The organism is Neobacillus camarae (assembly GCF_054950115.1).
The window spans coordinates 1598426-1656096 of sequence record NZ_JBUCKX010000001.1 but is presented as its reverse complement, the minus strand read 5'-3'; the positions used below and the strand labels follow the sequence as shown (position 1 = coordinate 1656096).

Annotated in this window: 54 protein-coding genes (2 of these 54 running past the window's edge); 15 read left to right on the top strand and 39 right to left on the bottom strand. The window is 44.3% G+C overall.

Going from position 1 to position 57671, the window contains the following annotated elements; genetic code table 11:
* From ACY8D0_RS07585 to ACY8D0_RS07560, 6 genes are all read right to left on the bottom strand, one after another.
* Window positions 1-1274 carry the 5' portion of an extracellular solute-binding protein gene (locus ACY8D0_RS07585; RefSeq protein WP_462409869.1) on the bottom strand. Its footprint begins 142 nt before the window's first position, so 1274 of the gene's 1416 nt are visible here — the first part of the coding sequence; it begins with the start codon at window positions 1272-1274; the stop codon falls past the left edge of the window.
* A gap of 100 nt (window positions 1275-1374) precedes the next feature.
* The gene (locus ACY8D0_RS07580) at window positions 1375-2445 is read right to left on the bottom strand and encodes an alpha/beta hydrolase family protein (protein WP_462409868.1); all 1071 of its coding nucleotides are present in this window, start codon (window positions 2443-2445) and stop codon (window positions 1375-1377) included.
* 1 nt (window position 2446) lies between these two features.
* Window positions 2447-4303 (bottom strand): NHL repeat-containing protein, encoded by a 1857-nt coding sequence (locus tag ACY8D0_RS07575; RefSeq protein WP_462409867.1) that lies wholly within the window; start codon window positions 4301-4303, stop codon window positions 2447-2449.
* Between the two features lie 16 nt (window positions 4304-4319).
* Window positions 4320-5600, bottom strand: coding sequence for a DegT/DnrJ/EryC1/StrS family aminotransferase (locus ACY8D0_RS07570; protein ID WP_462409866.1), 1281 nt, complete (start codon window positions 5598-5600; stop codon window positions 4320-4322).
* A 13-nt stretch (window positions 5601-5613) separates the two neighbouring features.
* Window positions 5614-7314, bottom strand: a complete 1701-nt coding sequence (locus ACY8D0_RS07565) for a polysaccharide deacetylase family protein (RefSeq protein WP_462409865.1) — start codon at window positions 7312-7314, stop codon at window positions 5614-5616.
* A 190-nt stretch (window positions 7315-7504) separates the two neighbouring features.
* A complete protein-coding gene (locus ACY8D0_RS07560) occupies window positions 7505-10342 on the bottom strand; it encodes a carbohydrate binding domain-containing protein (RefSeq protein ID WP_462409864.1) in 2838 nt (945 codons plus the stop codon).
* 184 nt (window positions 10343-10526) lie between these two features.
* Between ACY8D0_RS07560 and ACY8D0_RS07555 the strand changes: the two genes are divergently transcribed.
* The 3 genes from ACY8D0_RS07555 (at window position 10527) to ACY8D0_RS07545 (ending at window position 13585) form a co-directional block, all read left to right on the top strand.
* Entirely contained in the window at window positions 10527-11543 is a 1017-nt protein-coding gene (locus tag ACY8D0_RS07555; RefSeq protein ID WP_462409863.1) for an NAD-dependent epimerase/dehydratase family protein, read from the top strand.
* A gap of 1 nt (window position 11544) precedes the next feature.
* Entirely contained in the window at window positions 11545-12597 is a 1053-nt protein-coding gene (locus ACY8D0_RS07550) for a dihydrodipicolinate synthase family protein (protein ID WP_462409862.1), read from the top strand.
* Between the two features lie 85 nt (window positions 12598-12682).
* Window positions 12683-13585: a Gfo/Idh/MocA family protein gene (locus tag ACY8D0_RS07545; RefSeq protein ID WP_462409861.1), complete on the top strand. Its 903-nt coding sequence runs from the start codon at window positions 12683-12685 to the stop codon at window positions 13583-13585.
* 35 nt (window positions 13586-13620) lie between these two features.
* Here the strand turns inward: ACY8D0_RS07545 and ACY8D0_RS07540 are convergent, their stop codons facing one another.
* Entirely contained in the window at window positions 13621-14616 is a 996-nt protein-coding gene (locus ACY8D0_RS07540; RefSeq protein WP_462409860.1) for a helix-turn-helix transcriptional regulator, read from the bottom strand.
* A gap of 93 nt (window positions 14617-14709) precedes the next feature.
* On the opposite strand from ACY8D0_RS07540, the gene ACY8D0_RS07535 reads away from it, so the two are divergent.
* Complete coding sequence (locus ACY8D0_RS07535; protein ID WP_462409859.1) at window positions 14710-15621, top strand: SDR family oxidoreductase; 912 nt, start codon at window positions 14710-14712, stop codon at window positions 15619-15621.
* Window positions 15622-15700: 79 nt separating this feature from the next.
* Here ACY8D0_RS07535 and pepF read toward each other — a convergent pair whose 3' ends face one another.
* Window positions 15701-17491, bottom strand: a complete 1791-nt coding sequence (gene pepF / locus ACY8D0_RS07530; RefSeq protein ID WP_462409858.1) for an oligoendopeptidase F — start codon at window positions 17489-17491, stop codon at window positions 15701-15703.
* A gap of 276 nt (window positions 17492-17767) precedes the next feature.
* On the opposite strand from pepF, the gene ACY8D0_RS07525 reads away from it, so the two are divergent.
* Window positions 17768-18703: an acetamidase/formamidase family protein gene (locus ACY8D0_RS07525; RefSeq protein ID WP_462409857.1), complete on the top strand. Its 936-nt coding sequence runs from the start codon at window positions 17768-17770 to the stop codon at window positions 18701-18703.
* Window positions 18704-18969: 266 nt separating this feature from the next.
* Here the strand turns inward: ACY8D0_RS07525 and ACY8D0_RS07520 are convergent, their stop codons facing one another.
* From ACY8D0_RS07520 to ACY8D0_RS07455, 14 genes are all read right to left on the bottom strand, one after another.
* Window positions 18970-19380: an Imm63 family immunity protein gene (locus tag ACY8D0_RS07520; RefSeq protein ID WP_462409856.1), complete on the bottom strand. Its 411-nt coding sequence runs from the start codon at window positions 19378-19380 to the stop codon at window positions 18970-18972.
* 190 nt (window positions 19381-19570) lie between these two features.
* Entirely contained in the window at window positions 19571-20749 is a 1179-nt protein-coding gene (locus tag ACY8D0_RS07515) for an ROK family protein (protein ID WP_462409855.1), read from the bottom strand.
* Between the two features lie 6 nt (window positions 20750-20755).
* Entirely contained in the window at window positions 20756-21586 is an 831-nt protein-coding gene (locus ACY8D0_RS07510) for a carbohydrate ABC transporter permease (RefSeq protein WP_462409854.1), read from the bottom strand.
* Between the two features lie 12 nt (window positions 21587-21598).
* Complete coding sequence (locus ACY8D0_RS07505) at window positions 21599-22549, bottom strand: carbohydrate ABC transporter permease (protein ID WP_462409853.1); 951 nt, start codon at window positions 22547-22549, stop codon at window positions 21599-21601.
* Window positions 22550-22676: 127 nt separating this feature from the next.
* Window positions 22677-23984 carry an extracellular solute-binding protein gene (locus ACY8D0_RS07500; RefSeq protein ID WP_462409852.1) on the bottom strand — a complete coding sequence of 436 codons (1308 nt, stop codon included), beginning with the start codon at window positions 23982-23984 and terminating at the stop codon, window positions 22677-22679.
* A gap of 48 nt (window positions 23985-24032) precedes the next feature.
* Complete coding sequence (gene bshB2, locus ACY8D0_RS07495; RefSeq protein ID WP_462409851.1) at window positions 24033-24704, bottom strand: bacillithiol biosynthesis deacetylase BshB2; 672 nt, start codon at window positions 24702-24704, stop codon at window positions 24033-24035.
* 23 nt (window positions 24705-24727) lie between these two features.
* Window positions 24728-25078: a YojF family protein gene (locus ACY8D0_RS07490; RefSeq protein WP_462409850.1), complete on the bottom strand. Its 351-nt coding sequence runs from the start codon at window positions 25076-25078 to the stop codon at window positions 24728-24730.
* Window positions 25079-25129: 51 nt separating this feature from the next.
* Window positions 25130-26146: an N-acetylglucosamine kinase gene (locus tag ACY8D0_RS07485; RefSeq protein ID WP_462409849.1), complete on the bottom strand. Its 1017-nt coding sequence runs from the start codon at window positions 26144-26146 to the stop codon at window positions 25130-25132.
* Window positions 26118-27653 (bottom strand): argininosuccinate lyase, encoded by a 1536-nt coding sequence (gene argH / locus ACY8D0_RS07480; protein WP_462409848.1) that lies wholly within the window; start codon window positions 27651-27653, stop codon window positions 26118-26120. The genes ACY8D0_RS07485 and argH overlap by 29 nt, the downstream gene beginning before the upstream one ends.
* Before the next feature lie 325 nt (window positions 27654-27978).
* Window positions 27979-28122, bottom strand: coding sequence for a hypothetical protein (locus tag ACY8D0_RS07475; RefSeq protein WP_462409847.1), 144 nt, complete (start codon window positions 28120-28122; stop codon window positions 27979-27981).
* Between the two features lie 139 nt (window positions 28123-28261).
* A complete protein-coding gene (locus tag ACY8D0_RS07470; RefSeq protein ID WP_462409846.1) occupies window positions 28262-28792 on the bottom strand; it encodes a CBO0543 family protein in 531 nt (176 codons plus the stop codon).
* 161 nt (window positions 28793-28953) lie between these two features.
* Entirely contained in the window at window positions 28954-29997 is a 1044-nt protein-coding gene (locus ACY8D0_RS07465) for a DUF3231 family protein (protein WP_462409845.1), read from the bottom strand.
* Between the two features lie 179 nt (window positions 29998-30176).
* Window positions 30177-30917: a TerC family protein gene (locus tag ACY8D0_RS07460; RefSeq protein ID WP_462409844.1), complete on the bottom strand. Its 741-nt coding sequence runs from the start codon at window positions 30915-30917 to the stop codon at window positions 30177-30179.
* A gap of 694 nt (window positions 30918-31611) precedes the next feature.
* Window positions 31612-32439: a GNAT family N-acetyltransferase gene (locus ACY8D0_RS07455; protein ID WP_462409843.1), complete on the bottom strand. Its 828-nt coding sequence runs from the start codon at window positions 32437-32439 to the stop codon at window positions 31612-31614.
* Between the two features lie 212 nt (window positions 32440-32651).
* Here ACY8D0_RS07455 and ACY8D0_RS07450 point away from each other — a divergent pair, with 212 nt between their 5' ends.
* A complete protein-coding gene (locus ACY8D0_RS07450; RefSeq protein WP_462409842.1) occupies window positions 32652-33356 on the top strand; it encodes a YoaK family protein in 705 nt (234 codons plus the stop codon).
* 7 nt (window positions 33357-33363) lie between these two features.
* Here ACY8D0_RS07450 and ACY8D0_RS07445 read toward each other — a convergent pair whose 3' ends face one another.
* The 4 genes from ACY8D0_RS07445 to ACY8D0_RS07430 all read right to left on the bottom strand — a co-directional run bounded on the left by ACY8D0_RS07445 (window position 33364) and on the right by ACY8D0_RS07430 (window position 35994).
* Window positions 33364-33909: a CBO0543 family protein gene (locus ACY8D0_RS07445; protein ID WP_462409841.1), complete on the bottom strand. Its 546-nt coding sequence runs from the start codon at window positions 33907-33909 to the stop codon at window positions 33364-33366.
* Between the two features lie 154 nt (window positions 33910-34063).
* Entirely contained in the window at window positions 34064-34399 is a 336-nt protein-coding gene (locus ACY8D0_RS07440) for a hypothetical protein (protein WP_462409840.1), read from the bottom strand.
* 340 nt (window positions 34400-34739) lie between these two features.
* Complete coding sequence (locus tag ACY8D0_RS07435; protein WP_462409839.1) at window positions 34740-34880, bottom strand: hypothetical protein; 141 nt, start codon at window positions 34878-34880, stop codon at window positions 34740-34742.
* Window positions 34881-35139: 259 nt separating this feature from the next.
* Window positions 35140-35994 carry a VOC family protein gene (locus tag ACY8D0_RS07430; RefSeq protein ID WP_462409838.1) on the bottom strand — a complete coding sequence of 285 codons (855 nt, stop codon included), beginning with the start codon at window positions 35992-35994 and terminating at the stop codon, window positions 35140-35142.
* Between the two features lie 243 nt (window positions 35995-36237).
* Between ACY8D0_RS07430 and ACY8D0_RS07425 the strand changes: the two genes are divergently transcribed.
* Window positions 36238-36837 carry an NADPH-dependent FMN reductase gene (locus tag ACY8D0_RS07425; RefSeq protein WP_462409837.1) on the top strand — a complete coding sequence of 200 codons (600 nt, stop codon included), beginning with the start codon at window positions 36238-36240 and terminating at the stop codon, window positions 36835-36837.
* Window positions 36838-37286: 449 nt separating this feature from the next.
* On the opposite strand, the gene ACY8D0_RS07420 is transcribed toward ACY8D0_RS07425, so the two are convergent.
* The 4 genes from ACY8D0_RS07420 to ACY8D0_RS07405 all read right to left on the bottom strand — a co-directional run bounded on the left by ACY8D0_RS07420 (window position 37287) and on the right by ACY8D0_RS07405 (window position 41995).
* Window positions 37287-38633 carry a TrkH family potassium uptake protein gene (locus ACY8D0_RS07420; RefSeq protein ID WP_462409836.1) on the bottom strand — a complete coding sequence of 449 codons (1347 nt, stop codon included), beginning with the start codon at window positions 38631-38633 and terminating at the stop codon, window positions 37287-37289.
* A 153-nt stretch (window positions 38634-38786) separates the two neighbouring features.
* Window positions 38787-39641, bottom strand: a complete 855-nt coding sequence (locus ACY8D0_RS07415; RefSeq protein ID WP_462409835.1) for a manganese catalase family protein — start codon at window positions 39639-39641, stop codon at window positions 38787-38789.
* Window positions 39642-39662: 21 nt separating this feature from the next.
* A complete protein-coding gene (locus tag ACY8D0_RS07410) occupies window positions 39663-39848 on the bottom strand; it encodes a hypothetical protein (RefSeq protein ID WP_462409834.1) in 186 nt (61 codons plus the stop codon).
* Between the two features lie 149 nt (window positions 39849-39997).
* Window positions 39998-41995, bottom strand: coding sequence for an acetoacetate--CoA ligase (locus ACY8D0_RS07405; protein WP_462409833.1), 1998 nt, complete (start codon window positions 41993-41995; stop codon window positions 39998-40000).
* A 272-nt stretch (window positions 41996-42267) separates the two neighbouring features.
* Between ACY8D0_RS07405 and ACY8D0_RS07400 the strand changes: the two genes are divergently transcribed.
* From ACY8D0_RS07400 to ACY8D0_RS07385, 4 genes are all read left to right on the top strand, one after another.
* The gene (locus tag ACY8D0_RS07400; protein WP_462409832.1) at window positions 42268-43356 is read left to right on the top strand and encodes a C40 family peptidase; all 1089 of its coding nucleotides are present in this window, start codon (window positions 42268-42270) and stop codon (window positions 43354-43356) included.
* 61 nt (window positions 43357-43417) lie between these two features.
* A complete protein-coding gene (locus tag ACY8D0_RS07395; RefSeq protein ID WP_462409831.1) occupies window positions 43418-43810 on the top strand; it encodes a GNAT family N-acetyltransferase in 393 nt (130 codons plus the stop codon).
* Between the two features lie 318 nt (window positions 43811-44128).
* Window positions 44129-45094: a bile acid:sodium symporter family protein gene (locus ACY8D0_RS07390; RefSeq protein WP_462409830.1), complete on the top strand. Its 966-nt coding sequence runs from the start codon at window positions 44129-44131 to the stop codon at window positions 45092-45094.
* 261 nt (window positions 45095-45355) lie between these two features.
* Complete coding sequence (locus tag ACY8D0_RS07385) at window positions 45356-46450, top strand: AbrB family transcriptional regulator (RefSeq protein WP_462409829.1); 1095 nt, start codon at window positions 45356-45358, stop codon at window positions 46448-46450.
* A gap of 70 nt (window positions 46451-46520) precedes the next feature.
* On the opposite strand, the gene ACY8D0_RS07380 is transcribed toward ACY8D0_RS07385, so the two are convergent.
* The 3 genes from ACY8D0_RS07380 to ACY8D0_RS07370 all read right to left on the bottom strand — a co-directional run bounded on the left by ACY8D0_RS07380 (window position 46521) and on the right by ACY8D0_RS07370 (window position 48225).
* Window positions 46521-46658, bottom strand: a complete 138-nt coding sequence (locus ACY8D0_RS07380) for a YrzI family small protein (protein WP_462409828.1) — start codon at window positions 46656-46658, stop codon at window positions 46521-46523.
* A gap of 233 nt (window positions 46659-46891) precedes the next feature.
* Window positions 46892-47473, bottom strand: coding sequence for an ATP-dependent Clp endopeptidase proteolytic subunit ClpP (clpP, locus tag ACY8D0_RS07375; protein WP_462409827.1), 582 nt, complete (start codon window positions 47471-47473; stop codon window positions 46892-46894).
* A 32-nt stretch (window positions 47474-47505) separates the two neighbouring features.
* The gene (locus tag ACY8D0_RS07370) at window positions 47506-48225 is read right to left on the bottom strand and encodes a sigma-70 family RNA polymerase sigma factor (RefSeq protein ID WP_462409826.1); all 720 of its coding nucleotides are present in this window, start codon (window positions 48223-48225) and stop codon (window positions 47506-47508) included.
* 266 nt (window positions 48226-48491) lie between these two features.
* On the opposite strand from ACY8D0_RS07370, the gene ACY8D0_RS07365 reads away from it, so the two are divergent.
* A complete protein-coding gene (locus ACY8D0_RS07365) occupies window positions 48492-48689 on the top strand; it encodes a hypothetical protein (protein WP_462409825.1) in 198 nt (65 codons plus the stop codon).
* Window positions 48690-48723: 34 nt separating this feature from the next.
* On the opposite strand, the gene ACY8D0_RS07360 is transcribed toward ACY8D0_RS07365, so the two are convergent.
* From ACY8D0_RS07360 to ACY8D0_RS07345, 4 genes are all read right to left on the bottom strand, one after another.
* Window positions 48724-50097: an MATE family efflux transporter gene (locus tag ACY8D0_RS07360; protein ID WP_462409824.1), complete on the bottom strand. Its 1374-nt coding sequence runs from the start codon at window positions 50095-50097 to the stop codon at window positions 48724-48726.
* 44 nt (window positions 50098-50141) lie between these two features.
* Window positions 50142-50531, bottom strand: coding sequence for a hypothetical protein (locus ACY8D0_RS07355; protein WP_462409823.1), 390 nt, complete (start codon window positions 50529-50531; stop codon window positions 50142-50144).
* 97 nt (window positions 50532-50628) lie between these two features.
* Window positions 50629-51912, bottom strand: coding sequence for an MFS transporter (locus tag ACY8D0_RS07350; RefSeq protein WP_462409822.1), 1284 nt, complete (start codon window positions 51910-51912; stop codon window positions 50629-50631).
* Window positions 51913-52031: 119 nt separating this feature from the next.
* Complete coding sequence (locus tag ACY8D0_RS07345) at window positions 52032-52820, bottom strand: hypothetical protein (RefSeq protein WP_462409821.1); 789 nt, start codon at window positions 52818-52820, stop codon at window positions 52032-52034.
* 176 nt (window positions 52821-52996) lie between these two features.
* Between ACY8D0_RS07345 and ACY8D0_RS07340 the strand changes: the two genes are divergently transcribed.
* The gene (locus ACY8D0_RS07340; RefSeq protein ID WP_462409820.1) at window positions 52997-54217 is read left to right on the top strand and encodes an MFS transporter; all 1221 of its coding nucleotides are present in this window, start codon (window positions 52997-52999) and stop codon (window positions 54215-54217) included.
* 29 nt (window positions 54218-54246) lie between these two features.
* Here ACY8D0_RS07340 and ACY8D0_RS07335 read toward each other — a convergent pair whose 3' ends face one another.
* The gene (locus ACY8D0_RS07335) at window positions 54247-54669 is read right to left on the bottom strand and encodes a MarR family winged helix-turn-helix transcriptional regulator (protein ID WP_462409819.1); all 423 of its coding nucleotides are present in this window, start codon (window positions 54667-54669) and stop codon (window positions 54247-54249) included.
* Window positions 54670-54962: 293 nt separating this feature from the next.
* On the opposite strand from ACY8D0_RS07335, the gene ACY8D0_RS07330 reads away from it, so the two are divergent.
* Both ACY8D0_RS07330 and ACY8D0_RS07325 read left to right on the top strand, forming a co-directional pair.
* Window positions 54963-56429: an MFS transporter gene (locus ACY8D0_RS07330; RefSeq protein WP_462409970.1), complete on the top strand. Its 1467-nt coding sequence runs from the start codon at window positions 54963-54965 to the stop codon at window positions 56427-56429.
* A gap of 248 nt (window positions 56430-56677) precedes the next feature.
* Window positions 56678-57424 carry a protein-glutamine gamma-glutamyltransferase gene (locus tag ACY8D0_RS07325; RefSeq protein ID WP_462409818.1) on the top strand — a complete coding sequence of 249 codons (747 nt, stop codon included), beginning with the start codon at window positions 56678-56680 and terminating at the stop codon, window positions 57422-57424.
* 53 nt (window positions 57425-57477) lie between these two features.
* Here the strand turns inward: ACY8D0_RS07325 and ACY8D0_RS07320 are convergent, their stop codons facing one another.
* A protein-coding gene (locus ACY8D0_RS07320) for an ABC transporter substrate-binding protein (protein WP_462409817.1) crosses the window boundary here: on the bottom strand, window positions 57478-57671 show its end. Its footprint extends 805 nt past the window's final position; the window shows 194 of its 999 coding nt (coding positions 806-999); its start codon lies off the right edge, out of view; it ends in the stop codon at window positions 57478-57480.

Here is a 57671-nt window from a genome sequence, read left to right as displayed (position 1 = left end):
GACTGCATGACCTTTTTAAAAGCATGATAATGATCCGGATGAACGCCTTGGCTTAACAGGTAAGGGTCCTCTGCCACAAACCGCAGCACCGGAATCGTGCATCCATTTTGTTTAATCATGGTCTGAGCTTCAGTGCTCACCATATAGCTGACAAGCGCTTGGGAGGCTTCCTTCATTTTACTGTCCGCGTTAATCCCCAACGCCCCTCCGAGCAGTAAGGTGGCAGGCACTTTGTTTTCGGGCGGAGGCAGAATATCCCATTTAATTTGATGATTTCTGAACTCATTCATAAAATAATAGGTTGTTAAGATCATGGCCGCCCCTTCCCGCATAAACAAATTCTCCGCCAGCTCATTGCTGCCATGAGAAAAGATGGGGGATACCTGATGCCTATACATCAAATCCACACAATACTCTAATGCTTTACTGTTCTCCGGGCTATCGAACACGGATTGGGAACGGTCATCCTTCATGAATTTCCCGTTATTTTGCAATAAGAACACCGGCCAGCGGTTAAAGGAGGAAGAAAAACAGAAGCCATATTGGTCAATCAACCCCTTTTCATTGACGTCCCTTGTGCATTTACGGGCCAATTCCAGGAGATCCTCCCAATTGTTAATTTCAACATTTTTGGCAATCCCCGCCTCTTCAAACATCCGCTTGTTATAGCAAATCATCACCGGAGAAAAGACAAACGGGGTCACAGGCATCTTTCCTTCAAATTCAAACATCTCAAATACTTTGTCATAGCTGTCCTTTTCAGGCTGAAAATGTTCAGGCAAATAGGGATCAAGTAGATTCATCCGCCGGGATTCAATCAACTGGCGATAATGGTAATCCGATACCATAAAAACATCCGGCCCGTTTCCATGCTTGATGGCTTGTGTTAAGTTATAAACATATTGATCATTAGGAATAATTTGAATTTTTACTTTAATAAAGGGGTTAAGCTGCTCAAAACGCTCGATAATTTTTTCCACAATATCAATCTCGTAAGAATGGGAAAACCATCCCAAGGTAATTGTTTGTTTTTGAGTCTCAACAGGCAGCGTGACCCTGTTGCCTTTTCCAGGGATTTTTTCAATAAGCCCTTCGTCTACCAGTTCCGCCAACGCCTTGCGGATGGATACCCTGCTCAAATCATATTGCTTGCTTAATGTATTTTCAGGAAGAATGAATTCGCCCGGCTTAATATTTCCGGAGATGATTTCATCCTTTAATTCGTGGATAAATTTGTTGTAGCGATCCTCAAATTCACTTTTCCGTTTCAGCAATACATACATCTCCTATACAGGTTATTGCCCTTATTTTATATGAGAATGTTAACTTTTGCAAAGAAATCCAGGATTCTGAAATTCTATTAAAACATCCCTTTTAATACAGCCAATGATCCAGGAAATCATAGGCAGATTCTCTCACCTGTACAGGAAAATCATGTCCAAAATCGCCCATCATATAGGTAAACTTATCCCCTTCGCCCAGCCATTGATACAACCGGCATACATCCGCCAACGCTTGGGATGCGGGAAGAAAATGGGGAAAAATCGGATCATTTTCCGCTATCGACATAAACAACGGGGTGGGCGCCGCCAGTCCCGCAACTTCGTTAAATTCAAAAGGAACCTTTCCCTTGCTGATATAATCACTGATTTTCGGGAGGTGCGAAAACCACTCCCTCTTCCCCCAGCGATGCCTCTCAGGATCACGGGTAAAAGTAGAAAAGCCGCAGCTGCACACCACTGCTTTTACCCTTTTGTCGATCCCCGCCAAAAAATAACTATTATAGCCCCCCAGAGAATGGCCTATGACGCCAATCCTATCTTGTTTGACCATCGGCAATTTCTCGAGCAGGCTGATTCCTTGTTGGTGGTCCGCCAACATTTTACCGACCGCGGACCATTCGGGGTGGTTCCTGTAAAAGGTTTTAGTATGGAACGCTTTGTCCTCTGGGAGAACCCGCTCACCGGCTGTTATAGTATCAGGAGCCAGCACCACGTATCCCCTTTTGACCAGTTCATAGGCATAGCGCCTGTTCTCCCGGCCGCTCGGAAGGCTAATATCGTCTTTTCCGTTTTCGCTTGTCGGATGCAAGGCAAGGACCGCAGGAAACCTCGTTTGGAATTCCGTCTTGCCGGAAAACAGCAAATGCAAAACGTCCTTTTCAGTTTTCAACTCCATGGTTCTATCGATTTTCGGAATCAGGATGTAAGCAGGCACCCAATCATCCATCGCTGTTGAATACCAGAGCTTGATCCGATAGTGGTCTTCTTGAAGCGACCATGAAATGATTCTTTCCTTTGGTTCCGAGATTGCCGGAAGGCCGCCGATACAATCCATCCAGTTTTCTAAAATCGCTGTCCGCTTTGCTCTCCAATCTTCGACCGTCTTGATGCCTTGCAGCAGTGGGGGGATTCCTGTCTTTTCTAACACTTCCAAGTCATGCACCCTACTCCTCCCCTTCCGTGCAAGTTGACTGGCCTGGAGCGACCGATACACTGCATAGCCTGCTATGGCTTCCATAAAAAATTTCATTCTGATGAAGGACGATGCCGCTGGTGGCCTCCATTTTTAAAGGAAGAATTTCGTAGGACTTGGATAACCCATCCTGTAATGGAATACCGAGTAAAGTATGGCTCAATAGACAATAAAGGGTGTTGGTTTCCCTGTCATGAACAAAACCGTTACGGACAATAACACCCCAGCGGGATAAATCTTCTTGATATAAAATTTTTCTAGTCAACACGTCACAGACAAAATAAATAGATTCACTGGTTAAACAATGGACGCGGTCAAAAGAATCAACAAACAGCTGCGAAATTTCCCGAGCATCTTCTATGGGGACAAACCGATCCACAACCCGTTTACTTCCCCAATCCATCACAAAAAGTTGGCCTGCATGGGCTTTAGGTTGGGCTCCACCTGGTGTTTCCATACTGGTCCCCCCAACGACATCGCCGGAACTTAATTCCCCTAGGCAAAGGGTGCTTTGATAAGGAGCAATACTGTGATGCGGGAGAAGGGTATTTTTTCTTTTTTCCACATCAAAGATGCCCAAACCGCCCCCCACCATCCCATATCCGGGAAAGCCGCCCCATATGATGTGCTGTTTGTCGCTATGTGCCAAGGCACAGCGCGGCCGGTGAATCTCTTCCGCCACCGTTTCTATTTTCGGATTTCTTCCTTTCCTTAATGGTTTATCCAGGTCGAAGGAATAGAGTTTTCCTTCCGGATAGGCAGCCCCGTACAAGAAGTTCCCTTGCAAAGCATAGGCGGCAATATTTCCGCCGCCCCCTCTGTCTATCACTTCTCCCCCGAAATTCGTTAGTTCCCCTTTGGAGATGTCGAAGCGGTAAAACTGCAGGGGATGCATCGAGGTGCCGTAAACGCAGCCGTCCGGCCCGCCAAACAAAGTGGAAAGTTGGGCACCTTCCGATTGGTATTGGAGTCTGACTTGTTTCCTCTCCTCCGTTAACCTGCATTGGAAATGGACATACCCTTCCGAAAGGCTGTACGATTCCACCCGAAAAGGGGTTTCCTCGTTTCGATGGATGCGCCGGAACCCATTGCCTGAATAATGGGAAGATGCGACTTCATCAGGATTTACCATGCCGTATTCACCGCCGGAAAGTTCCAACCACCTTAGAGCGCGGCCGGCCTCCTTGAGGTCGGCGGCTTCCCAATGTCCATACACCCTTCCGTCTCGCCCCGAGTACACATATCCGGTTCCTTTTTGTCTTTCTGAGGATGGAACGAGGCTTTTTCGGATGTGTTTTTTAGGGTGGAACGCGATTAAGTCTTTCTTTTCGGTTCCAATCCCAATATAAACCCATCCTTGCTGGTCCACAGCCAGTGTGCTTGGATATTTTTCCGTCGAATCCATCGACCCGTAATCGGTTATTTTTTTTGTATATGAATCAAAACGGAACAGATGGCAATGGGGGTAAGAGGTAAAGTACATACCTCCATCCCCGCTTTCCGCAAAACTGTACCCGACAATTTCCTCCCCATTTTGAATTGCTGCATGGTAAATGAACTCTTCCAAAAACGGGTCCAACACCATCAACATATGGGCTGCACCCGTGAAGAACAATCCGTTGCTGCTGTAGGATGAGTAAGGATATTCCCGGTTTCCTTCTGGAAAAAATACTTGCTTAACCGCGCCCGTTGCCGGGTTGATGATGACGACAAAGCCTTTTGCTACAACGACAAAGCGGCAATCGGTTTCGGTTCTCCAGCAAAAGGCTGCCGTCCGCGCTTCTTGAGCAGGTACCGGCACCCCATGATCTTTAAACACTGTACCCATTCGATTATCCGCTCCTCTAACTGGCGTTCTGTGGGCCATTTGTGGAAACGGCCTCTTTCCTATCCACCGCAAAATAGGAGGCGACTTTTCGGATGGCTGTGATCATGTCTTCTATATCCCCGTCGGTATAGAATTCATCCAAATTCAGCCGGATGGCCGTGTTCAGGATGTTTTCCGCGTTCGGACAGCTTCCGGGTGAGTAATCATAGTCACCTTGGTCAAAGGGATAATGACTGTTTAGGTACGCCTGTTTTTTCTGAAACAATTGGTTGGCGTAAAGAACTTTGGGAATATAACCCGCTTGGTTGGGGATTCCTTCCGCAGCCAAAGCTTCCGAAAATTCCTCCCTGGTGCAAGACAACTGTTCCAGGTTCAGGGTAAACATGTAAAACCAGTAGCTGCACCAGCTATCACCGGTTATTTTCATGGGAAAAATCCCATTTACATTCTTTAACCCCTGATTTAGCCGATCGCCAAGGGTGTTCCTTCTTGTGCAAATCCAGTTAAGTTTCTTTAGCTGCGCAATCCCCACCGCCCCTTGAAGCTCCGTCATCCGATAATTGGGGGCAAGGTATTCCAAATCCTTCGTTACTGATTGGCCGATTCGGTGATAATTTTTATCCGCAAAAGCGTGGGCCTTCATATAATCACTTTCATCCCCCGAATTGATGGTGACCATTCCGCCATCTCCGGTGGATATATGTTTAAAATCATTTGTGCTGAAGCATCCATAATCCCCGATTGTGCCTGTTAACCGGCCTTTGTAGGTGGCAAGATAACTTTGGGCACAATCTTCAATCACTTTGAGCTGGCGCTTATTGGCCAGTTCCATGATCGGATCCATATCGCAAGGATTGCCCGTCAAATGCACGACCAGGATTGCCTTCGTCCTTGGAGTTATTTTCTTCTCGATCGCTTCAGCCGTAAGGTTGTAACTATGCGGGTCCAAATCGGCAAACACAGGGACAGCGTTTTGGTACAGAATGCCAATCACCGTTCCTTGATCCGTGATCGGGCTGGTGATCACCTCATCGCCCGCTGTCACGCCTGCCGCCCCGAGAGCAACATGTATCGCTGCGGTTCCGGAAGAGGCTGCCACACTGTATTTCACCCCGTACATTTGATTAAAATCGTTTAGGAAATTTTTTACTTTATGGCCGAAATGGTAAAACAGCGTGTTTTGCTCCAATGCCTCCAGCAATTCCTTCGCCTCTTCCAAGCCGAATCGCTTGCCGGTTCCGAAGGAGGTCGTTTTCACCTTTGGTCCGCCATGTATAGCAAGTGTGTTTTGATCCATCTTTACACCCCCATCAAGCCTCTTTTGGTATGTTTACAGTCAAGGTCATCTTCATGCATGGGATGCCAAACCGTTCCACGATTTCATGTTCCTGCTTCCCATCCTGCACAACCGTATTTCCGACCGGAATGAGAACACAAAGATCATCACGTTCCGCGACGCCCGTTGCCACGGCTTCCCCTGATTCCCACTTCAGTTCGATATTCCGTCTTCCTCTTTCCCACTGATTAATTTGCCGGGATGTCCAAAAGGTGAATCCCTGGCTTTTGGCTGTCCTAATTACTTGAATAATCGCTTCCCGGACCTTTGGCTGGGTATGGATATGGTATTGATGGAACAGAAAATGCGCCACGCCATTCACTCTTTTTACCCCGTCCAAAAACGGCTGAATCACCGTGGTGTCTGCCAGGGCATGATGATTTAAATCCTGTGTCAGGAACCCGATTTCCAGCACATCATAAAAGCGGTTTTTCTCATCGGCCCAGGCAACCGGGAAAAATGGATGACTGGTGCCGAATAAAAACCCGATATTGCCTTTTTTGCTGGGACCCCGTGACTGATCGACCTGGATTCCGTGGTTTTCACACCATCGAAACAGTTCGCCCCACCCTTCAAAGCGGGTATAGTGATTTTTGTTGCTGACCACGTCTTGGATACCAGCGGCATTCCGAAGCCATTCCAACTGGTGCGAGAACGCTTCCTCCGACCATATGCCATCCTCCTGCTCGAGCGCATTGTAATGCATAGCCAGCTCGTGCCCGTCAGATTGGATTTGCTCATAAACCTCGCGGCTGAATCCTGGAGCAATCATGCACCACGTGGTATTAACGTTTTCCGCTTTTAGGGTTGATAATGTCAGTTTGGCCGACTCATCCACGTTCAGGTCACTGTCATGGGAAATCATGGCCATTTGGCTGATACCCGCAGGCCAATAATCAAGGATCGGCAGCGTCATTCCTTTTTTCGTTACAGTGGTTAACAGATGCTCGATAAGGGCCTCCCGCCACAGATCCGCGTATGGGTGCGGAAAGTACGGGGTATCCGTTTCTGTCGTGACCCGGTCTAAAACCCAATCTAATTCAAAGCCGTCATCCGCTTTTAAAATTCCTTCATCGAGGTTGGCGGATCCATCGGGAGCCGGGATGCCATCTTCCGTTATCGGCAGGGTTCCTTGCTGCAAACCAACAATGGCTTGTGGAATGGGAACGGACCAGCGTTCAATCCGGCCAAGGCCGTAGTCAATTATTTGCAAAGCAGGAAAGTGTGATTGGTCGGTTCCTTGATTGGTTTGTTTCAAGTAACCTTCCCCGGTAATTGTTCGTTGCGGATTTACCCAATAATCAGCTGAAAGGAAACGGAGCGGCGTGCTTTGGTTGAGAAAGCCGTTCAAAAAGGCATAGCCCTTTTCCATCGCCGGACTGGAGGATACTCCTAGCAGCTGTTTCAAGCCATCTAATCCCCCGTAAGAGATGGCAACCCCTCCTGAGCGGATGTAGTTAAGAAGTTTTTCACTCGTTTCCTTTGCATCCCCGCACAAGGCTGCCACCAAGACATCGAAGGATTCGTATTCATCCTGGGTATCTACTTTTTGATAAGGAATCCGCAGATGATCCAAAACTTCGAATATATAATTTTCAAATACATTTGTCCCCTTCGACCAGCGGGCTTGAGCTTCTGTCCGGTCAAACAGGATTCCAATTTGGGCCATTTTCATTCTATCACATCACCTGTTCGTAATTTTTAGTTTATATACATGTATACGACATGTATAAATGTTAATTTAATAGTATTATATTTCCTCGATAAATTCAACGAATTGTTTAAAAATTCTATAAATACTGCTTGTACTTTTATAAAAAAATCTCGAGGATCGCATTGTATCCTCGAGACCAGATAAGCCGACTTTATTTGTTTATACCGCCCCTGTTGTTTACCCATACAGAAATCGGTTCGGTTTTAACGGTCACACCGTCAAGCGTAATCGTTGCGGTTACTTCTACCCTTCCGCTCCTCAGTGCCGTAATGACACCATTTTCAATGGATAATACGTCTGGTTTGTTTACTTCGTAGTCGATCGTGGCGCCGGAAAATTCATGGGTGGTTCTGCCTTTTTCCAAGTACCCTTTTAGTTTTATGGCGGTTTGATCCCCGACAGTCAGCTGTTGGTCCCCTATTGCCATCTCGGCTTTTGTCAGCTTAACCAGCAAGGATTCGTCACTATACTGGTAAAGCCGGTTGCCGCTGGATAAATAGAAAGAGCCAAAATCGTCCTGCGCTAAAAACTCAACATTCCCCGCCAGAAATTCATATTGTTTCGTAACGGTGTCGTATTTAAAAAATTTGCCGCCGATAATCCCGTAGATGTTGTTGTCTGTGCCAAACTCCAGTGTTGCGTTTCTCCAGTTGCTGGTGGTGTCTTCATCAAGGGTGATTGCAAAATCGACCTGGTTATTGGCGGGATCTAATGAGAATAGGGTCCCGTCCGCCATGCCCCAAATTTTTCCGTCCGGGCCGACTTTTAACTCGCTTACCGCGCGCTTCCCTGGCACAGGGACAAACTCGGCCGTTTTCTCGTTCTTTTCAATGTCCCAAATGAATACCTTACCTTCCGTGGTAGTCGGGACGGAGCCCTGGCCGCCGGCAATGGTCGTTCCTCCATACACCTTGCCGTCCTTATAGGCAAGAGTCACAATGCTTTGATCCTTCACGAGATTCCAATGCGTCACAGGAGTACTTTGAGAACCTGGCGTGTAAATGGCAAAGGCACCGCCTAAGAATCCGTTTTTCGGAACGGTCCCAATAAACAGCTTGTTATACTCGTCTACCCCAAGCATGGCAAAAGGCCGGTCTTGCGGTGTATAACCAGGGATATCTTCATTTTTTTCGAGACTAAATATTAAATTCGGATTCAATTGATTGGAGTCGACGCGATTCCATTCTTTAAACGGATCAAACTCGTAAATTTTCGCGTTCGGATAGAGCCCTAAATACATTTTATTATTTAAGATCGTCATTCCTTCGCTTTGCCCGATGCCATCATAATTGATGTTTTTGCCCATCGTGGGAAGATAGGCGCCCATATTGCCCGGCAGATATCCGGTGCTGTAAATTTTGCCATCCGGCCCTTTCAGCAGATCGTGGATTAATGCCGGTTCCGATGGCATAGTTACATCGGTCAGTTTCAGTTTCCCTGTTTCCAAATTGTATTTATAAACTTTCCCGCTGTTACCAGAAAGGCCGACTAGCGAGTAGCCCGGGAAACCGTCTTCTTTTAACTGGACAAATTTATAGCTTACGGCACTTCCTTTTAGATCGGCGCCTAAATTTTTGTAAGTATTGTTATCCAAGTTATATTCGAACAAAATGCCGTTGTGGGTGAAATAAATCTTGTTGGCAATCGGTGATTTTTCCGAAATCCCCCGTGAGGAGGCCGGAATATTGACGGACTTTTCACCGGTATCTCCATTTACCGCCTCGACTAGTTCTCCTGTTTTCGTATCCAGGACAAACATTTCATAGTTCGCTTCCTTGCGGCCAAACAATTTTCCGTCGACTAATTTCATGTCATAGACCGAGATGATATCCGAATATTGTTCAGGCAGGATATCTTTTTTCTCTCCAGTATCCAAATTGTATTGAATCAGACTTGCTTTATTGCCCACACCCGCGTAAAAGACGTGGTTTTCTTCATCAAGCGCGACACTTCGCACCCAGCCCTGACCTGGTACCATGGTGCCATAGCTGGTGAACTGGCCGTTTGCCGGGTCGTATTGATACACGCTCCCAGAGCCGTAAGTACCGCCGTAAATTTTTCCGTCACTGGAAATATCCATCGGGTACAGCACGGCGTCTGAACTGCTGACCGGGAATCCCAGATTTACCAGCTGATCTGTTTCTGGGAGATACCTGTAAAGATAGCCCTTGTTGTAGGCTCCCAAGTATACGGTACCGTCTGAAGCGACTTTAACGGCCCATGCGCCGGAAGTATCTTCAAGCGGATAGCTTTTTACCACTTGCTCTGTATTGATGTCCACGATGGCAAACTTCGCGGGCGCCCCTGCCACCACAGTGTATAAGACGTCATTTCCATTCTTGTCTTTGCCAATATCCCCCATCATAACCGTGGTTTTCGAAACTTGGATTCCCAAGTCCTTGCCCACCTGTTGAATCGGGACAATCGGCTTGGCTTCCGTCAAGGAAACGTCGTCAAAATAAAACGTGCCGGTAACCCCTTTGGCGGAGTACAATAACACAGCTACCTGGGCGGCCCCCTCCGGCGCTGTGGCGGTGACCTTGATATCAGCCCAGGACGCCGGCCCTTTTAGAGTTTGATTGGTTCCTGTCATGTATTTGCCGTCTTTATCAAAGAACCGCAGATAAATTTCCCCCGTTCCCGTAGATGTTGTCTTCATTTTTGCACTGGCTGTATACACCCAACCCGAATTTACAGGCAATGATTGGCTGATTTCACCGTAGTTGTCGTTTTTACTGTTGTCCTTAATTTCCAGGCTTTTCTCCCCTGCATATTTTTCAGTATCCACAACCGAAATGCCGGTCGTCCCAAATGTTTGTGTCCAACCGGGAATTTTCCCGCCTTGAAACGGTTCCTCAAATCCTGCATTGGCCAGCTGGAGATTGCTCCCCGGATTTTGCGCTGCTTCGGATTTCAGCAAAAAGGGGTTTAATAGCTGCAAAACCAGTATTGCGCACAAAAATACTATGAAACTATGGATTGTTTTCATAACCTGCCTCCATCTCATTTTTTAGGGAAAATCTTAAAAGTACACCTCCTGTTTCAAAAATAAAATACATGTATAAAACTTGTATTTATAACAAAATTAGTGTAAATTATTAGAATAGTCAATAATTTTTACATAGTATTATTGACCTATCTTATGTATCTATTAAAAATATGAGGTGAATGTATTGAAGACAATGGAACAATTAGATCAGTTTATGACCATTCCTTCAGAAGGGCTTATTCAAGACTTTTGCCAGCTTGACGGGGATCTCATGATTCTTGGTGTCGGCGGAAAAATGGGACCTGCCCTTGCCAAAATGGCAGTCAGGGCCGTAAAGGAAAGCGGTGTACTAAGAAGAGTGATTGGCGTTTCCAGGTTTTCCTCCGGCACTCTTCAACAGGAACTCGAACAAGCCGGAGTCGAAACCATTGCCGCGGATTTAATGAATGAATTTGACCTTCAAAACCTTCCTGATGTGAAAAATATCATCTTTATGGCTGGCACTAAATTTGGAACAACCGGGAACGAACATTACACCTGGGCCATGAATACCTACCTTCCTGGCCGGGTTGCTGCAAAATTTAAAAACTCACGATTTGTAGTCTTCTCAACTGGAAATGTGTATCCCCTTGTGCCCGTTTTACAAGGTGGCTGCGATGAGAACTATCCGGTTAATCCGATTGGGGAATATGCCCAGTCCTGTCTGGGCCGGGAGAGAATCTTTACCCATTTCTCCCATCAGAATCAGACACCGGTCACCATTTTCCGTTTGAATTATGCGATTGATATGCGTTATGGAGTGATTTTGGAAATTGCCCGTCAAGTTTACGAGGGCAGGGATGTGGATTTAACCATGGGTCATGTGAATGTCATCTGGCAGGGAGATGCCAATGATTATGCCCTCCGCTCACTTTCGATCGCGAACACCCCGCCCACATTATTAAATGTAACCGGACCTGAAACAATTTCCGTACGGTGGCTTGCAAACCAATTCGGCCGGGCCTTCAACAAAGAGGTGCATTTCATCAATGAAGAGCAGTCTACCGCCCTTCTGAATAACGCTGCGAAAGCTCACCAGCTTTTCGGTTACCCTAGAGTTTCACTCAAGCAAATGATTTCCTGGACGGCGGATTGGGTTTCATCCGGCGGCCAAGTCATCGATAAGCCTACCCATTTCCAAGAACGGCAAGGGGCATTTTAACATGTTAAAAGCGGAGATAAAAAAACTGTTATTTGAAGGTACCGTGATTCCGGCTCACCCGTTGGCATTGGATGAAAACAGGAATCTGGATGAACCGGCACAAAGAAGGCTGACCCATTATTATATGGAAGCAGGTGCCGGTGGAATTGCGGTAGGTGTCCACACGACACAATTTGAAATCCGCGACCCGCAATTTAACTTGTACGAAAAGGTTTTAACGCTTGCGGCTGAGGAGATTCAGAAGAAAAAACTGAATCGGCCGTTTATTAAAATAGCCGGTATTTGCGGACTGGTGGAGCAAGCTATTAAGGAAGCAGAAACAGCCAAGTCCCTTGGGTATGACATGGGGTTGCTGAGCAATGGCGGGCTGACGGATTTATCAGAAGCCGAGATTCTTGATAGGACCAGAAAAGTCGCGGAGATTATCCCTGTTTTTGGTTTTTATTTACAGCCGTCTGTTGGGGGCCGGAGTCTGTCTTATTCCTTTTGGAGGGAATTTGCCGATATCCCGAATGTGTTTGCCATCAAAATAGCCCCGTTCAACCGGTATCAAACCCTGGATGTGGTTAGAGCCGTCTGCCATTCTTCGCGCCGTGATGAAATCGCTTTATATACGGGGAATGACGATAATATCGTCAATGACTTATTAACCACCTACCGGGTCAATGTCAACGGGGAGTTTGTTGCTAAGAAAATCATCGGCGGTCTCTTGGGCCATTGGGCAGTATGGACGAAAAAAGCGGTAGAATTATTTGAAGAGATTAAAAGGGTAAGAGATTCTGACATCGTTCCTGCCTCTCTTTTGACTCTTGGACAGCAAATTACCGATGCAAATGCCGTCCTTTTTGATGCCGCCAATGATTTTCATGGCTGTATCGCAGGGATCAACGAAGTTTTGGCAAGGCAAGGACTCCTGAAAGGAAATTGGTGTCTGCTGGAGAAAGAACGACTCAGTGAAGGCCAAAGCGAAGAAATCGACCGGATTTACCGGGAGTACCCGTATTTACATGATGATGAATTTGTCAAACAGTTCTTGCTGTCATCAGTTAAATGATACATTAACTTCGAGAACTGTTTATAAAAGAAAGCTGAACTCTTTTATTTTGTAAAGGGTTCGGCTTTTTGTTGGAGGGGAACAAATGAATAACCTTAAGATCGGGATGATTGGTTTAGATTCGTCCCATTGTATCGAATTCACTAACCTGTTAAACAACCCGCAGCACTCTTTTCATGTGGGCGGAGCAGTCATTAATTCTGTCTATCCCTTTTATTCAGAGTATCTCCCGCTCAGTAAAAATCGTTTTCCGCAGTTTCGGGATAAGATGAAAAGCCAATTTTCTATTAATATGGTGGATTCTATTGATGAATTGGCACGCTCCAGCGATGGAATTTTGATTACGGCAGTTGATGGAAGCAAGCATCTTTCTTTATTCAAAGAGCTGCTGCCATATAAACTCCCTGTATTTATTGATAAACCATTATCGTACTCCCATGAGGAAGCCAAGGAACTGTTATTTCTGGCTCAGAAATATGACATTCCCCTAATGAGTTCTTCCTCCCTTCGATTTGCTGATTCTTTTCACAAATTTGTTACCGCAAACCGAGAGGATGTTACTGGAATGTATGTGCATGGGCCGCTTCCCATGGAAGAGGGTATTCCAGGCTATCTATGGTATGGAATCCACATGATTGAAATGGTGGTCGCTGCGATGGGAGTGAATATCGAGAAAATCCATCTGCATAAAAATAGCCAATATGAAACAGTCATTTTAGAATGGGCAGATGGCAGACACGCCATCCTTCACGGGGAATACCAATGGCACCCACGCTTTGCCGTCACACTGCATACCAACCATGGATACCAAAACATAGAAATCGCCAAAGACAAAAAACCCTACTACGCAAGCCTTCTCGAACAAATCGTCCCATTCATAAAAACCCGGAAAAGCCCCGTCCCACCAGAAGAAACACTCGAAATCCTACGCATATGCTGCGAAATCAACCAAACACGCGCCCTGTCCTCCACTGCGGTGAAGCGCTAATTGAGTGGGGGACAGGCCCCCGCCGCGGTAAAGCGTTAATCTGCCGGGGAACTGTCCCCTTCTTTGTCCCCGCCTTGGCTATAAAATTCAATGACTTTCTTGGCCATTTCTTTTATAGCTTCCTGTAGGGAAGTGGGATGAATGATTTTGATCTGGTTTCCAAAGCCCAGGATATATTCTGTTGCTTCTTGTTCTGTTTCAAAACGGAGGGTTGCTGGGTACCATCCATTGGCGGTTTTTTCCTCAACATGGATGACCTGCACAAACCGTCCGGTAAATCTTATTCGGTTCATAATCAATGGGGAAATTTCCACCTCAACCGAATAGGTCGGCATGCTTTCAACGAATGATTGGGTGGACTCTTGCCAATAATCTTCTAAATTGAAGTCTTTCGGCCGAATGAATGGTTCTTCCACAAGTGATGCCGCAAGTATTCTTGATGCCCGATAATTTCGGATTTTTTCATCAGAACGTGCTATCAAATACCAGGTACTTCCTTTAGCCACTAATCCCAACGGCTCCACAGTTCTGTTGAGCAGCTCACCATCTGCACGCTGATATTCGATTTGAAGTTTTTTGTCTCCCCAGATGGCTTGTTTCAGAGTTACAAATGTTTCCACTTTCTCCGGTGCTTGTCTCCATCTACTTGTGTCCACATGGATCCGATTCCATGCATCAGCTGCATTTATTCGCATCGGTGTAGGAATAGACGCCATCAATTTTTGTCGAGCTTCTTTCCAATTGTCTGTAAAGCCCAAATCATCAAGAAGCTGGAACGACGGCGTGATAAACAAGGACTTTATTTCATTGGCTTTTAAACCAGTAAGATTGGTACGATATTGCTCCAGCAATCTCCATCCCCCCATCTTCCCCCTGTCCGCCACAACGGGTATACCGGCTGCGCTTAATGCTTCCATGTCCCGGTGAATCGTCCGCTCGGTTACCTCTAATTCCTCCGCCAATTCTTTTGCTGTCATTTTTTCGCAATTTTGCAATAACAACAATATTGATATCAGTCGGTCCGCCCTCATAAATGTCCCCTTTTAAAATAATGAATATATGACAAAAGGTGTCTACATTAAAGATTATACTATAGGTAATTCTAAGTTTGGAAGGTGATGGAAATGAAACATTTACAGGGGAAAGTAGCTCTAGTCGCAGGCGGCACAAGAGGTGCGGGTCGTGGAATTGCAATGGAATTAGGTGCAGCAGGTGCAACTGTTTATATAACTGGCAGGACAACTAGATTTAATCAATCTGAAACAGGGCGGCCCGAAACTATTGAAGAAACTGCAGAGTTAGTAAATGAATTGGGTGGTAGAGGAAAAGCTATCCAAGTGGATCATCTTGTTCCACAGCAAGTTAAGACATTAATCAAACGAATTGAGGCAGAACAAGGAAAATTGGATATTTTGGTCAACGATATATGGGGCAGTGAACATTTAGCAGAATGGGACCTTCCTGTTTGGGAGCATTCTTTGGATAAAGGACTAAGAATGATGCGGTTGGCAATCGATACTCATCTCATCACTAGCCATTACGCCCTTCCATTGTTAATCAAACAAAAAGGCGGTTTAGTCGTGGAAATGACAGACGGCACGGAGGAATACAACCAAAACCGCTATCGTGTATGTCTGTATTATGATTTGGTGAAGAATTCGATTATCCGGTTGGCCAAGTCTTTGTCCCACGAGCTTAGCCCTTATGAGGGAACAGCGGTAGCGCTGTCGCCTGGGTGGATGCGCTCAGAATTAATGTTAGATGTGTATGGGGTAAAGGAAGAAAATTGGCAGGATGCCGTAAAAAAAGAACCACATTTCGTCATCTCCGAAACTCCCCGTTATACTGGAAGAGCCGTAGCCGCCATTGCCAAGGACCCTGATAAGCACCGTTTAAACGGACAGTCACTATCAAGCGGACAGCTTGCCAAAAGGTATGGGTTCCACGATATAGACGGCTCCCAGCCAGACGCATTCAGATACCTTGAAGAAGTACTAGAAAAAGGAAAGCCAGCCAACGCCGAAGGATATCGCTAACAAGGGGGCCTGTCCCCCACTGCGGTGATGCTTTAACGTGGCGGGGGTCAGGCCCCCGCTGCGTTAATGCGCTACTGCTTTAGAGTATTTCGGCAAATTCGGTTACTAGTTGTTCGAATCGGTTTAAGGCGTTGGCGATTGGTTCCGGGGTGGTGAGGTCTACGCCTGTTTTCTTAAGGAGTTCGAGCGGGTAGTCGGAGCTGCCGCTTTTTAGGAATTCCAAATAGTGTTCTTTTGTTCCCGGTTCGCCAGCCAGAAGCCTTTCGGCAATATGGATGGCTGAGGCGTAACCGGTGGCGTATTTATAGACGTAAAATGGCCGGTAGAAGTGCGGAATCCGTGACCAGCCGTATTTGACTTCCTCATCAAAGACCACAACTTCTCCTTGATATTCCCTGAATAAGGATTCGTAGACTTGATTGAATGCTTCCACATTCAACGGCTTGCCTGCTTCAGCCATTTCATGGGTCACCTTCTCAAACTCGGCGAACATCACTTGGGTAAAGAACGTCCCTTTGAATTGGTCAATAAAATGATTCAGCAAATGTTTCCGTTTCTGTTTGTCTGTTTCCTGTTCCAGCAAATAATGAATCATCAATACCTCATTGACGGTCGATGCGACTTCCGCCACAAAAATGCTATAACCGGCCGAGATTCTTGGCTGGTGCTTGCTGGAATAATAAGAATGCATAGCATGGCCGAATTCATGGGCCATGGTAAACATGCTGTCGAGATCGTCGTGATGGTTCAGCAACACAAACGGATGGACCCCATAGACACCCAGATTATAAGCGCCCGAGCGTTTCCCCGGCGTTTCCCGCACATCAATGTAGCGGGCATCTTTAAAAGTCTTTAGTGTATTGATATAGTCGTCACCCAGAGGAGCCAGTGCCTTTAAGATGGTTTCAAACGCCTCGTCATAGGAGATTTCCCACTTTACCCCTTCCGTTAAAGGAACACTGAGATCGTATTGACGCAATTCCTCGATTCCCAGTTTTTCCTTCCGGAGCTCGCTATAGCGGTGTAACGGACCAATATTCGCTTTGGTGGCCTCAATCAAATTTTCATAAACTTGCTTTGGCACCATGTCACCAAATAAACCTTTTTCCAGTGCGGAAGGATATTTTCGTAGCCGGGATAAGGTAACGTTCGTTTTAATATTGGCCGCAAGGGTTGAGGATATCGAATTCTTTAACTGCAAATAGGGTTGGTAATATGCTTTATAGGCTTCTTGGCGTTTGCTTCGGTCTTCATCTTCAATCCATTTGGAGTACATTCCCCTGGTTAATTCAGCCTTACCCCCATCCTCCAGCGTCACTTCCCCAAATTTGATGTCAGCGTTATTGAGCATGTTATAGGTTTGGCTTGGTGCAGAAAGAGCTTCCCCCAGATTGGACAAGACTTCTTCCTGCTCTTTGCTTAAAACGTGTTTTTTATACCGGTAAGAATCGAGCAAATCCTCTTCATAATATTTCAAGCGTGGCACTTGGGCAATATACTGCTTTAGTGTGCTCTCCTCAAGGCTTAAGAGAAACGGCATAAAAAACGACGATGCCGCACTAATTTTTACAGCAAGCTGCTTGGCTCGGTCTACCAAAGCTTGTGCCGCGGTATCTCTTGTATCAACATCTGCCTGCAGCATTCCATATACGTATACGAGATTAAATTTGGCCGAAAGTTGTTCTTTCTCCGATAAATATAGATAAAGGGATGTTCCATCATGAATGGCGCCATCATATTTCTTAATCCTTTCAACCATGCCTTCAATGGCACGATAATCTTCTTCCCATTGCTCCATTGAAGAATAAATATCATCGAAATTCCACTTCTCATAATCAGGCACTTCCGCCCTCGATTGATAGGTCTTCAACCTACAATCCCCCCTCAAATAACATCCAGCCGTTTCCAGCCTATTGCACTATTTTACCATGTTTATAGGCGTCGAATCCATTGTGGGACAGCTCCGTCCCTCCGCTTTATTGCGCTGCCACTTTAAATTGCCGGGGGCCTGTCCCCCAGCTCTTCACCGTGTTGCCACATTAATGGAGCAAGTTCAGCTCCTAATGTTTGATTATTGTGTAAGAAATGTTATATTAATATTGTTAATTTTAGAAATATATAATTTTTTCTTCAGGAGTGAGCAGCTTTGTTACATAAGTTAGGTTTGGACGAAAAGTATTTGCATGGGTCTTTTAGCAGGGATTATGAGCCAATTTTGACGGTGGATTCTGGGGATACGGTTCAATTGACGACGCTGGATATTCAGTGGGGATATTCTCGTTCGAAGGGTGAGGAACGAGTCGTCTATCGATCTCGTGAAAAGGAAGCAAAACCGGGCCACCCGTTGCTTGGTCCCATTGCGGTACGCGGAGCAAAGCCAGGCATGGTTCTCGAAATCAAATTGAATGATGTGGTACCCGCTTGGTACGGACGGAATTGGGCTGGCGGAATCAAAAACTATCAAAACGATAGCGTAGGCATTTCCGAATCGGAACGGGTTCAGGTAGACTGGGAATTGAATTCCACTACGATGACAGGTACCTGTCAAATCGGAACCAAAACCTTTCATGTCGGCCTTAGTCCTTTCATCGGTTTAATGGGTTTGGCCCCTGCTGAACCGGGTGTCCATACGACTACACCGCCACGTTATGTAGGAGGAAATATCGATTGTAAGGAGCTAGTAAAAGGCAGTAGCCTTTTCTTGCCAATAGCTGTTGAGGGCGCCCTGTTTTCCATTGGAGATGGACATGCCCTGCAAGGGGACGGCGAAGTCTCCGGTACCGCAATTGAATGCCCAATGGATTTAGTAGATTTCACGTTAATCGTGCACGAAGATCTTAACGTAACCATGCCGAGAGCAAAAACTCCAGCAGGCTGGGTTACTTTTGGTTTTAATGAGGATTTAAACGCGGCCACCTCTGAAGCCTTGAATGCTATGGTTGAACTGATACAAGAGTTTTATCACGTTGAAAAAGCCGAAGCGATGGCTTTGGCGAGTGTCGCTGTTGATTTGCGAGTCACACAAATCGTGAATCAGGCAAAGGGTGTACATGCATTCTTACCTCATGGGGCAATTAGATAGATTCGACAGTTGGTGCAGGTTATCCGACAGTTGGACTAACCTATCCGATAGTTAGAGCACGTCATCCGACAGTTGGGGTGCCTTTTGCGACAGTTGAAAGTTTTCCGACAGTTGGTGCTTGTCATCCGACAGTTGAAGCATCCGCCTACGCCAGTTGACCGGATTTTCCTATAGACCAGCAGCAAACCACCAATAAGGATGGATCCTCGTGACCCATCCTTATTTACTACCCTATTAACCTTATAGTGGAGCTTTGGAATCTGAATTTAACTATCGGAATATGGGTGCCTTCCTAGTATTTGTTCGTGTTCTCTTTCTTTCCTGACAGCCCATTCTTTGTTGATGATCCCCAATAATTCTTCTTGTTTCTTAAACAAAATTCTCCTGAAGTCTTGAGTATTATCTCGATTATCCAACTCAAAATCCAATGCCATGCTAAACGTAATGCCGTCGAAAACATGAAACAACAATTCGTCCAACTCTTCAGTTGTAACCCTTTTTAGTTCTACTCCTCTTTCGACAATGATATAATGGTAACCTTTTTGATCAACCTCTATATGAGGTCTCGCAAAATCTTGCGAATACCCGTATGTTGGATGCAAATGTAAAGGTGCGTGAATGGACTGTGCATGTCTTTCTATTAACTCTTTTATCTCTTCAAGGCTTTTTCTACTCAATTTCAAACCTCCACTTTTTGGTTTCTAGACTGTGATGTATTCTAAGTCGAAGTTTGTACCATGTGGAGATATAAAACACTTTTAACACACATGGAAAACCTCCTGTACATATGTTCGTGGTTTTGTTTCAATATACATCGAACGTACAGGAGGACAAATATCAATATAGTTGTTTAACAGAGCCATTCTATTAAAAATCCTTCACAAAGTTAGGATTATAGCTGCTCTCGAGGACACATCTACCCGCACCGTATAATGGCGCATCGTTCCCAAAGGGAGTGACATAGATTTCAGGCATGCTCCTCACCAAAGGCTTTAGTGCCTCCAGCAGGCGGTCCAAAAAACCATCAATCAATAAGGGCATATCACCACCGATGGCAATCGACTCCGGGTCAATCAAGGCAATAATATTGACAAAGCCATAAGCAAGATAGCCAATCAGGCGGTCTTCATTTTCCCGGCGGTTCCCGCTATCTTCCAGCCATTGCCTCATTCCAAAATGTGACTCAAAAAACCCCTGCTCTGCCCCAAATGGGCTAACCCTTGCTTCTACCCCTGGGGAGGATTGTGAAGCAATCTCCTGATCTCCACCCTGCAGCTTAGGAGGTTTCTTAATCGTTTGCGGGTCCACAATAAAGTGGCCAATCTCCCCCGCTGCGAAATGGGCACCGCGATATAGTTTCCCCTCAATCAGGAGTGCTGCACCGATTCCATGACTTAAATGGACATAAACCATCGTTTCCGATAATAATTGGCGCCGCCAGGCCTCTCCCATCACCGCTAACCGGACATCATTTTCAACGACCACGCGATGATCGTTGAAAAATAAGGTAAAGTGTTCCTTGAGAGGCTCATGCTCCCATCCAAACTCCGGCGCATCGGAAACAATGCCTGATTCATCCACCACACCCGGTACCGCAATCCCGATCCCCAAGAGCTTTTCACTTATCCCGTCCGAAGATTGGATAAGCGCTTTCATCCTAGCTGAAACCAGAGCACAGAGATCTTTTGCGGGAATATGAAGTGTGTGGAAATCTTCATGTAAAATAACTTCTCCCGTCAAATTGGCCACTCTCATGCGAATTCTATCATGATTCATTTGAATCGCTCCGATATACCGGGCATCCGGATTCAATTTGAAAAGTTGAGGCGGCTTCCCGCCTTGGGAAATTCCGCCTCCTGCTTCTAGCAGCCAACCTTCCTCCAACAGTTCTTTCACCACGCTGGAAACAGTTGGCATGCTGAGTCCTGATTTATCCCGTAATTCGGTACGGCTAATAGTAACCGATTGTTCAAGCAATCGGAGAATAGTTTGCCGATTTAACAATCTTAATAGATTTGGAGTTGCAGGAATTGAACGATTGACCATAAAATATCATCCTTTCACTCCCGTCAACGCAATTCCTTCCACAATTTGCCGCTGGAAGATGAGGAAAACGATGATCATGGGGATAATCGCGAGCGTGCTCATCCCCATGATGGTATTCCACTGAATCCCTCCACTATCACCCGTCGCATAGAGAGAAATTCCTACAGGGAGCGTCCGCATTTTGTCCGAAGAAACCACAATTACTGGCCACAAATAAGCATTCCAATTGCCTAAGAACGTAATAATTCCAAGTGCTGATAGTGCAGGTTTTACTTGAGGAAGCGCTATTCTCCAAAAGATTTTTAACTCTCCCATTCCATCGATCCGCGCGGCATCCAAAAGATCATCCGGGATCCCCAACATGAATTGCCTCATCAGAAAGATACCAAACGCCTCAATTAACCCTGGAAACATGATCCCTAAGTAACTATCGATTAAATTTACCTTAGTACCCATCACATACCAAGGAATCACCAACATTTCCGTAGGAATCATCAGGGTACTTAGAATCAAAATAAAGATGGCCTTACCACCAATAAATTTAAATTTTGCTAATGTATAGCCAATCAGCGAGTTAAACACCAAGCAGCTTACCGTCACAATTGCTCCAATGATAATACTATTTAGATACCACTGAAGGAAATCCGTTTCCTGAAAAATATATTTATAGCCGGAAAAATCAAGCTTCTTTGGCCAGAAAGAAAAACTATAGAAATCTGGCAAGCTCTTAAGTGATGATAAAATCATCCAAACAAAGGGAAACGCCACCACAATGACCCCGGCTAGCATGATAAGATGGACCAGATATTCAATGCCAGTCACTTTCTTCTTTTTCAAAACTACCACCCCCTAGTACTCATAGCTTTTGTTTAAGACTTTCATTTGCAAAAGGGTAACAAGTAATATAAAGATAAATAAAACAACCGCTACAGCAGAGGCAAATTCCATATTAAATTCCTGGAAGGCATTTTTGTACATGTAAACAACAATGCTGACGGTGCTATTTAAAGGTCCTCCCGCACTTGCACCACTGCTCGCCGTTAAACTCTGAATCTGTGCAAACGTCTGCAGAGCCGAAATGACCCCTGTTACGGCCAAAAAGACAATGGTTGGATTTAATAACGGAAAGGTAATTTTCCAAAACATATTCCATTTGCCTGCACCATCAATTTGAGCGGCCTCATATAATTGTTTGGGAATGCCTTGAATCCCGGCCATAAAGATTAACATACTAAATCCCATTGCCTGCCAGATCATGACTGCACAAACACAAAACAACGCCAACTTAGGATCAGATAACCATTTTTGCGAATGAATTCCAAACCAGCTAAGCAGCTCATTAAAAAAGCCGACGCTTGGATCAAACATGAGACGCCATACCCAACTGACGGCAATGACCGAGGTAATGTAGGGCAGGAAATAGATCATTCGATAGAAGGAGCGGAAATGCTGGATTCGTTCCAAACCAAGAGCGATCAGCAAACCAAGAGCCATTTGAATAGGAACCGTAATGATTACGTATTTGAGCGTGTTCAAGACTGATTTCCAAAAAACTTCATCCTTGAATAATTGTTGATAATTATCCAGGGTAAATCCTCCCTCCCCATATTGCGAGGAGAATGACATAGAAAAGGAATATAAAGTTGGATAAATACGAATGCATAGGAAGAATAAAAGAGGAATTGCTAGAAATGAATATGCCACCATCGTCCGCTTGGTTTTCAGTTTCATAGGCGGCCTTTCTCTTTTTTCTATCAAGGATTTTTTTGTCCCTTTTTCAACCATACTCGTTTGGGCCAAGGGTAAACCCTCCTTTCACAAAAGTCTTAAGATGGTTTGTTGAAAAACCAGAGGACGGAAAGCGCCCGCCAAAACCTCATGCGGATATTCTGGCTCACTATCCGTCCACCGTCCCTACCTGTTGAAGTTAGTTATTTTTAAAATAGTCATCTCTAATTTGTTGCTGTTCTTTTACTAGACTTTCAAAGGTTTTATCAATAGGCTCATTATTTAATAAGATTTTATCAATTTGGGCAGTGATCGAATCACGTTCCTTCGTTTCATCCACGAAGAAGGTAGCATGCGCAGATTTCAAACCTTGAACAAATGGGCCGTAGATTGGATCGTTGTTAATCGATTCGTCATTGGCAAAAGATTTAGCAGCAGGCAGTTCTCCAACACTCGTTAACCATTCCTTCTGGGTTTCTTCGGAGATTAGGAACTTAATAAATTTTTCTGATGCTTCAAGTTGCTTCCCTTTTACACCTTTTGCGATTCCGTTTGTCCAATAAGAACCAAAGTTAGATTCCAGTCCGCCTTCCTCTTTGACAGGAAGAGTCGAAACACCCCATTCAAATTTAGCTGCATCTTTGATGGCCGTTATATCAAATGAACCATCGATGATGATGCCTGCTTTTCCAGCTTTGAAGGCTGTATTGTAGCCTTGCAAAAATAATGGTTCGCCAAGCTTTTCTTTCTTGTACATGTTAATCCAATAAGTAAAGGCTTCAAGTCCTTTTGGAGAAGAATTCCATTGTACTTTTTTTCCATCATCACTAAACGGCTTTACGCCCCATTGACGAAGCATAACTTCCTCAAATGCATGATAGCCTTGGCCATTTACATCCCAAGCAAAGCCTTCCTGTTCCAAATTGCCACTGGCATCGCGCTTGGTCATTTTCTTGGCGTATTGAATCAGCTCGTCCCACGTTTTTGGAGGGCTATTCGGATCAAGTCCAGCCTGTTTAAACATTTCTTTGTTATAAAATAATGCAAGTGAACGTACGGCTATAGGAAGGGAATAATATTTGCCGTCAATCTTAGAGGCCTCAATCATTGGAATATAGTAATCTTCAATTTCAGAAGTGCTCATGAAGTCTTTGGGGATTGGTTGAAGATAGCCTTCCTTTACATATTGCGGTAACCAGCCATAATAGAGGTTCATGACATCCGGTCCCTTACCCGCGTGCATAGCGGCTGTCACTTTTTGGGTATATTGATCATACGGGAAATCTTGTGCTACGACTTTAATGTTTGGATTTTCCTTTTCAAATTTTTGAATTAAACTTTTTATTTCTGTTACTTTTGCCGGGAAAGTATATTGCCAGTAGGTAATGGTCACTTTTTCATTTGACTTGGAAGAAGACGAAGTTTTTTCGTTATTGCTGCAACCGGCAAGTGCGATAAGACTGAACGCCATAACCACTACAACCATTTTAAATAGCCACTTTTTCAATGGTAAAGCCCCCTTTTATAAATAACAATTTTTTACTTACCCATTTGCCTACAACTGAATGGTCCAATATCTTTCTTTTAGATATGGTTTCAGCAGTTCTTCCTTGACTTCCGCTTGGACCGCCATGCTTTGTTCGAGCTTCTGGATAATGAATTCCGATTGCGACCGATGAGCACGATACGCATCCAGTTTCACATCCAGTACCTCGGAAACATCCATCACAAGATCCGGGGTGCCGATAATGTCTTCACAGTTTTTCGAAAAAGCCGAGGCACGCACGACTGGCCTTTCTTCTTGAGGAAGACGGGAGATTGCTAGCATAACAGCTTCTGCTAATGCATCATGATCGGGGTGGACAGCGTAATTCGGATAATAGGAATAAACCAGTTCCGGCTTCACTTCTTTTAAGACCTGTTCCACTCGATCAGCTAATTCTTCCGGGTCTTCAAATTGAAGCGTCTTATCAAGCATCCGCCAAAGTCGCAAATCCTTAATCCCAATCACTTCGCAGGCGTCTTTTAATTCTTTTTCACGAATCTTCCACAGGGTTTCACGGTTTGCAAAGAAAGGTTTCCCCATTCTTCGGCCCATTTGACCCGATGTGGCACATACCAAAGTGATTTCAGCACCCTCTTTTACGTGAAGCGCAAGGGCTCCTGCTTTTCCAAATGATTCATCATCAGGGTGTGGGTAGATTGCAAGAATTTTCTTGTACAACATCAAGTCCTCCTTTTCTTTTGATATTAAACCGAAAATGGATGCAGGCTAAGCTCTAAGGCAATGCCAATCCTGCCTTCATGGTCATAGCCCCCAAGCAGAAGCTGACCAGTTTCGGTCAATTCATAATCCGTCAAGCCCTCTGCATAAACCCAGCCTTCATCAAGCTTTAACCCTACACTGTAGGGCCCAGACCCAGCAATTTTTCCGCGGCTGTAACGGATGCGTCCGTTTCGGATAAAGGCACATACCGACGTTTGCTGCTCACCCTCGAGCGAGGCGTAGGAGCCATTTGAGGTTTCAAGATGATAATAAAGATCTTGATCTAAAAATTGATCTAAATATTGCTGGACCTCCCCTGTGTCAATCGATTTCATCCTATTCACCTCCTTTAATTCCCGGCATTCTTCTCATTGATTCCTAAACACCTAATCCATTTTTTTCTTGCACCTTAACTGCCAATCCTCGAGCGACTGCGAACAATTGGATTCAATGGTATTTGAAACTCCTTTTCCCTTACGCAAGCCGTAGAGCAAGGCACAAAATAGCGGCTGCTTATCAAGGATATGGAAATCGAACGAGTAAGTTTCGGCAAGTCTTTGAATAAGACGGTCTGCCACAAATCGGTGATGCTGCAAAATGCCGCCTCCTAAAATAAGCGAGAAGGGTTGATGGGTCAATCCTAACTTTTCAATCGTCGCTTGGCAGCAATGGGCTAAATCAGCGGATGCCTGAGAAAGGATTTCCATTGCTTTGACTTCGCCTTGATCGGCCAGCCGGAAAATCACTGGTGCGATCGAGGCCATTTCATTAATGGAAGAATCAGCTTTATAGACCCAAGTCATTAATTCTTGAATGGAAGTTAGTTTTAGATGGGAGAGGACCTCATTCATAATCCCGGAAGGTTCCTCCAGCCCGTCGATGGTACGGAATATATGCTGAATGGCCGCCAGCGAAATTCGATATCCGCTGCCTTCATCCCCAATCAGATGTCCCCAGCCGCCGACCCTTGCGGTAAGACCTTTGCCATCCATGCCACAACAAATGGATCCAGTTCCTGCTATGACAAGAACACCCGGCTTCTCCTCTGCCATCCCCATCAAGGTCATGATGGCGTCATTTTCCAAATACAACTTGTCCACATGAAACTGCGATTGACCAAAACTATCCATTAAAATTTTATTAACCGTTTGGTAATCCTGATTTGTGTCAATCCCTGCCATCCCCACAATGGCTCGATCAACCTCCAAAGTGGTTCCTCCGATTTGACCCAGAAGGGCTTGCAATAGTTTGGTCAGGGTTTGATTCGTTTGGACAGGGCCAACATTTTGATGGTTGACCGGTCCTTCTTCTGCATAGGCAAGAATTTGTCCTTCATCATCACAAAGTGCTCCCCTGCAGCACGTACCGCCTCCATCAATGGCCAGGATTGGTATCGGGTTCATCCGCTTTGCCCCACTGGTTTGTAAGTTGATCTAGTTTTTCCCTACAATCTGCCATTCGTTTCAGTTCTGACTTAAGGAAAGAAATATGTTGATGCAAACTGGCTCTTCTTTCCATGATCCCCCGCTTCATTTCCTCAGGTGCTGGTCCGCCAGGCAATGAGCGAATTTTAACGAAGTGTTCTGGGTCCATTGCAGCGAGAATGGCTTCCTCCGGTAAATGGAGTGGATAACCAACAACTGCTTCGGCGGCTTCATCCACAAGCCCAGCATTCACTTGGGTAGCATTCAGTCCCCTGGCCGTGGCAATTTTTACCACCTGACTGGCAATGGAATGAGCGGTACGAAACGGAATGTGCACTTCCCTAAATAGGGTATCAGCTAACTCCGTTATGGTTGCAAAGCTTTCCTGGGCTCTTCTTTTTAAAAGGGCTTCATTTACCTCAATCGTGCCAACGACTGCTTTTGTTAACCGAAAAACTTGATCAATTAGCTTCAGGCACTTCCATAAATAAGGCTGAAGATCATCTTCGGTATCATTGATATCGCCATATGGTGTATTATGTAACATCTGGAGGACAGTTTGGGCATTGCCAATACCGCTTGAACTCAAGGCACGAATATGCTCGAGTGAGACAGGGTTTCTTTTTTGCGGCATGATGGAGCTTGTCTGCACATAGGGGTCTGCCACACGGATGCCTGAAAATTCCTGTGTGGACCATAAGAGAAGGTCTTGTGAAAACCGGCCAAGATTGATAAAGGTTAATTGGGAAGCTGTGGCAATTTCACCTAAATAATCAGCGCCGCCAATGGAATCATACGCACTCTTGATGATTTCCGGAAATCCTAAAAGCTCAGCAACCCTGGTTCGGTCGATCGGAAATCCAGTCGTCGTCAAGGCTGCTGCGCCAAGCGGGCTGGTATTGCAAGTATCATAGGCCGCCGTCAATCTTTTGATGTCGCGGTCTAGACAGTCGTACATTCCGAGAAGATAATGAGAAAACGTCATCGGCTGGGCCTGCTGCGTGTGGGTATGCCCCAAGACAATGGTTTCCTTATAGGTATCAATCACCGTCAGAAGGGTTTCCTGGAAAGATAGCAGAGAGTTGAGGGAAATGTGAAGCTTATCCCTTAGAACCATCCTGTAGATGGCAACCCCCATATCATTCCGGCTTCGAGCAAGGTGCAAACTGCCGCCAATTTCGCCGGCAACGTCCATAATTTGACTTTCAACAAGGAAAAACAGGTCCTCATATTGTCCATCATAGGTGGATTGAATCAGTGCATCCTTATCAAGAGCGTGAATTCCCTTCATAATTTGTGCAGCTTCACTTTCCTCCAGTAGTCCTTGTTCCACAAGCATGATCAAGTGGGCTTTATGGATTTCAATCATCGGTTCGAGCAAGGATTGCTTGGCATGCTCATAGGCTGGGGCTAATACTACCTCAGAATAGGTTGCCCCCGGAAACTTACGCCCTTCTTTTTCCAAAATGCTTTCCATCATACTCATACCATTACCCCCTTTTTTGGCCGTTCTATCGTTAGTTCTAGAAAATCGCCTCAAGTACTAAATAAACTTTATTTACTAGTAAGCATTGAATAGAAAACATAAGAAAAAAGGTCATATCAACTATTAATCTAATCATGTAAAAACCATGTAAAAACTTTGTAAAGTTTCCTTAATAAGGAAATTATAGACCCCTGTTTCACCACTGTCAATAAGTTATCTAAATTTTTATTATTTTCCGACACATTTGGCAGCTATTATAATTTTGGGGTCGGATTCGAGCGCACACAAAAAAAGAAGCCCTCTGAAAAAGAAGGCTTCCAAAAATTTAATGTACCCGGATTCTCTCGTAAATATCCTCATCATGGTGGACTCTCGTGTGCTTGGATTCTAACCGTTCAAACTCCAGAGTCTCGTCGATTGGCTCGGCAAGCAGCCAATTTCTTAGTTCAAATAAAAAGTCAATAAGCATGGATAATTCCTCCCCCGCTTGGGTCTTGGATTCTTGACACCCTTATTATACTGCTGTTTTTTTAAACGTGAAAGCGTTTGCAAAATGTGCGGAATAGCAAAATAATACAAAATAATAAGAGAATTCAATCCTCTTATTTTTATCTGAAAACAGATGAAGGAACATGGAAACTTTTCCATAAAAACACGATAAACAGGATGGAAAGAACCCATGCCAACATGGTTTTTTTATGATGAACCCAAAGAAGGAAAAACATGACTGCATTAAATAGAATCGACCAATAATAGTTCCAGCCATTGTAGTATTTGATAAGATGGCCTTTTCGGTCGATAAACTCATTAACAGCAAAAATAATCACCCAGCAGAGTATGTATAATACCTTCTTAATGATTTGACCATTTGGGAATTTGGATAAATAGATTAAGATGGTCGCCGGGTATTTAATGAGCATGATGGAAAGTGCAACATGTGTATTAGTAATTCCTGATTGCTGGTCTATATTAGGAGGAGAATATCTCCACATCGGATAACGATCAGACAATAAATATAAATAAAGGAAATATCCTAATATAAAGAAAAGAATGGTGGGATAATACGCTTTCCAGTTTCTCCAATCCCCCCATTTAAATAATGCCGCCAACCAAACACAGGCGTAAATTGCATTTACCATTTCAATTCCATACTCCAGTGCTAAAGTAGTAGTCTAACATTCCTATTATTACCTAATACCACGATTATCCATAACAGGCGTAAAGACCTATTTACAAAACACTTTGTCGCATTAAAGCGGTGGGGGCCTGTCCCCCACCGCTTTAATGCGACAAAGTCCTTTTAATTTTGTTTGGCAGATAAATGGTCCCTGTCAACGGCGTGCGGCGGTTCTTCCATCCAGCCGTTTTCAATCATGATATTGGCCCCGTCTTCGACAAATAGGGTGACGTCTGCGATGGATTTAAAGTAGAGCAATCCGACATCTCTTCGTCCGTTCAATGATAATGAATTGCCAAAGGCTCTGATTTTTATATTAAACATATCAATTTTATGAAACACCATCAGCTTGTCTGAAAACGGCGCAACCGTGGAATCCGTCACTAAATGGTCAATCAGGGAAGGAGCGGGCAGATGGTCGTGATTGAGGACATCACTAAAATGTTCCACTGCCTTTTGAGTGATTTCTTTTCCTCTTAAAAAGAAATTCCTTGCTTTTTCATTTTTGGCCACCTGACTAAAACCCACCAGTAACGCTTTACTGGCACAGTTGCTTTCGATATTATCGTAAAGGTGCGTGATTTCCATTGCATGCAATGGGCGTACATCACCGATAAAGCCTTTCATATAACCTTGTTTTTTTACAAATTCCACTTTTTTCGGGACGGGGATTTCCGGTGGTTTGATGATGTACCCCTTTTCCATTAAAATATTATTAATCTGTCCTAAAAGAATCGTCGTGTACTTATTGCAATGAATAAAGAATTCGTGTACATCTTCCCTCATGGCCAATGGTACCGCCACCGCATATAAACTGAGGCCCGCTTTGGCTGCATATTTTAAATAATGAACATAAAATTCATCCTCAAACAACCTTGGTGCATCCAGATTGACATCTTCTTCTGTGAAGCCGACTGGAATCGGAAAGTTCTCCTTATTGAAGAAGGTTTTAATTCTTTCCATAAAATCAATCGTAAGGTTGTAACTATTTTCCAATAATGTTTTAATGTCTTCATCTTCCACATTTCGCAGGTAATAACTCAATATTCGGTTTGACATGCTATTCCCCACGTAGGTTGCCCACATTTTTCCGACCTCTACAGCCGTCATCGGATTATCGGGAGTCAGTTTGCTGGCATTAATATTGATCGGTTTAATCAAATCCATTCATAAATCCCCTTACCCTTTATTTACATTTATTTTCTTCAACGTGTAAAAATATATTCTACTTTGGGCATATTACAATTCCATAAAAGCGGACCTTCCAGTGAGCTGGGTGACCACGTTGTAAGAATATACATGCATGCCATTCCCTCGTAAAAAGAGGTTCTGAGTGAAAATAACTCTTAATGGGCCGCCAGCTTTTTCTCCTTTGATAAAAACCATCCGCCTATGGCGATAAGAAGCATGACCGTCCAAAAAATCACATTCCAAACGGGACCCTCGACAAAATCATGGGAGATCCTATTCAGGGCAGGATGCGCAAGAGTGTGGACCAACAGCTTGACCCCCACCCAGCCCACGATCAACATCGCAGCCGTCTCTAGACTGGGCCGTCTTGTTAAAATCTTAACAAAAAAACCTGCCGCAAACCGGATGATGAGTAAGCCCGAAATAGCCCCAATCAAAATCACGATAAATTGTGCCCCGTCCATTCCCCCGAATTGAACAAACGGTGTTTCGGGCAGGGTAATCACCAGAGCCACAGCTGCCAGAATAGAATCCACCGCAAAAGCGATATCGGCCAAAGAGATTTGCATGACCGTCACAGCAAAACTTCTTCCCCTTTTCTTATGGTTTTTGTGGTCTTTTTTTAGTAAATGCCTTAAAGAAATGACAATTAAGTACGCGGCCCCGATGGCCTGGATTTGCCAAACATCAAAGAGATAGGAAATGATGAAGATAGCTCCGAACCTAAACACAAATGCAACTAGCAGCCCCATATTAATCGCTTTCGTCTGTTGGTCCTTGGGCAAATGTTTCGCCATAATCGCCAGCACTAGAGCATTGTCTGCAGATAACAATCCTTCTAAAAATATTAATATCACCAGGACCCAGCCGTACTCCAATAGCATCGAGATCTCCATAAAATCCCCCTAAGAAGTCGTATCTTTTATGTACCTAAACAAATAGCACTCGCCAATATTCTCTCATTGTCGTTCCTTCCTTATTCGATTTCCATCCTATACTCATCTAGGTCTATAGGTCATTGGGCTAGTGTTATTCTATCTTCCGCCCTAGAATCTTCTTGTTTCTCCTACATATTTAGAAGAAACCTGACAAAATGCATAAAGAAATGAAAAAAACTGTTGAGATTTGAGGATAAATTTTTGCGGTAAAACAGCAGGAAAATCCCACTGTTCCGATAAATAGTAAAAGGAGACGCTTACAGATGTCTAAACCAAAAGTGAAAGGCGGTATGTAATAAGCATGGAAATATCCCTCCAACAAATTGTCGAAGGTATCCCCAGAACCTTGTTAAATGCCACGGACCGTGATCTCGAAGGATTTCAAAAAATCCTGGAAGAGACAATCAAATTAAGAGAGGGACACAGAAACCTGCAAAAAATGATTAAAAACTTCAATACCTCTACAATTCAACGCTCCTAACTAAGAAAAGCGCAAGCGCCATATGACAGGGAGGAGAGCGAAGGAATCTCACTGCTGCGGCGCTAAAGCTGGACAATTCTCGAAGACCAGATTTCATTTCTGATAGGTTGGCAAAAGGGAAGGTGTCCTCACCTTCCCTCCATTTATGCTGCTTATTTTGCCCGGTCAGTTTTACCCGAGATATTTGTAGTAATCTTGTGAATGATAGCTTCTAAACCCGCATGATTCGTACAAACCAAGTGCATGGGCATTTCTTGCTTCGACTTCCAAAAAAACAGGCAATCCTTTTTTCTGTTCCATGGCGACGACTTTAGACAACGCTTTTCTTCCGATCCCTTTTCCTCTAAGTTCGGGATATACGGTAAAACCATAAATCCACGCTTCCCCATCGGATTCAGATACACGGATTTTTCCGGCTACCCTTCCGTTTGCTTCAATCAACATCCGTTGGTCTTGGCTGCTCTCGCGGATTATTTGGGAAAACTCCCGTGCAGACGCTTCATCCTCATCAAACCCCAACACATCCAGCTGGATCTCCGACTCCAAATCCGCCTCGGAAACTGATGGCCTTATGGTAATGGAGGAATCGTCGAGCAATGTTGTGTCATGCCATTGCATCTGATATTCTGCAACCGAAAATTCACATGGAATGGTTTTTAAAAATTCCTTTGCGGTTAACGAGCTTGTTGGAGCGTTTAATAAAATCTCCTGTGCCGCCCGTCTCTTGGCCTCCGCCAATCCCTTCTCCAGCAGATTGGAAAAGATTCCTTTCCGGCGGTAATCCGGATGCACCATTCCGCACAATTCGACTTTACTTCCAAAATAATAGCAGCCTAGAAACCCAACAAGTTTCCCCTCTTCATAATGCAAGTAGTCATCGTTTTGGTTTTGCGCACGGCTCTCCAGCATTTCAAAATTGAGTTTGAGGTGGAAGCCTCCCTCCCTTTCACATGCCTCCTGAAGCGCTTTTATATCGGACAATTCTATCTTAGTAAACAAATTATTTCTCCCCCTTTATGTAATCCTTTATTTTATTCTTCCTAAGGTGTGACATTCCTTCTTGAAAAAAATTTAATATCGTCTTATCCTTAGGAAGTTGCCATTTGGATGGGCGCATCGTTGTTCAAGATTCCCATCCAGTTGTCACCAGGAATGTTCATTTTACTTTTATCAAATATTATTGATACCTTTGGCTTTAAGGAGAACAACCCATGAAAGAAAAATACAGTACCATCCCCTCATTACATTCGAATTCGATCTATTTAGGCGGTTTGTTGGCCATCGTCGGCGGCTTTTTGGATGCCTATACTTTTATTAGCCGTGACGGGGTGTTTGCCAATGCCCAGACTGGAAACATGGTCTTGTTTGCCGTCGAAGCGGCTAACGGTGAATGGAAAGAAACCTTGAAATATATTCCACCAATCGTAGCTTTTATCTTGGGGGTATTAGTAGCGGAAATCGTGAAGATTCCCCATGTGAGGGAACTCGTTTATAGTTACCGGCGGTCGATTCTTATTTTGGAATGTCTCGTTTCAATCGTTGTCGGCTTCATGCCAGCCAGCATGCCCGATATTGTGGTCACCGTGTGTATTGGCTTTGTTTCCTCCTTGCAAATTTCTACATTTAACAAAATTGACAAATGGGGATACAATTCCACGATGACAACTGGGAACCTCCGTACGGCCACCCAAGCTGCCTATTTGGCTGTCAAAGAGAACAATCCGGAGGCAAAAAAACAATTTATCGACTTTTTTGTCATTATCCTTGCTTTTGTATTTGGTGCTATGTGCGGAACGTTTTCCACCACTTATATAGGCAACACATCGATCTGGATTGCTTCCGGAATTTTGGTTATTGCCATCGTGTTGTATCATCGGGATAAAGGTTTTTACCGAAAGCCAGCAGCGCAAAAATAGATTACCCTTATTTAAATACGGTTACGCCAACGTACACTCCAGCAAGGAAAATCGTGGTAATCACAATGAGATGGAAAATAACCCATGCCCCATTTCCATATCTAAACAAGTCGGAACAGAGCGGTTTTCGACTCTCATTTGGGACAATTTTTCCGCCAAGGAGTTCAAATAATAAAAAGTAGATCCACCATAAGGTGTAACTGTCCCACAAGTCCCATTCCGGTTCAAACCTGAAAATGGCCGAATGCTTTAAGATGACTTCACCTAGGACACCGAGATGGACGATGGCCCAATAAAATGGGATCTTCCAGACCCATTTTTCGGGGCTATACCTGACTCCAACTAACGTCAAAAACGGAAATACAGTGGAAGTCACCCCATACGGTATGAGCAGGTGATCGTGCAAGGCATTGTATGGAAAAGAATAGAAACCTACATAAGTAAAGAGATAGCACAACAGATTAACTGAAACGACACTAATGATAAAAATTAAGCCATAGCGTTTCCAATTGAAGCGAATGAAATATAAGCACCCTATAATGCCTATAATCATTATCAAAAGTACCCCAATTGTTTCAGCAATCATCACCATCACCACGCTTCACTGGACTTTATCCTTTAGGTCGTTTCCAATCACTCATTTTTTCAAATTTACATACAAAAATCTCCATTAACTTGGATGGAGAGATCTTTTCCTTGTGTTTTCACTATCTAGTATTCCTATTATTACTTAACCATAAAAAAAAGGATGTGAGCCAATAAGCCATAATAAATTCTAAGTAATCGGTAAGAAACACAAACCAAACTTTCATCCATTTGTGAAGTTCTAAAAAGCCGGATGATTTTGAGATTATAGCCAATATCAACCCTGTCATGATACTGGCTGCCAGCCCAACCAGATAAAGATTTCTGTTTTTATTGATCCCGTATTGATACGCCAGCATGAAAATGACAGGAATAACGGATGTGTTGATTGACAAATTCACATTGAAAGTCGGCAGCAACGGATATACATGGGTTACGACGCCTTTGGCAACCGCCATTGTATCCGGATAATTCAGCGTGTATGACAAAACCGAAGAATAAAATTTGAAAAATTTTGCGCCGGTCAATGGCAATGATTAAAATGATTAATGGCAGCACCAGTAAGACAACATTCACCCAAAATTGCCAGTTACCAAAATCTGCAATTTATCTCCAGTAATCTCCTTCCAAACGATTCATTTCTGCCATCTGGCTATGGAATTTATTTAAGAATTCCCTTTGCTTTTCTTCCATACCTTCACCTCAAGCACTCTTTGTTTTTAATTTTTTCATTAATTACAACCGTTATACTCATGCATGTAAAAAACGAAGGAGCCTATTCTCCTTCGTTTTAGGAAATTATTGTCCATCTGCACCATTGGGAGTGCCGCGGCGGACATGGTCACGTTCGAAGTTGTTTTCCCTGAGGGACTGGACCCTGTCATTGATTAGTTCCTTTTGATCCACTTCCGGTGATGGTGTTTGTTTTTTCTTCGGCATCAGAATCCTCCTTTTCATCACTAGCAAGCCCTTATATTTTGCTTACATTTTAAAAAAATAACCGTCTGTACCAAGATGTTTAAAATTTTGGTCATAGTTTGTTCATATTTAGGGTGTAATATAATTCTTGTTACCGAACACCCCCCTTAATTAAAAATATCTGAAATCCGGACAAGCTCCGGATTTTTTTTTGCTCCGAAATGTGTGCTAGACATAAAAAAATGGCCCCTGATAAATCAGTGACCAAACTACTGAAAATTTAATGATTCCCAACAACCAATCGGATTTTGTTGCCAGCAGGATCATTAGTTACATAATCATCAGCCTTTTTTTCAACCGGTGCATGCAGGCTATTTAACCGCTGGACCGCTTTTTCTCTTGCCGCTTCATCCGGAAATACCAGTGTATACCAATTCAGTCCGACACTGTTATTCGGCGGAGTGGGAGCACCTACCCCCTGCCATGTATTAATGGCGATATGATGATGGTATCCTCCAGTCGATAAAAATACGGCCTGCGGGTAGTGACTGACAATGTCGAATCCAAGGCCCTTTGTATAAAATTCTTGTGATGCAGCCAAGTCGGAAACGTGAAGATGAATATGGCCCATGACAGTACCTGCTGGTAAACCGTTCCATTCCGCATTGCTTTCCGCCAAGATCCCTTCTGCATCCACTTCCTCTGTCGCCATATCAACCAAACCATTCTTCCAAGTCCATTCCGATGAAGGACGGTCCCGATATACTTCAATCCCATTGCCGTCGGGGTCATTTAAGTACAAAGCTTCACTTACATAGTGGTCCCCTGCACCTAAAGGGTAACGAATTTCGAGTATATGACGTAAAAAGACGGATAAATCGGCACGGGTTGGCAGCAGGATCGCAAAATGGTACAAACCAGCTGTCTGTTGCGGTTTACTAATGACATCATTAGGCTGTTCGAGTGTTAATAGGGCTGTTTTGCCGTCTGTGGTTAACACCGTTTTCCTGTCTGTTTTTTCTAAGACTTTTAAGCCAATGACATTCTGATAAAACGTTGTCGAGTATTCCAGATTCTTTACTTTGATATTGACTTCCCCAACAAATATATTTGGACTCTTATGGAATTTTTCCATTGTTCTCTTCCCTTCTAGTATTGATGTTATTTTTTCATGTTTCCTAAATCTAATTCAGTTACTTGACATTCTCCTTTTAGTATATTATCATTTATCTCGAATTAAAAATATTTTGCTTCAAGATAAACGAATCCGATAACTTTGCAATCTCTTTTTTTGATGTTTATCTTGAATTAAAAATATTTCATTTCAAAACATTCTTAAAATAAATATTTTTTATACATTCATCAGGAGGGACATCATATGGGGTTATTGAACAAGTTATTTGGTCAAACAACTAAGGAGGATATAACCATGACTAATCCAAAATTAAAAATCGGTATCATTTTAGGAAGCACACGCCAGGGACGCGTTAGCCCTCAAGTTGGCGAATGGGTAAAAGGAATCGCTGACAGCCGTGCTGATGCAGATTATGAAATCGTAGATATCGCTGATTTTAACCTTCCATTCTTAGGCACAACGGATGGAACAGAACCTGGAATCGCAAAATGGAATGAAAAACTTGCAAGCCTAGATGGATTCGTGTTTATCGTTCAAGAATACAACCACAGCATTACAGGCGCATTAAAAAATGCCCTTGATTTTGCCCGTGACGCATGGAACAACAAGGCTGCAGGGATTGTAAGCTATGGGTCAACAGGTGGGGCACGTGCGGCTGAACACCTGCGCGGAATTTGCGGCGAATTAAAAATTGCCGATGTCCGAACACATCCAACTTTATCCTTGTTTACTGATTTCGAAAACGGCTCAGAATTCAAACCAGCTGAATTGCACCTTACCAATGTCAATGCCATGCTCGATGAAGTCCTCTCATGGAGCGGCGCTTTGAAAACAATTCGATAAAAAATAAACCGTAAGATTGTCGAGAAAGTATATTATTCTCGGCAATTTTTTTATCCGATTATAAATATCCGATTAAACGGCTGTCCCTGCGAGTAGTCCTGTTGATTTCCGCTCCGGACACTCGCTTTCCGCGGTGAGGTCCTGGAGCCTCCTCGGTGCTGAAAGCGCCTGCGGGGTTTCCAGTGACCTCTCTATCCCGCAGGAGTCGAGTGCCCTCCGCTCCAATCAACAGGGGGCAAACTTGACTTTAAGTATATCAACAAACTTGTTTTAACCTTACCAAGTTTTCTGCCCTCTTTTTCATATTGTGGCAGTCAGTAGAAAGAGCTGCCTGTATGTCAATGAAATTATAGCCAATTAACGCAATAAAATTTAAATCAAATGAATAAAATAATAGGCTGCCGAGAGTTCGACAGCCTGGCCGCACACTTCATCGTGTGCGTTTTTTTCTATCCCAGTAGTACTTTTTCTTCTGCATATTTCACTTTAGGTTCTGGCTGATTTTTCAATAAGGCAAAGGCCAATGTTAAGGGTCCAAGCCGTCCGATAAACATTAATAAGGATATTAACAATTCGCCTGCCGGTGATAACTGTGGCGTCAAACCGGTGGTTAACCCCACGGTTCCAAAGGCCGATATCACTTCAAACAATAGAGCGCCCATACCCGCTTTTTCCGTAAAAGTCAGAATAAAAAAGATGATAAACATGAAAATTATCGAGGCTACTCCAATGGCCATTGCCTTGTTGACCAATTCCCATGAAATTCGTCTTTTAAAAATATTTACATTGCCTCTTCCCGTCAGGAATGACCAAAACGCGAGAATGATAATTGCAAAGGTTGTGACCTTAATCCCGCCTCCGGTGGAACCCGGCGACGCCCCGATAAACATCAAGGCCATTATGAACACCCATGAAGATAACGTCATCTGACCAATATCAATGGAATTGAACCCCGCGGTTCTCGGGACAACAGACTGGAAATAGGCAGCCCATAGTTTGTCGCTCCAGTTCAGTTTTCCCAGGGTGGCAGGATTATGATATTCTGCAAGCAGGATTACCAGGAAACCTGCCATTAGAAGAATTCCGGTAATAGACAGGACCAATTTGGAATGAAGCGAGAGCTTCCGAAACGAGCGTTTTTGCCAAACATCCAATATGACGGTATAACCAATACCCCCGATCATAATCAGCAAAGTTATGACAAGGTTTACCGCAGGGTCTCCCACCCATTGGCTCATGTTGTCAGGTTCGAGACCGAAACCGGCATTATTGAACGCGGAAATGGTGTGGAATAACGCGTAATAAGCCGCTTTACTTAAGGGCATGTCGAACGACCAACGGATGGTTAAAATGAGAAAACCGGTAAGTTCCACAATAAAAGTAATCAGAATGATCCGCCGTACCAATTTTACTACCCCGGATATGGTGAAAAAGTTCAGAGAGTCCTGAAGGAGCAATCGTTCTTTCAATCCGATTTTTTTTCCAAGGAGAACGAACATAAACACACCAATCGTCATAAATCCCCACCCGCCAACCTGGATCAAAAACAGCAGGACCATTTGCCCGAAATGGGTGAAGGTGCTTCCGGTATCCACGACCGACAACCCGGTTACACAAACTGCAGAGGTGGATTCGAACAATGCATCAATGAAATGCAGGCCCCTCCCCTTTTCTACTGTCGAGATGGGCAGCATTAACAATAATGTGCCTAATAAAATCAGGGTCCCAAAACCGATCACCAGAATTTGCGCCGGGTGCAATTGAATGATTTTTCCCCGTTTATTTAACACGTCCATTATGTCTTCTCCTTCGTGGAAAATTAATCCTGGGGCTAATGATGAACTAATCTTACTCCTGGGAATTCGATTTGTAAATATATTCTCTTTTTTTAAAAAAAGCCGTAAAACAACAAAAAGTGCCCTTGATTCAGGCACTTTGCAAGCGGTTATTTAAGCATTTAAATCATGGATTCCAGGGCTATGCTCATTTGGCATTTCCGGCATGACGGGTACGGGGTATCCCTGTGGCGGAGGTACAACTTGAAGCGTTCCGCTATCCCTGCTTGGCGATTCCCCTTGGAATATTTGCCCGATCAGGGTTTCATCCAGGCGGAAATTAAACTGGGCATTATGGAAGCCCATTTCGACATATTTGCGGCATTCCGGATATTTATTGATGTCATAGTTCGGAACCGGAAAAATTTTTCCCCAATTTACGCCAAGTGTCTCGAGCGCTTTGGCAAATGCATTCTGATGCGCATTATCGCGCACAATCAAGAAGGCTAATGTTTCCCGGAAGGTTTTATTGCTGCTCATTTCGTAAATCCGTGATTTCTGCAATACTCCAGTGGACTCTAAAACCACGTTGTCCAATAAATCGCTGATTAGATTCCCGTGGCTATAAACATAGTTTCCGTTCCAAGGGTTCCCGTAAGCATCGACAGGAAGTGAGGCTTGGGCGCCCATAATATAATGATGCGGGTTCGCGTGCTTGATGGCATCCGCCAACGGGGCCCCTTCCGTTCCCCCTGCACCAACCGCTTCTTCTCCAGAACCATTCAAAAGCTGATTGATGGTGGTCTGCACCAGTTCCACATGGCTGATTTCCTCAAGGAACACGCCGCGAATGAGGTCACGGTAAGCCTTGGCATTGCCGCGGAAGTTGGAGCTTTGGAAGAAAAACTGCATCATCGTGCGCATCTCGCCAAAGCGTCCCCCCAATGTTTCTTGCAGCACCTTGGCTGCTTCCGGGTCCGGTTTATCGGGAACAATCATGTTGATTAAGTCTTCTCGGTAAAAGTACATTCACATTGTCTCCTTTATTGTTTAGATCATAGGTTTTCCAGCATCCGGGGACAGATTGGGATCCCCGTGTCCAATGATGACCACACTGTCGGTCTGAATATCATTATCCTCTGTATATGCCTGCCCATCTTGACCTTTTGTGTTGTTCAGTTGTCCCTTCACTTCTTGGCCATACTCTTGGGGCAGATTTTTTTCTTCCTTTTCCATGTTTCATCCTCCTTTGCATATTGTGGCATTTCAGCTGGAGTTAGTATTTTACAGAAAAATTTTAACTTCCCCCTTTAGCATTACAAAAAGTACAGGAAAAATACAAAATAAAAAAGCGTGCCATCACACGCTTTTTCATATAAATGTCTTTAATTACCGAACTTTGTGTCCAATTGTTTTTTATACTCCGTAAAAAATTCCAGTGTATGCGGATTTAGCAGTGAGCCTGGATTGACAGCTTTTTCAACTGGTGTGCCGATTAATATTTTTTTAATCGGCACTTCGAGCTTTTTGCCGTTCAATGTTTTCGGCAGTTCAGCGACGGGAATGATTTCATTTGGGACATGCCGCGGCGAACAGTTTTGCCGGATGACCTGGTTGATTCGCTGCTTGACCTCATCGGTTAACAGGGCATCTTGTCTGACTACCACAAACAATGGCATATAGGATTGTTCGCTGGTAACCGGAATATCGACCACCAGGCTGTCCAAAACTTCCGGTATGGTTTCAAGGGCACTGTAAATTTCGCTCGTTCCCATCCGGATTCCGCCCCTGTTAATGGTCGCATCAGACCGCCCGTAGATAATGCCGCTTCCCCGTGACGTGATTTTAATAAAATCGCCATGGCGCCAGATGCCCGGGTAAACATCAAAATAGCTGCTGCGGTAGCGCTCCCCGTCACCATCGTTCCAAAAATAAATCGGCATCGACGGCATGGGTTCTGTGATGACCAGCTCGCCTATTTCATCTGTCAGTTCCTCGCCCTGGTCATTGAAGGCCTTCACCGAAGCCCCGAGCGAGCGCGCCTGCAGTTCGCCGGAATGAACCGGCAACAACGGCGAGCCGCCGACAAACGCGGTGCACAGGTCCGTGCCGCCGCTGGTGGAAAACAGCCATAAATCCTGTTTCACTTGCTCATATACCCACTCGAATCCACTCACCGGGAGCGGCGAACCGGTCGATCCGATACTTTTTAAATGAGACAGGTCGAATTTCTCTTTCGGCCTTAATCCTTCCTTCATACAGGAGGTAATGAAGCTTGCGCTGGTCCCGAACACCGTCATTTTCGTGGATTCCGCAAATTTCCAAAGCGTCCCGTAATCCGGGTAGCCAGGATTTCCATCGAATAAAAGAATGGACGCTCCGGATAATAAACCGCTTACAACTACATTCCACATCATCCATCCAGTCGTCGTGTACCAGAAGAACCGGTCCTCACTCGTCAATCCTTTTTGCAGGCAGCTTAGCTTCAAGTGCTCGAGCAGGATGCCCCCTTGGCTTTGGACAATCGCCTTCGGTTTCCCGGTAGTGCCGGACGAATATAAAATCCACAACGGGTGGTCAAACGACACCGGCTCGAAGGATAGCGGCCTATCTTGATTTTGCCCCAAAACATCCTTCCAGAGAACTGCGTTGGTTAACTCCCCGATCGCAGGATCCGGTGATAAATGCGGAATCACCACCGTTTGTTTGAGTGTCGGTAATTCTGACTGGATTTTTTTCAATACGTCAATCCGGTTAAAATCCTTTCCTCCATAACGATATCCATCCACTGCGAACAGAACCTTTGGCTCGATTTGCTTAAACCGGTCGATGACGCTCATGATGCCGAATTCCGGTGCACAGCTAGACCAAACCGCCCCGATTGAGGCGCATGCCAAGAAGGACGTGATGGTTTCATGGATATTGGAAACATAAGCGGCGACACGGTCTCCAGGTTTCACCCCCAAAGCTTTTAAATAAGCGGCAACAGCACCCGTATCCTTCTTTAATTGCGACCACGTTACTTCCCCTTGTGGACGGAGTTCTGTTTGAAAAATAATCGCCGTTTTTTCCGGAACCTCATTTCGAAAAATATGTTCAGCGTAATTTAAGGCTGCCCCGGGAAACCATTTAGCACCAGGCATGGTTCGGTTAGTTAATACTTCCTCATAGGGGGTTTTTGCCTGGACCTCAAAGAAATGCCAGACAGCAGACCAAAACCCTTCCACACTCGTAACAGACCAGTTCCATAATTCTTCGTATGTGGTGAAGGAAAGTCCCCTTGTTTCCTCCAGCCACTTCATAAATTGCCTTAACCTTGATTGTTCCTGAAAATCTTGCGAAGGTTCCCATAACAGCTTCCCTTCACTTTTTTCCACCTTCATTCTCATTCCCCCATCTGTCCATGATTGTGTTAGCCATTAATCCATACACTTTAACCATATACGAGTCGGGAATCACATTTTCCTCCTGTTTTTCGTAAAAAACCGAATTTTCTTACAGTTATTTTTCACACTGTTATACCTCTGATATCAAACTGTAATTCTCCTATTACAGTCCTGTTAAAATAGCATGTTATACTACCGTTTGTACTGAAAAATTAGAAAATTTAGTATTTTCATCTCATTTAGTCTATAATAGGAAAGTAGTGATAGGAATGATCAGGAAACTAGCCGTCTTGCTTTTCGCTTTCATACTGTTTACCGTTTATATGCCGCTATCATCTTCGCTAGCGCATGCGGAGGAACTCTCCCATATACAAGAACAGAAACTATTAGAGGAGCCTGGCGAAATAAATAAGGAACAAGTCATCACCCGCCTTGATGCGATCAACCAGCAAGTGACCGTCTTAAATCAGACGATGGATGAGAACAATCAAAAAATGACAGCTGCAAATCATGAGGTAGAATCTATCCAATCCCAAATTCCACAGCTGCAAACGGAAATTGCCGATTTACGGGACAAAACCGAAAAGCGGTCATCTCTCGTAAAAGAACGGGCACTAGTCTATCAGCAAAGCGGTACCAATGTTTCCTACCTGGATGCCCTGCTTAGTTCCGGAAGTATCAGTGAGCTCGTAGCGAGAATAGGTGCCGTTTCCAAAATTATCAAAGCGGACCAAGAACTTTTAGCGCAACAGGATGCGGATCTAAAAAATTTGGAAAAGAAAGAAACCACCCTTGTCACCAAACAAGAAGAAGCGATGGCCAAAGCAGCCCAGCTGCAAAACATTCAGGCCGAGTTGGCCGCGCAGCAAAACCAATACAGCCTGTTAACCCAACAGTTACAAGCAGAAAGGAAGAAACAGGAAGCACGAAAGCTGCCAGAGAAACCGCAGATTCAACCAAACATAGCGACCCAAGACTATGTACATATCGTGACCACTGTAGGTCTAAAGTATATTGGCCGCTCCAAGTACACCTTTGGCGGCGGCAGAACGGAAGCCGATGTTGCCAGCGGGAGATTTGATTGCTCGGGGTTTGTCCGCTGGGCGTTTGCTCAAGCAGGTATTGAATTGGGCAACAGCACTTCCGATATGAGAAATGGCGGAAGAAAAATATCAGAGAGCGAGATGAGACCGGGAGACCTCGTTTTCTTTGATACATATAAGAAAGATGGCCATGTAGGAATCTATTTGGGGGATGGAAAATTTATCGGTTCGCAAAGTTCCACCGGGGTGGCGATTGCCGATATGTCAACCGGATACTGGAAAAGTAAATTTAAAGGGATTGTTGTGCGTATTTAGCATTTGCTGTTCATTTAATAGAGTTGATGAATTTTACAATGTTACTAAGTGAGGGATCCTTATGTTAGTAAAGTATAAATCCACTTATCGGAAAATTGGCATGGGACTGTTATCTTTTTTCCCTGAACATAGGGATTTAGACCGGCTGCTTGCGACCATGAACGAATACGAAACAGAACCGGACCGCCAGTTATTTCTTTGGAAGGAGCAGGAAGGGTTCATAGGATTGATTGGTGTAAAGCTGGAGGAAAATCTGGTTCAAGTCACCCATGTATGTGTCAACCCCTCACACCGTAACCAAGGCTTCGGCAAACGCATTGTGAGAGGCATACAGGAACTTTATCCTGAGCTTCCTATGATACCGGATGAAGCGACAGCTGAATTTTTAAGCAAATATGAACAAAGCCTTGCCCAAGATGATGACAAGGAAAACAGCCCTAATTTGGCTGTGTAGTGTGAGGGGTGTTTCCCCTCATTACACCCATCTCTTTTGTTAGAGCCACTGTCTTTAGACAGGATGGTGTTTTAAGCACGCTCTAAATTTGCTTCACTATTATTTAGAAAAATGCCTCGGATTGTCACAGTTCATTAGTCATGAATGGCTTTCCTGTCCTTACAATTTTTCTTCTCTCCTCCTCTTTTCTATCATCCTCTAAATTCTATAAAAATTTCGTTTTTCAAAATAATTAATATTCGAACTATTGTGTTTATTAAAAAAATACCCTATAATACTTCACAGCAATACTATATTTTTTATAGAAGGTGTAGCAAAATGAAGGTTTTAGAAAAAGTCAGTCAATTTGTCGGCAATACGTTTGCCGTCTGGGTACTCGTTTTTGCCCTGCTCGCATTTTTTTCGCCATCTGCATTTACGTGGATCGCGCCTCACATTTCTCTGTTATTGGGAATTATTATGTTTGGAATGGGGTTAACATTATCCGGTGCGGATTTCAAAGAGGTTTTTCGGCGCCCTAAAGATGTCATCATTGGGGTTCTCGGGCAATTTATCATTATGCCGGGCCTTGCTTTTTTACTGGCCAAAGGCTTTAACCTTCCGGCGGAAATTGCTGTTGGGGTTATTTTAGTGGGTTGCTGCCCTGGGGGGACTGCTTCTAACGTTATGACGTTCCTTTCCAAAGGGGATGTGCCATTATCAGTTACGATTACTTCATGTACCACGATTCTTGCGCCAATCGTAACGCCTGCACTCATTTTATTATTGGCCAGCGAATGGATTCCTGTCGATCCGGCTAGTTTGTTTGTATCGATTGTTCAAATCGTGATTGTTCCAATCGTTCTTGGGGTTGTCATTAAAAAATTGTTTAACAAACAAGCTGAGGCCAGTGTCAAAGTGCTGCCGCTGGTTTCAATTATCGGTATTGTGGCTATCGTGGCGGCTGTCGTATCCGTGAACCAAGCGCAAATTGCCAAAACGGGATTAATCATTTTTGCCATCGTCGTCCTGCATAACTGTTTGGGTTACCTGATCGGTTATTTCTTTGGAAAAATGTTTGGAATGGACTTATCGAAGAAAAAAGCAGTGGCCATCGAAGTGGGCATGCAGAACTCCGGTTTGGGTGCCGCCATTGCTTCCGCTCATTTTTCTCCGCTATCCGCTGTACCAAGTGCCATTTTCAGCGTGTGGCATAATATCTCAGGCCCGATTTTGGCCACGATTTTCAGGCGGATGAAAGATGGTAAAACGAGCGCCAAAGACGAACACAACCTTAGTGCTTAAGGGTAAGCATCTTCCCAATTCGGGGAGATGCTTTTTGTTGTACCTATTTTATATGACTCCTCATTTAAAATCTATGAAATTGTCAGAATATCTAACAACTAAATTACACTTTGTAAAGGATGGTCCACTTATAAAATATATCCCCATCTGTGCATCCCATTATCTATTAAGAGCACCTTGGTTTTCTCATCATACATAGCGTGGTAAAATAGTACATTGTAACATAGAAATGTTGAACATTTTATAGATAGAAGGGTTATCATGAATTTCATTGATCCACAAGATAAAAAGATTCGCTTTCTTCTCACCTTTTTGGCTGCGGTGATTGGCGGCGTTATTTTTCAATTCCTCCATACTCCGATTCCTTGGCTGCTTGGGCCAATGACCGTTGTTTTCATCGGTTCCCGCTTTTCAAAGAAAATCCCGTTTTACTGGCCAAGCTGGATCCGCAATGCCGGGTTAATTATTGTTGGATATTCGATTGGGTTGTCGTTTACACAGCCTGCTCTGGTACAAATCCTCGCCAAGCTGCCATCGATGTTGATCATGACGGTTTTGCTTGTATCGTTCTGTGCAGGGATCGCGGTGCTGGTTTCTAAGCTTACGGGGGTGGATTACCCTACCGTCTTAACAGGAAGTATTCCCGGTGGGTTGTCTCAGATGATTACCTTTGCTGAGGAAGTCAAAGGAATTGATATCACGACGGTGACTTTTCTCCAAGTGGCACGATTGATGATGATTGTGTTTCTGGTGCCGTTTTTAATCTTCGGGCCGTTCTTTCATAACGCTGCTCCAGGAACTTCTGGGCATGTCGTTCAGTCGGTTGGTCAGTCCGGACCAGCTGCACTTATGTTTGTTTTATTTGCGGTGATTTGCGTTGTTTTTGCCTTTATCGCCAAAAAGTTAAAGTTCCCTACCCCATTTATGCTGGGGCCGATTTTAGGTACGGCTCTTTTTAATTTAGCGGGTGTGCAAGGTCCAGTATTGAGTCCAACTGTTTTGGACTTTTCGCAATTTATGATTGGCGGATATATTGGGTTGCTGCTGAAACCGGAAAAATTGGAGCATAAAGCCCGGATTATTAGTTTAGCATTGATTAGCGGAGCGATGATGATTTTGGTTTCCTTAGGTTTAAGTTACCTGCTCGTATACGGCGGTCAACTGACCCCTTCGACCAGCTTTCTGAGTGTGGCTCCAGGCGGTATGGACCAAATGGGCATTCTCGCTCACGAGGTGGGTGCCGATCTTTCAATGGTAACCGGCTATCAGATATTTCGGCTGTTTTTCATTTATTTTGCGGTACCGCCCCTATTGCGGCTGTTTTTCAGGCTGGCGGCTAAACGTACGGCAAAATAAAGAAGTTAGGTGGGTCGCTCATGCATGGCATGAACGACCCTCTATTCTACAACATCATCCACCGTCATGACTAAAACTGATACAACGAAATCTGTTTGTCTTTATATTCATCATAGAGTTTTTCAATCCGTTCCTGCTTAGCTGCCTCTGTAGTAGTGATTCTTCTTTTATTAATCGTCACCGTCAATAATAAAAGATGGAGAGTCATCCTTCTTCCACTCCTTTTATTTCTATTTCCAACTTCATTATAGATAAATTAAACTCCATAATAATCCTGTTAAAGAACGAAACCACCTAACCAATTAGCCTCATCCGCAGCTCAGACTTTAGGCGTAGGGACAGTCCCCCAGTACAGTACCGCATTAACGTGCCGGGGGCCAGGCCCCCGGCGCGTTAATGCGGTAAAAAGACGAGTCTGTATAGACCCGTCTTCGTTATTTTTCATTTGGGATGGAGGATTTCGTCGATGATGCCGTAGTCTTTTGCTTCTTCGGCGCTCATGAAGTAGTCCCGGTCGGTATCTTTGGCCACCTTTTCTACTGGTTGGCCGGTGCGGTCGGATATGATTTGGTTTATATGTTCTTTGAGCTTTAAAATGCGGCGGGCGGATATTTCGATTTCGGTTGCTTGCCCTCTTGCCCCGCCTAAGGGCTGGTGAATCATAATTTCACTGTTCGGCAGGGCATACCGTTTGCCCTTTGCTCCTGCCAACAGCAGCATCGCTCCGAACGAGGCCGCCATTCCGGTACAAATTGTCCGTACGTTCGGCTTAATGATTTGCATCGTATCGAAAATAGCAAAACCGGCTGAAGTGGACCCGCCCGGACTGTTGATATAAATGGAAATATCCTTCTCCGGTGCATCTGCCTCCAAAAACAATAATTGGGCCACCACGCTATTGGCTAATTGATCATTGATTTCATCGCCGATGATGATAATCCGGTCCTTGAGCAAGCGTGAATAAATATCATAAGACCGTTCACCGCGGTTGGTTTGTTCAATAACATAAGGAATCGTGTTCATATTGGTACTCCTCCTTTAAGAAAATAAGTCGGCTATGCCGCCATACAGAGAGTGCCTGAAGGAGAGTATCTTGGAACCGGAATCGCACCGATTTCCATCATACAAGGGGCGTCAATTATACAAGTGATCGATGGCAAGTTTTCAATCAGAACTGCTGGGTCTTGGTTTTCCAAGGATTCAGTGAACAATTCACTCAGGATTTCCTGTTCTTCCGGATTCCAAAACGTCTCGACAGGAAAGGATTCCTCCCCCTCAAGGGCTTTTTCGAGCCGTTTTTTTGCTCGATGCAGGTTTGCCTTTACCGCCGTTTCCGTTGTCCCTAAAAGGCCAGCAATTTCCTTGTTTTGATAGTGAAACGCTTCTTTTAGGAAAAAAATCACCGCTTGTTTCGGCGTAAATTGATGAACGAGCAATTCAACTGAATCCGCTTTTGCTTCGGATGGTTTATTTATGGAATGTTCCGGCAGTTCGGATAAAATCGTCTCTTTGCCTCTTTTCCTTAATTGGTCAATCCAATGATGATAGGCGATTTTATTGATTAAAGCCGTTGTGAGCTTTTGCTGCTGATTCTGATATTTCATCGCCTTCAAGTATGTTTCATGCGCAATATCATCCCCATCCCATTCGTTTTGGGTTAAGAACCGGCAGTAGCGCCTAAGTTTCGGGTATGATTCCTGCCAAAACGGGTCATCCAGCTCTCCTGTGGGACGTTTATTATCCTCAAGGAGGCATCGTTTCCATTGCTGTGACATGTTTTTCACTCCTTTTGCACTCTCTGCTATATAAACGATACAAAGATGGTAAAAAGATATGGGGTAACGAAATTTTTTTGCCGTACATGCTATTCATACTTCTATATGATTTTAGCCAATTCGTGTTTGTTCCTTTTCATAAGGAATTCTACATATAAGACAACTTCAAAAATTTGGCTGAATTTGATAAAAAATAACGATGGACTATTTTTTAAAGCCTGTTATAATTCCATGTAGAATAACATTACACATTAAAGGTGGGCATTATGGGGAAAACTTGTAGATATGTTGTCAATGCTCTAGGTAAGGGTGGAGAAACATATTATACACAATGCAGAGACAAACAAGAACTAAAAAGATGGATTCATGAAAACAAAGAGAAAATAAATATGCAAGAAATTAAAATTACCGATAAAAACCAGACCTTTTTATCTAAATTATTAGGATTAAACAGAGTTTTCTAAAACGGGAGGCGCCATCCACAAGATGGCGTCTCTTTTATTTTATCGTATGTTTCATCACGGCACTTGAGTATTTCCGTTTTTGAATATAAACAAGTCTGGAGGATAAGGCAATCCCCGCGGCAAGCAGTCCAATTGTGAGCCCAATCCAATACCCTCTCACACCCAAATCGGTGTAGTGCGCAAGCCCGTAGCCGGCCGGAAGACAGATTAGCCAATAGGCCACCAATGTCATGACAAATGCAATATTTACGTCTTTATATCCTCTTAAAGCGGCCTGGGCTGTTACTTGTATCGCATCGGACATCTGGAAAAATAATGCAAAAATTAAAAAATGGGCCGTTAAGTTGATGACAGCCGGTTCATTTGAATATAGACCCGCCACCTGGTATCGAAACACGACCACTAATAATCCTGTCACAATGGCTGTCAACTCAGCCAACCCAAGTCCCAGCCAGCTGTAAGTCCTGGCATCCTTGTATCGCCCTGCTCCCGCCTCATAACCAACCAAAACGGTGACTGCCATGGAAATGCTGGTGGGAATCATGTACAAAAACGAAACAATATTCAAGGCCGATTGGTAGGATGCCACGGTGGTCACGCTGAAGGTGCTGATTAAAATCGTCACCACCGCAAACATGCTCGTTTCAAAAAACGTGGAAAGCCCCATGGGAACCCCGATTTTTAAGATTTCTTTAAACCGCTCAAGCGACACTTGCGTCATCTGTTCAAAGATCCGGTATGTGGAAAAGGGCAATTGGGTTTTCACAATAACCACCGTAATGGCCAAAATCGCCCAATAGGTCACGGAAACTGCATATCCCGCCCCTGCGCCTCCCAGTTCCGGAAAGCCAAACCGGCCAAAAATCAGGCAATAGTTCAATAGTAAATTGAGGGGAAGTGACGAGATCATGATGACCATTACGACACGAGTTTTTCCTAATCCATAGATGAATGAACGCAAAACATTAAACAGAAATAATGGCAATATCCCGTAACTGAGGCCAACCAGGTAATGAAAAGCAGTCTCCGCCACTGTATGTGCAAGATTCATCTTTTCGAGTATAGGATTTAAAAAAAATGACCCGAAAATCAAGATGATGACTGTAAGGAGGACTGAAAGATACAATCCATGCCTGACAACAGTGGAAATCTCATTCGTTTTACGCTGCCCTAGGTACTGCGCCGCTATTGGCGATACCGCCAGCAGGATGCTGCTAAGTCCGGTGAATATGGGACTCCACAATGAGGATCCTATCGCCACACCCGCTAAATCGGTGGAATGATATTTTCCTGACATCACCGTATTAAAAAAGACCATGGAAAACATGCCGAGTTGCGTAATTAAGATCGGAATAATTAAGATGATAATTTGTTTTGTTTTTTCTTTTATCGTATACGTTTGATTCATGCAAGCAGCTCCCGGTAAAAATAAACATCCAAAACAACATTTTACTATATTTTTGCTGATTCTTCCTCTTTTTTCATAAATATAAAAAAAACAAAAGCAGGAATCATGGTTTCCTGCTTTTGTGAATGGTTATTTACCTTCATTGCGATGGGCTGGATAGTAAGTTCCATGTCCGTGATGATAGCCATGACCCGGATAGTAAATGCTTTGACCATGGTGATAGCCATGCCCTGGATAGTAGCCTCCATGACCATGATGGTAACCTCCGCCTGGGTAGTAGCCTCCATGACCATGATGATAACCACCGCCTGGGTAGTAGCCTCCATGACCATGATGGTAACCACCGCCTGGGTGGTAGCCCCCTTGACCATGGTGATAACCTCCACTTGGATAGCCGCCTGGCATTCCATATTGTCTGTTTTCCACGATACCAACTCCTCTCCAATTTACTGTTAGTCTATGTATCCTTTGGAGAGATGGACACGGTTAACGCCCAGTTGGATTCGATAGAAAGGACATTTAATCTTGCTTTTAAGATGAAGCAATTTGCTGCCGAGGTTGTTTCTCCTTCTGTGACTTTTCTTTTATCAGAAGTCCCCCGAACAGTCCTAGAAAGGAAAAGATCACTGGAACAATGAATCCATAAAGGTAACCCGCTGCACTGCCGACATGAAACTGGTCCAAAATACTTCCGAATATGCTTGGCAACAACACAGCACTTATAAAACCGCCCGTGTTGGCAAATCCCGAGACCACTCCGACTTCCTTCATATCGAATGACTTACGGACAATCGCAAAGGTTAATGAACTTGCCCCATTGCAATAGCCGATAACGAAGAAAAGCAGAACCAGCAAAAAGAAAGGCGGCTTGCCGGCTAACAGAATAAAGGCTGTCCAGCTTATAAAGGCCGCAATATGGGCCACCACAAATGGCCGTTTAATCGAGTCGATCCTGCTGGAAATCGCACCGGTCAACGGCGCCCCAATCAGGGCCCCCAACAACCCGACCATGATCAGCTGGCTGGCTCCCGAACGGGTCATCCCATAAACTTGCATTCCATAGGGAACGGCCCATGAACCAATAAAGCCCACATAGGTCCCGACCAAGCCAAAATGGCATAAAAATGCCGCCCATGCCTGACGGCTTGAAACAACCCGACGCAGCAACACCATCGTAGGCTCACTTGGCGTTTTAGTTTTAACGATAGACCGATTGACGGCGGAGCTGCCTAAAGCCATTTGCTTTGGTTTTTTGACAAGCACGAAATAAAGACCTATCCCAGAAAGGCATAAGATGATGCCTACTATAAAAAACGGCATTCTCCATCCGGATACGGAAATCCAGGCTGAAAATGGGACGGTTGCCATTAAGAATCCCAGACTGCCCGCCATCCCGGCAAAGCCCAGCAAGCGGACAAACTCCTGTACTTTAAACCATTGGCTTAAAATGAGCACGACATTTACCCAAATGGTGGCATCCCCTACTCCAACCAATAATCTGGCTATGACCAAAATGCTTTCATGCGAGGCCAAACTATACAGGACCGTGCCGGCCCCATTCAAAATCGTACCTATAATTAGGAAGTAATTGGGGCCGAAGCGGTCGGACAGAATTCCAATCGGGATCTGCAAACCTGCATAGGCTAAAAATTGAATACTTGTTAATAACCCGATGGTAGCAGCAGTGATATGGAAATCTGACATTAATTGGTCAGTAATCAGCCCCGGTGCGGTTCTTTGACTTACGATGATAAAGTATGCGAATAATACAGTGGTAAAAACCACCCAACGATAACTGCTGTTTTGTTTATCCAATTTTCTCTTCCCCTGTTAATTGATATCTTTTCTATTGTACTCCCTATTTCCAAGGTTGTATTATATTTTTTATGATGACGACGTTTACATTAAAAAAAGGGACCTTTGTAGGCCCCTGATTATTTTTTCTCGATTTTGGACGGGTTGTTGATTTTATATAGAACCGGCTCCACGATGACGAATTCGTCTGGAGCCTCTTTTCCCTTTGCCAGTTTTTTGCTGGTAATTTTCCCGTCAAATTCCAGCAAATCCCCCGGTGCGAGTTCAAATTTCTTCAATGTTTTGCTGTGGCTGCACCAAGCGAGCCCCACATCCAACGGACTTTCTTGGACAATTTGAACGTTTTCTAGAACGACCACTTCGTCGTTGGCTTCATTAAAAGGGTTGTAGGTAAGGGCAAATTGTTTCACGCTGGCCGTAAAATGGACTTTATCGCCAGGAAGTTCCAGCTTAGGCGCCTTTTCCTTTTTCGGTTTTGTTTCCTTTTTCGGTTTTTCTGCCTTGACTGGCTCTGCTGCTGCTTTTGGCGGCTGTACTTTTGCCTTCGGTTCGACTGTATCGGCTTCGGAAGCTGCAGGCGCTACCTTATCCTCCATTTCAATCAAGCTTTCCTTGCCAAAACTCGATGACTGCATTTCTTTGAGATAGGCGGGATGGATGCAGCTTACGTTTCCATCAGGGAATTCAATGACGAGCGTATTGAATTCCCCGGTACTCCCGTATGTTTCATAGCCCTTGACGGTCACCGGGCACTGAAAATGACGGTCTTTGTACAAGAATTCCTTTTTGGCAGCCGACAGCCCCCACTCTTTCAGTTTTTCCTTATAATGGTCCTCATCCCGGAACGCTTCATAATCACTGATTGGAGGTATATATTTGATTAACGCTTGATATTGGTCAGTCGCCATGTTACACAACTTCCTTCCACTATGTATTTGGGAACATTATAACATGTTCACAGAATGAAAGCCTGCCGGCCATACTCCGAAAGTAAACGGCACAAAAATTTTAAAAATATTTGAAGCACCCGCGAAATATCCATGTATAATAGCTTTGTAGATTATAAGAGAAATGGTGGAGACACATGCGCGCCTACAACGAAAAGATTAGCATTTATCATGGAATGGTCTCATCCGTGGCGACCAATCTTGCCAGCAACTATTATCCGATCTTTGCCATCTCGATTCTCGGGGCCACCAATTATCAGGTCGGTTTGATTAGTTCGCTGCCACCACTTGTGACACTGATAATGACGATCCCGGCGGCGATTCTGTTAAATCGGCTGGAGCAGCAAAAGAAAACGGTGGCCATGTCGACTTTTGCGGCACGGGCGATGTTTATGCTGATCATTGCGATTATGCTGCTGCCATCTTCGTATCAAGCATGGGCTTTTTTATTCATTATTGCCCTGATCAATATCCCCGGAACCATATCGACCATTGGCTGGCAAACGCTGATTAGCGGTATGATTCCCGATCAGCGCAGAGGGGCCTTTTTTAGCGACCGTAACCGGCTGTTAACGATTGTCGGCATGGTAACGACTTTATTAATCGGCATAGTGATGAAGAGCTATACACATAATGCGGCCGCCTATCAGCTTCTTTTTTTATCCGCTTTCGGAATCGGCTTGTTGGAAGTTTACTTTTTAATGAGGCACAGGGAAGCTGCTTTGCCAAAGGTGCCGGGGCAAAAAAAGGCTTCGATGGATTGGTCGATTTTTTCGGACCAAGGCTATAGATGGTTTCTCATTGCGGCCTTATGTTTTAATTTTGCCTGGCAGATGGCTTGGGGACTTTTTAATATCTATAACGTGAAATATGCTCATGCGACCATCCTGTGGATTAGTATTCTTTCCGTGGCCAACCAACTCGTACAGATTTACTCTTTCCCTTTGTGGAAAAAATGGGCCGACGAGAAATCAAATTCTCTCGTGCTCGTTTGGGTGGCAATTGGCATGGCTACGGCTCCCATTCTAAATGCCCTTTCTACGAATTTGTATTATTTAATGTTTGTCAGCATGACTTCAGGCTTCTTCGTTTCCGGTACGACGTTGCTGTTGTTCAATTTGCTGCTGGAAAAGTCACCGGTGGACACAAGAACTTACTGTATCACTACATACAATATCCTGCTGTCCTTGGTTGCGTTTATTGCCCCGCAGATTGGGATTTGGCTGCTGGAAATCTCCAACATGTTTACGGCGATGACCATCAGTACCATTCTTCGTTTTCTGAGTGCGATTGTGTTCCTCATCATGTACCTGAAATTTGCGGGTACTCGTAAATCAAAACTGTTAAAAAGCAGCTAGGCTTGCGCCTGGCTTTTTCTTATTTACCACTATTCAAACGGTTTATAATTTAACTTTCTTAACAGGTATAGCAATTGGTCAATTTCTTCCTCTGTCATATCGGTTGTTAACAGTTGGTTCGAAGTCTCCAGAATGTGGTTTAGGGTTGGATAAAAATCAACAGCTTTTTGAGTGGGGTATAGCTGATTATAACGGCGGTCAGTTTGGTCAATTGTGCGTTTCACATAACCCTCCGCCTCCAGTTGTTTGACGGCCCGGGCCGTGGTGGCCTTATCAAATTTTAGTTTCGCTGTCAGCTGGTCCTGGCTGATGCCTGGGTTTCTCATAATCTCCATTAAAAAGCTGTGCTGCCCCCCACCGCCAATTCCATAGGGTTTAAGTATTTTAGTTAAATATTTTTGATTTTGCCGATAGATGTAAGAAATCAGCTTTCCAATTGGTTTTCGCGGCATTTCCATTCCCCATTTTCATTATTTCTTACTCTCTGTTAAAGGCTATTGTTGGTTTTTATAATCACTCTGTTGATTGGAGCGGATATGCTCGACTCATGCGGGAGTACGGGGCCAAGGAGGATCCCCGGCACGCCCTAAGGTCCCTTGAGCGCCTGGAGCGGAATTCTACAGCCATGTTTAACAGAGCCATTTCTTAAAATAAGAGTATCGCAAAATAGTTGCAAACGCAACTATTAGAGGTTAAACTAGTGATTATCATATAGTTGTATACGCAACTAATCTATCATTTCGAGGTGTTTTCTTTGGCTTCACACATCAAAACCTTCCAAGACGACCCGGGCATTCAGGATAATCGCTGGAAAATCTTAATCATTCTAAATCTATTTACTTTTATGTCGACGCTCGACGCCAGTATTGTCAATATTGCTTTGCCGGTCATGTCCAGCGATCTTCATTTGCCAATGGCCAAAACCGAATGGGTGGTCAGCAGCTATTTAATCGGGATTTGTACGTTAATCCTATTCTTTGGTAAATTAGGAGACATTCTTGGCAAAATAAAGGTATTTCGAACGGGTACCATCGTTTTTCTTCTTGGATCGTTGTTATGTGGTTTTAGTACAACACTTTCCATGCTCATCGTCTGCCGTGTCATTCAAGCGCTCGGTGCATCAATGACAATGGCCAACAGTCAAGGGATCGTTACGGAAATCTTCCCGCCACGTGAACGAGGCAGGGCCCTTGGCTTGGTAGGTACTTTTGTTTCTCTTGGCAGTATAGCGGGTCCAAGTCTTGGCGGGCTCCTGATTTCTGGATTAGGCTGGGAGTCGATTTTCTGGGTGAATGTCCCTGTTGGTCTGATTGCTATCGGCTTCGGCTGGAAAATGCTTCCCAAGGATATTACGTTCTCCCATGCCAAGCTGGACCAATCGGGGATTCTTCTGTTTGCCGTATTCATTATATCTTTATTCTCTGGGCTGCTTCTTGGTCAACAAGCAGGGTTTAATGATCCGAGGATACTGGCCGGACTCCTTCTTGCTTTGGCGGCGTTTGGTGCGTTTCTTTGGGTGGAGTCCCATAAAACAGAACCGATGCTTCAATTGTCACTATTTAAAAATCCGCTATTTTCACTTAGTATCCTTTGTGGATTTCTCGTATTTGTAGCAAATTTTTGCTTTAATATTATTTCGCCTTTTTATACGCAAAGCATTCTGCACTTGTCGCCGGCAAGCTCCGGACTTCTATTGATGCTGTTCCCGATTACGATGGCCGTTGTTGCCCCGCTTAGCGGTGCCCTGTCCGATAAAATCGGCTCCGAATTGTTAACTTTCATTGGGCTGATTGTCATGGCCATTGCCCAAATCGGGCTCGCCAATTTGTCTGAAGCCAGTTCCGTGATCTTAGTGGGAATTTACGTGGCCATGCTCGGATTAGGAAGCGGGTTGTTCCAGTCACCGAATAATTCACTGGTGATGTCAACGGTAGCGAAATCACAATTAGGGATTGCCGGCAGTGTCAATGCCTTGATTCGAAATTTAGGCATGATTGTCGGGATCGCTGTTGCGACGACTACTCTTTTTAGTGTGATGAGCGCTAAAGCCGGGTATCATGTTACAGGACTCATTCCCGACCGCCCGGACATTTTTATTCATGGCATGCATATTGTCTTTATCGGGTCTTCCGTTATCTGCCTAGCCGGTGCTTGTTTAACTGGATACCGATTAGCAAGGTCTAGAGTAATGGATCATACACACGGTCACTGACAGCCTAGCTCAGTGACCTTTTTTTTGTTTTTTTCACCACGACGGGCTCTGACAGCCCGCCTCCGTTACCGGGACTTTGTCTTTTACCATCCCAGGCAGTGACAGCCAGCCCCAGTTATCGTGTTGGTTTTTTTTTTTTTTGCGAAACGGTTACAGACAGCCTTCCAAGCTAATGAATTAAATTTTTCTTGTAAAAATTAGAGCCTCCTCCACATATTCTAAAGTAGGAACTTTATAGGAGGTACATCATGATAAAAATAGGCAATCATACAGTCAAGCCAGGGGATTCCATGTTAAAAGCCATTACCAGTAAAGAGCAGCAATCGATCCTTACTTCCATGAGTAATTTTCAAGAAATCTATCAGTACCACACAGTCGAACAATTGAAATTCGAGTTGGAATTTAGGTCCAACACCATGAGGGCAGCAAGGGAATTGAATAATAGCGGGGCCAAATTTACCACTTTTACATACGCCTTTTGCAATAAACAATATTGGGACCGCCTAAGCAACGGAGGCTTTCTGATAAAACCGGCTGTCAGACCGTCCACTGCCATTTTGGATATTCTAAAAAATGGCCCGCTTTATGCCTTCGAGTGCTCCACTGCCATTGCCATTGTCCTCTACATCGCCGCCCTTTACTCGATCGGTCAGAACCGCTTTGATTTACTGTTTCAAAGACTCTATTTGATGGATTGGCAATTCGATGATGACCTCCCAATCTACTCGAAATTCGGTGACGACTATTTGCCCGGTGATGTGCTCCATTTCAATAACCCGGATTTCAGCCCCAAAGAATCGCATTGGCGCGCGGAAAACGTCGTTTATTTTGGAGACGACCGATATTTTGGGCATGGAATTGGCATTACCACCGCAAGCAGCATCGTCGGGTTCCTGAATAAAAAAAGAAAGCCGAACCCAACGGTTTCAGCTTATCTGATGAACATGATCTCCCGGCCCCATTACCAAGCAATCAATCCAGCTAATCATATGTGATGCAATGGGCCATTTCGGATGGATATTCCCTATCTGTACAAGGCCTTCCGTCCCTAATTGAAATTAACAAACGCATCCTCGGCTTGGACGTTCTTTTTGATGACGTTTTTGTCCTTTAGCCATTTGGCCACATTTTCCCAAGTGCCGGGATCTTGCCAGCCGAATGATTTGTCTTTTGCGTCCATTAACGGGAGGAGGATTTCCAAGCTTTTGGTCTCAATATCCTTCTCTAATGGGGATGATTTTT

Coding starts and splice junctions, on each gene's coding strand:
- ACY8D0_RS07575 (WP_462409867.1), bottom strand. CDS start 4,303: ATGGGTACAGTGTTTAAAGATCATGGGGTGCCGGTACCTGCTCAAGAA.
- ACY8D0_RS07570 (WP_462409866.1), bottom strand. CDS start 5,600: ATGGATCAAAACACACTTGCTATACATGGCGGACCAAAGGTGAAAACG.
- ACY8D0_RS07565 (WP_462409865.1), bottom strand. CDS start 7,314: ATGAAAATGGCCCAAATTGGAATCCTGTTTGACCGGACAGAAGCTCAA.
- ACY8D0_RS07560 (WP_462409864.1), bottom strand. CDS start 10,342: ATGAAAACAATCCATAGTTTCATAGTATTTTTGTGCGCAATACTGGTT.
- ACY8D0_RS07550 (WP_462409862.1), top strand. CDS start 11,545: ATGTTAAAAGCGGAGATAAAAAAACTGTTATTTGAAGGTACCGTGATT.
- ACY8D0_RS07545 (WP_462409861.1), top strand. CDS start 12,683: ATGAATAACCTTAAGATCGGGATGATTGGTTTAGATTCGTCCCATTGT.
- ACY8D0_RS07540 (WP_462409860.1), bottom strand. CDS start 14,616: ATGAGGGCGGACCGACTGATATCAATATTGTTGTTATTGCAAAATTGC.
- ACY8D0_RS07535 (WP_462409859.1), top strand. CDS start 14,710: ATGAAACATTTACAGGGGAAAGTAGCTCTAGTCGCAGGCGGCACAAGA.
- ACY8D0_RS07515 (WP_462409855.1), bottom strand. CDS start 20,749: ATGGTCAATCGTTCAATTCCTGCAACTCCAAATCTATTAAGATTGTTA.
- bshB2 (WP_462409851.1), bottom strand. CDS start 24,704: ATGTTGTACAAGAAAATTCTTGCAATCTACCCACACCCTGATGATGAA.
- ACY8D0_RS07490 (WP_462409850.1), bottom strand. CDS start 25,078: ATGAAATCGATTGACACAGGGGAGGTCCAGCAATATTTAGATCAATTT.
- ACY8D0_RS07485 (WP_462409849.1), bottom strand. CDS start 26,146: ATGAACCCGATACCAATCCTGGCCATTGATGGAGGCGGTACGTGCTGC.
- argH (WP_462409848.1), bottom strand. CDS start 27,653: ATGAGTATGATGGAAAGCATTTTGGAAAAAGAAGGGCGTAAGTTTCCG.
- ACY8D0_RS07475 (WP_462409847.1), bottom strand. CDS start 28,122: ATGCTTATTGACTTTTTATTTGAACTAAGAAATTGGCTGCTTGCCGAG.
- ACY8D0_RS07470 (WP_462409846.1), bottom strand. CDS start 28,792: ATGGTAAATGCAATTTACGCCTGTGTTTGGTTGGCGGCATTATTTAAA.
- ACY8D0_RS07465 (WP_462409845.1), bottom strand. CDS start 29,997: ATGGATTTGATTAAACCGATCAATATTAATGCCAGCAAACTGACTCCC.
- ACY8D0_RS07460 (WP_462409844.1), bottom strand. CDS start 30,917: ATGGAGATCTCGATGCTATTGGAGTACGGCTGGGTCCTGGTGATATTA.
- ACY8D0_RS07450 (WP_462409842.1), top strand. CDS start 32,652: ATGAAAGAAAAATACAGTACCATCCCCTCATTACATTCGAATTCGATC.
- ACY8D0_RS07445 (WP_462409841.1), bottom strand. CDS start 33,909: ATGATTATAGGCATTATAGGGTGCTTATATTTCATTCGCTTCAATTGG.
- ACY8D0_RS07440 (WP_462409840.1), bottom strand. CDS start 34,399: ATGGCGGTTGCCAAAGGCGTCGTAACCCATGTATATCCGTTGCTGCCG.
- ACY8D0_RS07435 (WP_462409839.1), bottom strand. CDS start 34,880: ATGCCGAAGAAAAAACAAACACCATCACCGGAAGTGGATCAAAAGGAA.
- ACY8D0_RS07430 (WP_462409838.1), bottom strand. CDS start 35,994: ATGGAAAAATTCCATAAGAGTCCAAATATATTTGTTGGGGAAGTCAAT.
- ACY8D0_RS07425 (WP_462409837.1), top strand. CDS start 36,238: ATGGGGTTATTGAACAAGTTATTTGGTCAAACAACTAAGGAGGATATA.
- ACY8D0_RS07420 (WP_462409836.1), bottom strand. CDS start 38,633: ATGGACGTGTTAAATAAACGGGGAAAAATCATTCAATTGCACCCGGCG.
- ACY8D0_RS07415 (WP_462409835.1), bottom strand. CDS start 39,641: ATGTACTTTTACCGAGAAGACTTAATCAACATGATTGTTCCCGATAAA.
- ACY8D0_RS07410 (WP_462409834.1), bottom strand. CDS start 39,848: ATGGAAAAGGAAGAAAAAAATCTGCCCCAAGAGTATGGCCAAGAAGTG.
- ACY8D0_RS07405 (WP_462409833.1), bottom strand. CDS start 41,995: ATGAAGGTGGAAAAAAGTGAAGGGAAGCTGTTATGGGAACCTTCGCAA.
- ACY8D0_RS07400 (WP_462409832.1), top strand. CDS start 42,268: ATGATCAGGAAACTAGCCGTCTTGCTTTTCGCTTTCATACTGTTTACC.
- ACY8D0_RS07395 (WP_462409831.1), top strand. CDS start 43,418: ATGTTAGTAAAGTATAAATCCACTTATCGGAAAATTGGCATGGGACTG.
- ACY8D0_RS07390 (WP_462409830.1), top strand. CDS start 44,129: ATGAAGGTTTTAGAAAAAGTCAGTCAATTTGTCGGCAATACGTTTGCC.
- ACY8D0_RS07385 (WP_462409829.1), top strand. CDS start 45,356: ATGAATTTCATTGATCCACAAGATAAAAAGATTCGCTTTCTTCTCACC.
- ACY8D0_RS07380 (WP_462409828.1), bottom strand. CDS start 46,658: ATGACTCTCCATCTTTTATTATTGACGGTGACGATTAATAAAAGAAGA.
- clpP (WP_462409827.1), bottom strand. CDS start 47,473: ATGAACACGATTCCTTATGTTATTGAACAAACCAACCGCGGTGAACGG.
- ACY8D0_RS07370 (WP_462409826.1), bottom strand. CDS start 48,225: ATGTCACAGCAATGGAAACGATGCCTCCTTGAGGATAATAAACGTCCC.
- ACY8D0_RS07365 (WP_462409825.1), top strand. CDS start 48,492: ATGGGGAAAACTTGTAGATATGTTGTCAATGCTCTAGGTAAGGGTGGA.
- ACY8D0_RS07360 (WP_462409824.1), bottom strand. CDS start 50,097: ATGAATCAAACGTATACGATAAAAGAAAAAACAAAACAAATTATCATC.
- ACY8D0_RS07345 (WP_462409821.1), bottom strand. CDS start 52,820: ATGGCGACTGACCAATATCAAGCGTTAATCAAATATATACCTCCAATC.
- ACY8D0_RS07340 (WP_462409820.1), top strand. CDS start 52,997: ATGCGCGCCTACAACGAAAAGATTAGCATTTATCATGGAATGGTCTCA.
- ACY8D0_RS07335 (WP_462409819.1), bottom strand. CDS start 54,669: ATGCCGCGAAAACCAATTGGAAAGCTGATTTCTTACATCTATCGGCAA.
- ACY8D0_RS07325 (WP_462409818.1), top strand. CDS start 56,678: ATGATAAAAATAGGCAATCATACAGTCAAGCCAGGGGATTCCATGTTA.